This is a genomic window from Streptomyces sp. SP17BM10, assembly GCF_036322405.1.
Classification (GTDB): Bacteria; Actinomycetota; Actinomycetes; order Streptomycetales; family Streptomycetaceae; genus Kitasatospora.
Genome location: NZ_JAQYXB010000623.1, coordinates 337,884 through 392,784, shown reverse-complemented (window position 1 = coordinate 392,784; position 54,901 = coordinate 337,884). Strand labels below are relative to the sequence as shown.

At 73.5% G+C, this 54,901-nt stretch carries 53 protein-coding genes, 1 pseudogene and 1 riboswitch (2 of these 55 only partly in view); of the genes and pseudogenes, 29 read left to right on the top strand and 25 right to left on the bottom strand.

Annotated features, from left to right (window positions below):
• The 3 genes from PUR71_RS26250 to PUR71_RS26240 form a co-directional block, all read left to right on the top strand.
• On the top strand, nucleotides 1-454 hold the 3' end of the coding sequence (locus PUR71_RS26250) for an RluA family pseudouridine synthase (RefSeq protein WP_329929578.1). The gene continues 503 nt to the left of window position 1, outside the view; the window shows 454 of its 957 coding nt (coding positions 504-957); the start codon falls outside the window, past its left edge; it ends in the stop codon at nucleotides 452-454.
• A gap of 94 nt (nucleotides 455-548) precedes the next feature.
• Nucleotides 549-1,316, top strand: coding sequence for an SDR family NAD(P)-dependent oxidoreductase (locus tag PUR71_RS26245; RefSeq protein ID WP_329929577.1), 768 nt, complete (start codon nucleotides 549-551; stop codon nucleotides 1,314-1,316).
• Nucleotides 1,313-2,380, top strand: coding sequence for an S-adenosylmethionine:tRNA ribosyltransferase-isomerase (locus tag PUR71_RS26240; RefSeq protein ID WP_329929576.1), 1,068 nt, complete (start codon nucleotides 1,313-1,315; stop codon nucleotides 2,378-2,380). The genes PUR71_RS26245 and PUR71_RS26240 overlap by 4 nt, the downstream gene beginning before the upstream one ends.
• A 27-nt stretch (nucleotides 2,381-2,407) precedes the next feature.
• Here PUR71_RS26240 and PUR71_RS26235 read toward each other — a convergent pair whose 3' ends face one another.
• The 3 genes from PUR71_RS26235 to PUR71_RS26225 form a co-directional block, all read right to left on the bottom strand.
• A complete protein-coding gene (locus PUR71_RS26235) occupies nucleotides 2,408-2,815 on the bottom strand; it encodes a nuclear transport factor 2 family protein (RefSeq protein WP_329929575.1) in 408 nt (135 codons plus the stop codon).
• 132 nt (nucleotides 2,816-2,947) lie between these two features.
• Nucleotides 2,948-6,631, bottom strand: a complete 3,684-nt coding sequence (locus PUR71_RS26230; protein ID WP_329929574.1) for a SpoIIE family protein phosphatase — start codon at nucleotides 6,629-6,631, stop codon at nucleotides 2,948-2,950.
• A 367-nt stretch (nucleotides 6,632-6,998) separates the two neighbouring features.
• A complete protein-coding gene (locus PUR71_RS26225) occupies nucleotides 6,999-8,459 on the bottom strand; it encodes an MFS transporter (RefSeq protein WP_329929573.1) in 1,461 nt (486 codons plus the stop codon).
• A 127-nt stretch (nucleotides 8,460-8,586) separates the two neighbouring features.
• On the opposite strand from PUR71_RS26225, the gene PUR71_RS26220 reads away from it, so the two are divergent.
• Nucleotides 8,587-9,120, top strand: a complete 534-nt coding sequence (locus tag PUR71_RS26220) for a winged helix-turn-helix transcriptional regulator (RefSeq protein WP_329929572.1) — start codon at nucleotides 8,587-8,589, stop codon at nucleotides 9,118-9,120.
• A gap of 105 nt (nucleotides 9,121-9,225) precedes the next feature.
• On the opposite strand, the gene PUR71_RS26215 is transcribed toward PUR71_RS26220, so the two are convergent.
• The 6 genes and pseudogenes from PUR71_RS26215 to PUR71_RS26190 form a co-directional block, all read right to left on the bottom strand.
• Nucleotides 9,226-10,422 (bottom strand): alpha/beta hydrolase family protein, encoded by a 1,197-nt coding sequence (locus PUR71_RS26215; RefSeq protein ID WP_329929571.1) that lies wholly within the window; start codon nucleotides 10,420-10,422, stop codon nucleotides 9,226-9,228.
• 127 nt (nucleotides 10,423-10,549) lie between these two features.
• Nucleotides 10,550-11,734, bottom strand: a complete 1,185-nt coding sequence (locus PUR71_RS26210) for a thiolase family protein (protein ID WP_329929570.1) — start codon at nucleotides 11,732-11,734, stop codon at nucleotides 10,550-10,552.
• 176 nt (nucleotides 11,735-11,910) lie between these two features.
• On the bottom strand, nucleotides 11,911-12,963 hold the full coding sequence (locus tag PUR71_RS26205) for a serine hydrolase domain-containing protein (RefSeq protein ID WP_329929569.1): 1,053 nt from the start codon (nucleotides 12,961-12,963) through the stop codon (nucleotides 11,911-11,913).
• A gap of 165 nt (nucleotides 12,964-13,128) precedes the next feature.
• Nucleotides 13,129-13,814, bottom strand: a pseudogene (locus PUR71_RS26200) (chitinase).
• A 51-nt stretch (nucleotides 13,815-13,865) separates the two neighbouring features.
• Entirely contained in the window at nucleotides 13,866-14,279 is a 414-nt protein-coding gene (locus PUR71_RS26195) for an HIT family protein (protein WP_329929568.1), read from the bottom strand.
• An 85-nt stretch (nucleotides 14,280-14,364) separates the two neighbouring features.
• Nucleotides 14,365-15,072, bottom strand: a complete 708-nt coding sequence (locus PUR71_RS26190; RefSeq protein WP_329929567.1) for an MSMEG_1061 family FMN-dependent PPOX-type flavoprotein — start codon at nucleotides 15,070-15,072, stop codon at nucleotides 14,365-14,367.
• 128 nt (nucleotides 15,073-15,200) lie between these two features.
• On the opposite strand from PUR71_RS26190, the gene PUR71_RS26185 reads away from it, so the two are divergent.
• A complete protein-coding gene (locus tag PUR71_RS26185; RefSeq protein ID WP_329929566.1) occupies nucleotides 15,201-15,515 on the top strand; it encodes an antibiotic biosynthesis monooxygenase family protein in 315 nt (104 codons plus the stop codon).
• Between the two features lie 105 nt (nucleotides 15,516-15,620).
• Here the strand turns inward: PUR71_RS26185 and PUR71_RS26180 are convergent, their stop codons facing one another.
• Nucleotides 15,621-15,866 (bottom strand): SCO4226 family nickel-binding protein, encoded by a 246-nt coding sequence (locus PUR71_RS26180; RefSeq protein ID WP_329929565.1) that lies wholly within the window; start codon nucleotides 15,864-15,866, stop codon nucleotides 15,621-15,623.
• Between the two features lie 239 nt (nucleotides 15,867-16,105).
• Nucleotides 16,106-16,233, top strand: a riboswitch (FMN riboswitch).
• Nucleotides 16,234-16,443: 210 nt separating this feature from the next.
• Between PUR71_RS26180 and PUR71_RS26175 the strand changes: the two genes are divergently transcribed.
• The 10 genes from PUR71_RS26175 to PUR71_RS26130 all read left to right on the top strand — a co-directional run bounded on the left by PUR71_RS26175 (nucleotide 16,444) and on the right by PUR71_RS26130 (nucleotide 25,395).
• Nucleotides 16,444-17,157, top strand: a complete 714-nt coding sequence (locus PUR71_RS26175) for a riboflavin synthase (RefSeq protein ID WP_329929564.1) — start codon at nucleotides 16,444-16,446, stop codon at nucleotides 17,155-17,157.
• 56 nt (nucleotides 17,158-17,213) lie between these two features.
• Nucleotides 17,214-17,801 (top strand): nicotinamide mononucleotide transporter family protein, encoded by a 588-nt coding sequence (locus PUR71_RS26170; protein ID WP_329929670.1) that lies wholly within the window; start codon nucleotides 17,214-17,216, stop codon nucleotides 17,799-17,801.
• Entirely contained in the window at nucleotides 17,798-19,081 is a 1,284-nt protein-coding gene (locus PUR71_RS26165; protein ID WP_329929563.1) for a bifunctional 3,4-dihydroxy-2-butanone-4-phosphate synthase/GTP cyclohydrolase II, read from the top strand. Before PUR71_RS26170 ends, PUR71_RS26165 begins: the two co-directional genes overlap by 4 nt.
• Before the next feature lie 66 nt (nucleotides 19,082-19,147).
• Entirely contained in the window at nucleotides 19,148-19,621 is a 474-nt protein-coding gene (gene ribH, locus PUR71_RS26160; protein WP_329929562.1) for a 6,7-dimethyl-8-ribityllumazine synthase, read from the top strand.
• 167 nt (nucleotides 19,622-19,788) lie between these two features.
• Nucleotides 19,789-20,061 carry a phosphoribosyl-ATP diphosphatase gene (locus tag PUR71_RS26155; RefSeq protein ID WP_329929561.1) on the top strand — a complete coding sequence of 91 codons (273 nt, stop codon included), beginning with the start codon at nucleotides 19,789-19,791 and terminating at the stop codon, nucleotides 20,059-20,061.
• Nucleotides 20,062-20,108: 47 nt separating this feature from the next.
• Nucleotides 20,109-20,957: an ATP phosphoribosyltransferase gene (hisG, locus tag PUR71_RS26150; RefSeq protein ID WP_329929560.1), complete on the top strand. Its 849-nt coding sequence runs from the start codon at nucleotides 20,109-20,111 to the stop codon at nucleotides 20,955-20,957.
• A 176-nt stretch (nucleotides 20,958-21,133) separates the two neighbouring features.
• Nucleotides 21,134-21,574 (top strand): PH domain-containing protein, encoded by a 441-nt coding sequence (locus PUR71_RS26145; protein WP_329929559.1) that lies wholly within the window; start codon nucleotides 21,134-21,136, stop codon nucleotides 21,572-21,574.
• Between the two features lie 230 nt (nucleotides 21,575-21,804).
• Nucleotides 21,805-23,148: a hemolysin family protein gene (locus PUR71_RS26140; protein WP_329929558.1), complete on the top strand. Its 1,344-nt coding sequence runs from the start codon at nucleotides 21,805-21,807 to the stop codon at nucleotides 23,146-23,148.
• Nucleotides 23,145-24,191: a hemolysin family protein gene (locus PUR71_RS26135; RefSeq protein ID WP_329929557.1), complete on the top strand. Its 1,047-nt coding sequence runs from the start codon at nucleotides 23,145-23,147 to the stop codon at nucleotides 24,189-24,191. The genes PUR71_RS26140 and PUR71_RS26135 overlap by 4 nt, the downstream gene beginning before the upstream one ends.
• A gap of 139 nt (nucleotides 24,192-24,330) precedes the next feature.
• On the top strand, nucleotides 24,331-25,395 hold the full coding sequence (locus tag PUR71_RS26130) for an NAD-dependent epimerase/dehydratase family protein (RefSeq protein ID WP_329929556.1): 1,065 nt from the start codon (nucleotides 24,331-24,333) through the stop codon (nucleotides 25,393-25,395).
• On the opposite strand, the gene PUR71_RS26125 is transcribed toward PUR71_RS26130, so the two are convergent.
• Entirely contained in the window at nucleotides 25,339-27,387 is a 2,049-nt protein-coding gene (locus PUR71_RS26125; RefSeq protein WP_329929669.1) for an AAA family ATPase, read from the bottom strand. The two genes, PUR71_RS26130 and PUR71_RS26125, sit on opposite strands and share 57 nt — an antisense overlap.
• Before the next feature lie 398 nt (nucleotides 27,388-27,785).
• A complete protein-coding gene (locus PUR71_RS26120; protein WP_443077577.1) occupies nucleotides 27,786-28,427 on the bottom strand; it encodes a uridine kinase family protein in 642 nt (213 codons plus the stop codon).
• Between the two features lie 250 nt (nucleotides 28,428-28,677).
• Here PUR71_RS26120 and PUR71_RS26115 point away from each other — a divergent pair, with 250 nt between their 5' ends.
• The gene (locus PUR71_RS26115) at nucleotides 28,678-29,841 is read left to right on the top strand and encodes an acyl-CoA dehydrogenase family protein (protein WP_329929555.1); all 1,164 of its coding nucleotides are present in this window, start codon (nucleotides 28,678-28,680) and stop codon (nucleotides 29,839-29,841) included.
• Nucleotides 29,842-29,955: 114 nt separating this feature from the next.
• Here the strand turns inward: PUR71_RS26115 and PUR71_RS26110 are convergent, their stop codons facing one another.
• Complete coding sequence (locus tag PUR71_RS26110) at nucleotides 29,956-30,411, bottom strand: hypothetical protein (RefSeq protein ID WP_329929554.1); 456 nt, start codon at nucleotides 30,409-30,411, stop codon at nucleotides 29,956-29,958.
• 229 nt (nucleotides 30,412-30,640) lie between these two features.
• Here PUR71_RS26110 and PUR71_RS26105 point away from each other — a divergent pair, with 229 nt between their 5' ends.
• From PUR71_RS26105 to fxsA, 4 genes are all read left to right on the top strand, one after another.
• Entirely contained in the window at nucleotides 30,641-31,081 is a 441-nt protein-coding gene (locus tag PUR71_RS26105; protein WP_329929553.1) for an Lrp/AsnC family transcriptional regulator, read from the top strand.
• A 31-nt stretch (nucleotides 31,082-31,112) separates the two neighbouring features.
• Nucleotides 31,113-32,726, top strand: coding sequence for an amidohydrolase (locus tag PUR71_RS26100; protein WP_329929552.1), 1,614 nt, complete (start codon nucleotides 31,113-31,115; stop codon nucleotides 32,724-32,726).
• Between the two features lie 203 nt (nucleotides 32,727-32,929).
• Complete coding sequence (lnt, locus tag PUR71_RS26095; protein WP_329929667.1) at nucleotides 32,930-34,570, top strand: apolipoprotein N-acyltransferase; 1,641 nt, start codon at nucleotides 32,930-32,932, stop codon at nucleotides 34,568-34,570.
• A gap of 55 nt (nucleotides 34,571-34,625) precedes the next feature.
• The gene (gene fxsA / locus PUR71_RS26090) at nucleotides 34,626-35,198 is read left to right on the top strand and encodes an FxsA family membrane protein (protein ID WP_329929551.1); all 573 of its coding nucleotides are present in this window, start codon (nucleotides 34,626-34,628) and stop codon (nucleotides 35,196-35,198) included.
• 190 nt (nucleotides 35,199-35,388) lie between these two features.
• Here the strand turns inward: fxsA and PUR71_RS26085 are convergent, their stop codons facing one another.
• The 3 genes from PUR71_RS26085 to PUR71_RS26075 form a co-directional block, all read right to left on the bottom strand.
• A complete protein-coding gene (locus PUR71_RS26085; protein WP_329929550.1) occupies nucleotides 35,389-35,763 on the bottom strand; it encodes an RNA polymerase-binding protein RbpA in 375 nt (124 codons plus the stop codon).
• A 276-nt stretch (nucleotides 35,764-36,039) separates the two neighbouring features.
• Nucleotides 36,040-37,653: a hypothetical protein gene (locus PUR71_RS26080; RefSeq protein WP_329929549.1), complete on the bottom strand. Its 1,614-nt coding sequence runs from the start codon at nucleotides 37,651-37,653 to the stop codon at nucleotides 36,040-36,042.
• A 124-nt stretch (nucleotides 37,654-37,777) separates the two neighbouring features.
• Nucleotides 37,778-37,972, bottom strand: a complete 195-nt coding sequence (locus PUR71_RS26075) for a hypothetical protein (protein ID WP_188305060.1) — start codon at nucleotides 37,970-37,972, stop codon at nucleotides 37,778-37,780.
• Between the two features lie 422 nt (nucleotides 37,973-38,394).
• Between PUR71_RS26075 and PUR71_RS26070 the strand changes: the two genes are divergently transcribed.
• The 4 genes from PUR71_RS26070 (at nucleotide 38,395) to PUR71_RS26055 (ending at nucleotide 41,157) form a co-directional block, all read left to right on the top strand.
• Nucleotides 38,395-38,811, top strand: a complete 417-nt coding sequence (locus PUR71_RS26070) for an ankyrin repeat domain-containing protein (protein ID WP_329929548.1) — start codon at nucleotides 38,395-38,397, stop codon at nucleotides 38,809-38,811.
• Between the two features lie 83 nt (nucleotides 38,812-38,894).
• Nucleotides 38,895-39,413 carry a GNAT family N-acetyltransferase gene (locus PUR71_RS26065; protein ID WP_329929547.1) on the top strand — a complete coding sequence of 173 codons (519 nt, stop codon included), beginning with the start codon at nucleotides 38,895-38,897 and terminating at the stop codon, nucleotides 39,411-39,413.
• A 60-nt stretch (nucleotides 39,414-39,473) separates the two neighbouring features.
• On the top strand, nucleotides 39,474-40,547 hold the full coding sequence (locus tag PUR71_RS26060; RefSeq protein WP_329929546.1) for a serine hydrolase domain-containing protein: 1,074 nt from the start codon (nucleotides 39,474-39,476) through the stop codon (nucleotides 40,545-40,547).
• A gap of 106 nt (nucleotides 40,548-40,653) precedes the next feature.
• A complete protein-coding gene (locus tag PUR71_RS26055) occupies nucleotides 40,654-41,157 on the top strand; it encodes an NUDIX hydrolase (protein WP_329929545.1) in 504 nt (167 codons plus the stop codon).
• A gap of 93 nt (nucleotides 41,158-41,250) precedes the next feature.
• Here PUR71_RS26055 and PUR71_RS26050 read toward each other — a convergent pair whose 3' ends face one another.
• The 3 genes from PUR71_RS26050 to PUR71_RS26040 all read right to left on the bottom strand — a co-directional run bounded on the left by PUR71_RS26050 (nucleotide 41,251) and on the right by PUR71_RS26040 (nucleotide 43,615).
• A complete protein-coding gene (locus PUR71_RS26050) occupies nucleotides 41,251-41,904 on the bottom strand; it encodes a vitamin K epoxide reductase family protein (protein ID WP_329929544.1) in 654 nt (217 codons plus the stop codon).
• A 67-nt stretch (nucleotides 41,905-41,971) separates the two neighbouring features.
• The gene (locus PUR71_RS26045; protein WP_329929543.1) at nucleotides 41,972-42,781 is read right to left on the bottom strand and encodes a DsbA family protein; all 810 of its coding nucleotides are present in this window, start codon (nucleotides 42,779-42,781) and stop codon (nucleotides 41,972-41,974) included.
• Between the two features lie 162 nt (nucleotides 42,782-42,943).
• A complete protein-coding gene (locus PUR71_RS26040) occupies nucleotides 42,944-43,615 on the bottom strand; it encodes a hypothetical protein (protein WP_329929542.1) in 672 nt (223 codons plus the stop codon).
• A gap of 221 nt (nucleotides 43,616-43,836) precedes the next feature.
• Here PUR71_RS26040 and PUR71_RS26035 point away from each other — a divergent pair, with 221 nt between their 5' ends.
• The gene (locus PUR71_RS26035; RefSeq protein ID WP_329929541.1) at nucleotides 43,837-44,715 is read left to right on the top strand and encodes a CHAD domain-containing protein; all 879 of its coding nucleotides are present in this window, start codon (nucleotides 43,837-43,839) and stop codon (nucleotides 44,713-44,715) included.
• Nucleotides 44,716-44,755: 40 nt separating this feature from the next.
• On the opposite strand, the gene PUR71_RS26030 is transcribed toward PUR71_RS26035, so the two are convergent.
• Nucleotides 44,756-45,475: a uracil-DNA glycosylase gene (locus tag PUR71_RS26030; RefSeq protein ID WP_329929666.1), complete on the bottom strand. Its 720-nt coding sequence runs from the start codon at nucleotides 45,473-45,475 to the stop codon at nucleotides 44,756-44,758.
• A gap of 209 nt (nucleotides 45,476-45,684) precedes the next feature.
• On the opposite strand from PUR71_RS26030, the gene PUR71_RS26025 reads away from it, so the two are divergent.
• From PUR71_RS26025 to PUR71_RS26015, 3 genes are all read left to right on the top strand, one after another.
• Complete coding sequence (locus tag PUR71_RS26025; RefSeq protein WP_329929540.1) at nucleotides 45,685-46,659, top strand: slipin family protein; 975 nt, start codon at nucleotides 45,685-45,687, stop codon at nucleotides 46,657-46,659.
• Between the two features lie 101 nt (nucleotides 46,660-46,760).
• Nucleotides 46,761-47,204, top strand: coding sequence for a CBS domain-containing protein (locus PUR71_RS26020; RefSeq protein WP_329929539.1), 444 nt, complete (start codon nucleotides 46,761-46,763; stop codon nucleotides 47,202-47,204).
• A gap of 270 nt (nucleotides 47,205-47,474) precedes the next feature.
• Nucleotides 47,475-47,993 carry a potassium channel family protein gene (locus PUR71_RS26015; protein ID WP_329929538.1) on the top strand — a complete coding sequence of 173 codons (519 nt, stop codon included), beginning with the start codon at nucleotides 47,475-47,477 and terminating at the stop codon, nucleotides 47,991-47,993.
• Nucleotides 47,994-48,024: 31 nt separating this feature from the next.
• Here PUR71_RS26015 and PUR71_RS26010 read toward each other — a convergent pair whose 3' ends face one another.
• From PUR71_RS26010 to PUR71_RS25995, 4 genes are all read right to left on the bottom strand, one after another.
• On the bottom strand, nucleotides 48,025-49,395 hold the full coding sequence (locus PUR71_RS26010; RefSeq protein ID WP_329929537.1) for a chloride channel protein: 1,371 nt from the start codon (nucleotides 49,393-49,395) through the stop codon (nucleotides 48,025-48,027).
• A gap of 240 nt (nucleotides 49,396-49,635) precedes the next feature.
• Nucleotides 49,636-50,580 (bottom strand): hypothetical protein, encoded by a 945-nt coding sequence (locus PUR71_RS26005; protein ID WP_329929536.1) that lies wholly within the window; start codon nucleotides 50,578-50,580, stop codon nucleotides 49,636-49,638.
• Between the two features lie 236 nt (nucleotides 50,581-50,816).
• Complete coding sequence (locus PUR71_RS26000) at nucleotides 50,817-53,168, bottom strand: arylsulfatase (protein ID WP_329929535.1); 2,352 nt, start codon at nucleotides 53,166-53,168, stop codon at nucleotides 50,817-50,819.
• 130 nt (nucleotides 53,169-53,298) lie between these two features.
• Nucleotides 53,299-53,631 (bottom strand): carboxymuconolactone decarboxylase family protein, encoded by a 333-nt coding sequence (locus tag PUR71_RS25995; protein ID WP_329929534.1) that lies wholly within the window; start codon nucleotides 53,629-53,631, stop codon nucleotides 53,299-53,301.
• Nucleotides 53,632-53,941: 310 nt separating this feature from the next.
• Here PUR71_RS25995 and PUR71_RS25990 point away from each other — a divergent pair, with 310 nt between their 5' ends.
• Entirely contained in the window at nucleotides 53,942-54,373 is a 432-nt protein-coding gene (locus tag PUR71_RS25990) for a DUF7144 family membrane protein (RefSeq protein WP_329929533.1), read from the top strand.
• Here the strand turns inward: PUR71_RS25990 and PUR71_RS25985 are convergent.
• Nucleotides 54,324-54,901, bottom strand: partial view of an FAD-binding and (Fe-S)-binding domain-containing protein gene (locus PUR71_RS25985; protein WP_329929532.1) — the final stretch only. 2,428 nt of this gene lie beyond the right edge of the window; only the last 578 of its 3,006 coding nucleotides appear in the window; its start codon lies beyond the right edge, outside the window; the stop codon is at nucleotides 54,324-54,326. The genes PUR71_RS25990 and PUR71_RS25985 overlap by 50 nt on opposite strands.

Below are 54,901 nucleotides of genomic sequence, written 5' to 3'. Positions count from 1 at the left end.
CCGCGACCGCCTGGTCCGCAAGGAGTACGAGGCCGTCGCCCCCCACGACCCCGCGCTGGGCCTGCCGCGGACCGTCCGCAGCCACATCGTGAAGGAGCGCGGGGTGATCGCGGCCCGGGAGGTCGACGCCCCGCCGAACAGCGAGAGCCGGATCGACCTGCTGGAACGGCGCGACGGCCTCGGCCGCTACCGGCTCCGGCCGCTCAGCGGGCGCACGCACCAGCTGCGGCTGCACATGTCCGGCCTGGGCGTGCCGATCCTGGGCGATCCGGTGTACCCGGTGGTGCTGCCCGAGCCGGCCGCGGACGACTTCCGAAGGCCGCTCCAACTGCTCGCCACCGTCGTGGAGTTCACCGATCCGGTGACCGGCCGCGAGCACCGCTTCGAGAGCCGCCGCACCCTGGCCGCCTGGACCGACCCCGAGGGCTGGGCGGCCGGGGCCGAGGGCTCCTGAGGGACGGACCCCGGCGGCTTAGGACCAACGGACGACCGGGGCCCGGTCCCGGTGGCCGATCCGGGACCCGGGCACCCGGGGTGATCGTGGGGGCATGAACGCAGCACAGCACACCGCCCCCACCGCCCCGACCCGCGTCGCCGTCGTCACCGGGGCCTCTCGAGGACTGGGCCTGGCTCTCGCCGAGGCGCTCGCAGCCGACGGCTGGCAGCTGGTGATCACCGCCCGGGGCGCCGCCGGGCTCGCCGCCGCCGAGGCCCGGCTGGGCGCCGTCACCGAGGTCGTCGCACTGCGGGGCTCGATCGTGGACGACGACCACCGCGCCCGCCTCGCCGAGGCCGCCGCCGCGCTCGGCGGCGCGAGCCTCCTGATCAACAACGCCGGGACCCTCAACGGCACGGACGACGCCCACGCCGAACCCCTGCCCCGGCTCGCCGACGCGCCGCTGCCCGGACTCCTGGAGACGTTCGAGGTCAACGCGCTCGCCCCGATCGCGCTGACCCAGCTCGTCCTGCCGCAGCTGCGCGCCCACGGCGGCGCGGTGCTGAACATCAGCTCCGACGCGGCCGTCGTGCCGTACGTCGGCTGGGGCGGCTACGGCGCGAGCAAGGCGGCGCTCGACCTCGCTACCGCCGTACTCGCCCGGGAGGAGCCGGAGTTGCGGGTCTGGGCGGTCGATCCGGGCAGCATGCGGACCTCGATGCTCCGGGCCGCGAGCCCCGGCGAGGACATCTCCGGCGAGCCGCTGCCGGAGGAGGTCGCCCCCGCCCTGCTCGGCCTGCTCCGTGAGGGCGCGCCGTCCGGCCGCTACCGCGCGGAGGACCTCGCGGCGGCTTCGAGCGCGGTCCGGGGTGGGCGATGACCGTCCTCACCGAGCTCGGCCCCGACTTCACCGTCCCGCCCGAACTCTCCGCCCGCGCACCGGCGGAGGCCCGCGGCCAGGCGCGCGACGGCGTCCGGATGCTGGTCGGCCGGCGCGACCGCGACACCGTGGAGCACCACCGCTTCGCCGACCTGCCCGAGGTGCTGCGCCCGGGCGACCTGCTGGTGGTCAACGACTCCGCGACGATCCCGGCGGCCCTGCCCGGCCGGCTGCCTGACGGGACGCCCGTCGCGCTGCATCTGTTCTCGGCCCAGCCGGACCGACGTGGGGCGTTCCTGGTGGAGTTGCGCCGCGTGGTGCCCGGGAGGGCGGCGGAGTACTACCCGCCCCAGGACAGTCCGGCCCGCCCGGGGCTGCGGGTCGGACTGCCGGCCGGCGGCGCCGCCGAGCTGACCGCGCCTTTCACCGCCCGCCTCTGGTTCGCCGAACTCGACCTCCCCGCAGCGCTGTTGCCGTACCTCTCGCTCCACGGCCGGGCGATCCGGTACGGCTACGTGGACCGGGACTGGCCCATGGAGGTGTACCAGACGGCGTTCGCCACCGTCCCCGGCAGCAGTGAAATGCCCAGCGCGGCACGCCCGTTCACGACGGAGGTGGTAGCCCGCCTGGCCGGGCGCGGGGTGCTGCTCGCGCCGATCACCCTGCACACCGGCGTCGCGTCCCCGGAGGCGCACGAGGCGCCGTACGCGGAGCGGTTCCGCGTCCCGGCCTCGACCGCCCGCCTGGTGGGCCACGTCCGGGCGGGCGGCGGCCGGGTGATCGCCGTCGGCACCACCGCGGTGCGGGCGCTGGAGTCCGCCGCCGGCCCGGACGGGACGGTCCACGAAGCCGACGGCTGGACGGACTCGGTGGTCACTCCGGAGCGCGGAGTGCGTGCCGTCGACGGCCTCCTGACCGGCTGGCACGAGCCGCGCGCCTCCCACCTCCAGTTGCTGGCCGCCGTCGCCGGCCTTCCGCTCCTCGCCCGCTGCTACCGCGAGGCCGTCCGCAACCGGTACCTCTGGCACGAGTTCGGCGATGTCAACCTGCTCCTGCCGTCGTGAGGGCCGCCCCCGAGGGGTCTCCCGCACTCAGGCGAAGAGCGTCCGCGCGACGTGGTCGGTGTCGAGGTACTCGCGGACGGCGGTGATCAGGCCGTCCTCGACGGTGAACACGGCCGCGCAGTGGTTCTCGTACGCGCTGCCGTTCGCGGCCGTCCCCTTGGCGGTCCACTCGGCGACGGCCTTCGGGCCGTCCGCGAGGACCTGGGTGAGCGTCACCTCCAGTGGGGTGTCCGGCGCGAAGAGGGTGCGCACCGAGCCGAGGAAGTCGCCGAGGATGACGTCCTTGCCGCGCCACACCCGCGACAGGGGGAGGGTGCCCGGGTACTCCCAGGTGGCGTCGTCGGCGAAGCAGGCGACGGCGGTCTCGAGGTCGCCCTCGGCGATCGCGGTGACGTAGGCGGTGACGACGGTGCGGGCGTCGAGCTGCTGGTTCACGGTGGCTCCTCTGGTGTCCTCCGGCGGGACTGTCCCGCCGTGCCACCAGAAGACCGCGCAGGGGCCGCCGTGGGCCAACAACCGCCGTGCGGCGGCGACAACCGACCGTTGTCGTGCCAGCTCGGGAACGGCTCACGGCGTGCCCGTCGTGCCGGGCGGCAGCTCCAGCTCGAACCAGACCACCTTGCCGTCCCCGGTCCGCCGACTGCCCCAGCGGTGGGCGAGCTCGTTGACGAGGTGCATGCCGCGCCCGCCCTCGTCCTCGGACCGGGCGAGCCGCATGCGCGGGGCCTCGCCCTCCTGGTCGGCGACCTCGACGGTGAGCACCCGGTTGCAGAACAGCCGCAGCTGGGTGGGGGATCCGGCGTGGACGAGGGCGTTGGTGATGAGTTCGCTGGTGAGCAGCTCGGCCCAGTCGGCGAGGGCGTCGAGCCCCCAGGCGGCGAGCGTCGTGCGGGTGAAGCGGCGCGAGTGCGCGACCATCGCGCGGTCGCCGGTGAGCGGCAGGGTCGCGATGCGGTCCGCGCCGACCGGGCGCACCTGGGCCATGATGACGGCGATGTCGTCCTCGGCGGTGCGGCCGGTGAGTTCGGCGAGGACGGCGTCGCAGGTCTGCTCCAGGGAGCGGCGCCGGTCGGCGATCGTGCGGCAGAGCAACTGGATGCCCTCGTCGAGGTCGTGACCGCGGCGCTCGACGAGTCCGTCGGTGTAGAGCGCGAGGATGGCTTCCTCGGGGAGGGTGAACTCGACGCTCTCGAACGGGACTCCGCCGACGCCGAGCGGTGCGCCGGGCGGCAGTTCGATCGTCCGGGCCGGGCCGCCGGGGCCGGCGACGACCGGGGGCAGGTGTCCGGCGCAGGCGGCGGTGCAGTGGCGGTCGACGGGGTCGTAGACGACGCACACGCAGGTTGCGAACTGCCCGTCCCCGAGCGCCGTGGTGGCCTCGTCGAGGCGGTGCAGGACGCGCGCCGGGTCGAGGTCAAGGGTGATCAACGTGCGGGCCACGGTGCGCAGTTGGCCCATGGTGGCGGCGGCCCGGATGCCGTGTCCCATGACGTCGCCGACGATCAGCGCGACCCGCCCGGCCGGCAGCGGCACGACGTCGAACCAGTCGCCGCCGACCTCGCTGACCACGCTGCTCGGCAGGTAGCGGTAGGCGATGTCCAGGCCGAGGGTGCGGTGGATCTCCTGGGGCAGCAGGCTGCGCTGGAGGGTGAGGGCGGTGTCGCGCTCGCGCCGGTAGAGCCGTCCGTTGTCGATCGCGAGGGCGGTGCGGGCGGCGAGCTCCTCGGCGAGCGACTGGTCGGCCGGCCCGAACGGCACCGGGTTGGTGGTGCGGATGAACTCCGCCCCGCCGAGTACGAGTCCGCGCGCCACCAGCGGCACCATCAGGTACGAGTGCACCCCCGCCGCCAGCCCGGGCTCCACCCGGTCGGGCGAGGCGACGATCCGGCGCAGGTCGTTCTCGGTGACCTCGGAGACGAGGATCGAGCGCCCGCTGCGCAGGCTCTCGGCGTACAGCGCGGCGGACTGCGAGGTCTCGCCGACGGCGTCGGCCGCGCCGGTCATGGTGCCGGCGGGGCCGACCTCGCCGACCGCGACCGCCCGCATCAGCACCGACCCGTCGGGCGGGACGGGCCCCGGTTCCTCGCCGCCGAGCACCGCGTCGCGCAGGTCGACGGTGACGAAGTCGGCGAAGCGCGGGATCACGACCTCCACCACCTCCCGTGCGGTGCGGTACAGATCGAGCGTGGTGCCGATCCGGGTGCTGGCGTCGTTGAGCAGCGACAGCCGTTGCTGCGCCGCCCACGCCTCGTCGAGCGCGCGCTGGCGGGCGGCGGCGGCGTCGCGCTCGCGGGTGAACAGCAGTGCGTTGTCGATGGACACGGCTGCCCGCACCGCCAACTCCCCGGCCAGTGCCAGGTCGTCGTCCTCGTAGGGGCGGTCGACGAGGGTGCGGTAGAAGCCCGCCACGCCGATCGGAGTGCCGCGCGCGATCAGCGGGACGACCATGAACGAGCGGACGTTCTGCTCGCGCACCGCCGCCGTGCGCACCGGGTCGTCGGCGAACCAGGCCAGGCCCTCCTCGTCCAACCGCTGCACCAGCACGGGCTTTCGGTGCGCCAGGGACCACGCGTACGGCGAGCCGGACCGGAAGCGCTGCACGCCGCCGGTCCGCTCGATCGGACGCAGGGTGGAGCCGTGCACGGAGTGGAAGGCCATCCGTCGCAGGAGCGCGGAGCCGTCCGGGGAGGGGCGGGCCTCGCGCTCGCCGCGAACGAGGTCGTCCAGCACCTCGACGACCACCGTGTCGGCCAGCCTCGGCGTCGCCACCTCGGCCAACTCCTGGGCGGTGCGGTCGATTTCGAGCGTGGTACCGATCCGGGTGGACGCCACGTTGACCAGCGCCAGCCGTTCCTGCGCGGCCTTCGCCTCCCGCAGTGCCTGCTGACGGGCCAGGACGGTCTGGTGCTGGCGCAGGTACAGCCGCGCGTTGTCGATCGCGACGGCGGCGCGCGTCGCCAGCTCGTCACCGAGCGTGATGTCCGCCTCGGCGAAGGACTCCCGGGCGCCGCGCCGCGAGTACACGATCATGCCGAGCGTCGTGCCGCGCGCCACCAGCGGGGTGATGCGCACCGAGCGCGGCCGGTCGCCGAGCGCGGCCTGGCGGCGGCTCTCGGTGATGCCCTCGCTGAGCAGCGGCAGCTCCCAGGACGGCACGACCACCGTCCGCCCGGTGGCGAGCGCCCGCGCGTACGGGGAGTCGTGCGGCAGCTCGTACACCGCGTCGACGGGCAGGGCCTCCGCCGGGTACAGCGGATCGGTGGACGCGAGGGCCAGGCGGCGCACCAGCAGCGGGGCGAGCTGCTCGGGCGGCTCGACGTTGCGTCCGGCGACCAGCGCTTCCAGGGCGAACACGCCACTGATGTCGGCCACCCTCGGGACCATCGCGTCGGCCAGTTCGCGGGCGGTCTGCCGCAGGTCGAGCGTGGTGCCGATGGAGGCCGTCGCGTCGACGAGCAGGGCCAGCCGCTCCTGCGCGCGGGCGGCGCGGGCGTCGGCGTGGAACTGCTTGCTGATGTCGATGACCGTCGAACTGACCCCGAGCACCCGCCCGCCCGGATCCTCCAGCCGGAAGTACGAGGCGGACCACGCGTGATCGTGCTTCGGATCGCCCGGGGTGCGGCCGTGCGAGCGCGTGTCCACGACCGGCGTGCCCGTCTCCAGCACCCGGCGCATCAACGCCTCCGCCTCGGCGCCGTTGATCCCGGGCAGCAGCTCGGTCAGCCGGTGGCCGACGTGCGCCCCGACCGACAGGCCGTTGACCCTGGCCAGCGCCTCGTTGAGGCGGACGAACCGCAGGTCGGCGTCGAAGACGCCCATGCCGACGGGGGACTGCGTGAAGAACCCGTCCAGGATCGCCAGGTCCGCCTGGATCCGGCGCAGCGTCGTGACGTCCGAGGCGACGGCCAGCACCAGCGGGCGCCCGCCGGGGCCGGCGATGGGATGGGTGCGGAACTCCAGGTTCACGGGGTGACCGTCCCGGTGCCGCACCGGGAACACCCCGGACCACGGCCGCCCGTCCAGGATCTGCTGGAACAGCTCCAGCACCTCGGGCCGCTCCTCGTCCGAGGTCAGCAACTGCGCGGCCTTCGCCCCGACCGCCTCCGCGGCGGTGTAACCGAGCAGTGCCTCGGCGTCGGCGCTCCAGTGCAGGATCCGCCCGTCGGCCTCTATCAGCGCCGTCGCGATCGGGACCATCAGCAGGGCGTCCTGCGGCGGCTCCCCCGTGCGCGGCTCGTTCACGTTCACCATGGCCAGAGAACCGTCCGGAGATCGCTTCCACCAGCCCTGCCATCTTCGCACGCACCCCCAGGCCCCCGCTCAGTGACGGAGCCCGGCCCCCGACCACCCGGTGCAGGCACCACAGCGGGGCTTCCGCCCTCACCGGCTCCGGCTCCCACGGTCACGAGAAGTCGACGCAGCCGACTTCTCACGCAGCGAGCCCGGCCACGGGACGTCGGCCCCACCGCCTCCCTCTGCTGGGTCGAGTTCCCGGGTGCGTGAAAGGTCGACCCGGCCGACTTCCTGCGGGTCGCGGGCCTGGCTGGCCCCACCGACTCCCCACTGGCCGGATTCGTCGGTGTGTGGAAAGTCGGCCCGGCCGACTTCCCGCGCGCCCTCAGCTGGCGGGGACGTGCTCTCGTGCGGGCGCCACCGCCTCCTCCCCGGCCCCGGGCCTCCGGGACTCCGCAGCTCGGGAGGCCAGCGCCAGCAGGGCTCCGGCGAAGCACAGGGCGGCCGCCACGACGACGGCTCGGTCGGTGCCCGCAGCCAGGGCACGGGCCGCTGCCTCGTGGCCGGGGGCGGTCGGGCGGGCGGAGGCGGCGACGGCCACGGTGACCGCGACGCCCAGGGCCGAACCCACGTACCGGGACGTGTTGTTGGCGCCGGAACCCATCGCCGCCCGGTGGGCCGGGACGCTGCTCACCGCGAGCCGGGCGAGGGCGGCGTTCAGCACGCCGCTGCCGATGCCCGCGACCGCGAGCCCGGGCGTCAGCCGGACCCACGTGGAGTGCGGGCCCAGCCCGTACAGGCCGGCCTCGCCGATGCCGCAGATCAGCAGCCCGACCGCGACCTGGGTGGTGGCCGCCAGGTGGGCCGCGAGCCGTCGGGCCTGGAGGGCGGCGAGGACCGAGATGCCCGACCAGACGGCCAGCACCCCGCCGACCGCCAGCGCCGACAGCCCGAGGACGCCCTGGAGCAGGGTGGGCAGGTAGCTCATGAAGCCGACCATCGACAGCCCGGTGAACATCGCCCCGCCTGTGGCCGCGATGAAGCCGGGGCTGCGGAACAGCGAGAGGTCCAGCATCGGTTCCCGGACCCTGGCCTCCACGAGGGCGAACAGTGCGAGCAGCAGCACTCCGAGTGCGAGCAGCACCAGTACGGCGGCCCGGTCCCAGCCGGTGCGGCCCTCGGCCAGTCCGGCGATCAGGGAGGTGGTCCCGGCGGCGAGGGTGAGGACGCCCCAGGGGTCGAGCGGGCGGGGCCGGTCGGCCCGTGACTCGGTGAGGACGGCGCGGGCGAGGGCCGCGAGCGCCGCGGACACGACGGCGAGCCCGCCGCCGACCGCTCGCCACCCGGCCCACTGCGCCACCAGTGCGCCGTAGACCGGGCCGATCGCGATGCCCAGGCCGACCGCCGCGCCCCACACGCCGAGCGCCTTGATCCGGGCCGGTCCGGGCGGGAACGCGTGGCTGATCAGCCCGAGCGCGGGCGCCAGGATCGCCGCCGAACCGGCGCCGAGCAGCACCCGGGCGGTGAGGTAGGAGGCGCCGCCGGGGGCGAGGGCGGCGAGCGCCTCGGCGGCGGCGAACAGCAGCACGCCGAAGGTGAAGACGCGCTTGCGCCCGTGGTCGTCGGCCGCGCTGCCGGCGGTGAGCAGCAGGGCCGAGATGCCGACGAGGGTGCCGGTGAGGATCCAGGTGCGGCCGGTGGCCCCGAGGTGGGCGGCCTCGGCGGTGGCGGCGAGCGAGGCGGTGGGCGCGGTGTAGGCGACGGTGACCAGCGCGGTGGCGACCGCGGTGGTGAACAGGGTGGCGCCGGGCCGGACGGGCGCGGGCCGGGTTGGTGCGGGGGACATCGGTGTTCCCTCCGGGAGCGGCGGTGGGTCCAGTGGGTCTGATGAACGAACCTGCTTTCCGGGCAGCACGCTACCACTATGAGTCTGTTGATTGAACCCATTGCTCGACTGGACTACGCTGGCCGCCATGGCGCTCGGAACCGACTACGAACTGCAGGACTGCGCACTCGCCCGCGCCCTGGAGGTGGTCGGCGAGCGCTGGAGCCTCCTGATCGTGCGCGACGCGTTCTACGGCGTGCAGCGCTTCAACGACTTCCTCGCCCACCTCGGCATCCCGCGGGCGGTCCTCACCGCCCGCCTCAACGCGCTCGTCGCCGCCGGGGTCCTGCGCAAGGAGCCGTACCAGCACGCGCCGCTGCGCCACGGCTACCTGCTCACCGAGGCCGGGCTCGAACTGTGGGCGCCGCTCTACCTGTTGAGCCGCTGGGGCGGCCGGCACGCCACCCCGGACGGTCCTCGTCACCTCTTCTCGCACGCCGCCTGCGGCGCCGACCTCGACCGCACGGGCGCGTGCCCGCACTGCGGCCAGTTCGTCCCGCCCGGCGAGGTCGTGATCCGACCCAATCCCGGCCTCAGCGGTGCCCCGCGCACCGACCCGGTCTCGCTCGCGCTGGCCGGCCCGCACCGGTTGCTCGAACCGCTCGCCTCGGCCGCCGCCTGACGCGCCCGCCTGACCCGCCCCCCGGCGCGAGCGGCACCGCACGCGGGAACGCCGACGAGGCCGCCGGCAGCATGCCGACGGCCCCGCAGCGCTCGCGACCGACGCCTACGCGTGGAAGTCGACCTCCGGGTTCTCCGCCGTCGGCCCGTCGAGGATCGGCTGGTCGATCCCCTTCAACTGCAGGTCGAAGAAGGCCCCGACGTACTCGCGCGTGAGCCAGAGCACGCGCTGGGTGGGGATCGTCCTGCCCTGGTCCGGGAGGCCGAGGGCGTCGAGGAACAGCGGGAAGTCGGTGAACGAGGGGTGGTTGGTGCCGGCGACGGTCAGCCAGCGCTTCCAGCCGTCGAGGTTGGGCCAGCTGTCGGTCCAGCTGGTGTCCTCCTGACCGTCCGGCAGGGGGTGTCCGATCATCAGGAACGGCTTGCCGCCGATGCCGGAGGCGGGCACCGTGACGTCCATGGTGCCGTCCAGGTCCACGCCGGCCTGGATCCGGTCGTCCGCGAGCAGGGCCGGGACGGTCGCCGCGCCGCCGGCGGAGTGACCGGCCATGCCGATGTGGTCGGGGTCGATCATGCGGGAGTAGCGCCAGGCCGGGTGCGGGTGGGCGGTCAGCCGGTCGAGGACGAAGGAGGCGTCCTTCGCGCGGCTGCGGTCCAGGCCCGCCCAGGCCTCCGGGGTCTTCAGTCGGCCGCACATGACGCAGGGGAGCGTCTGCCCGTCGGGGAAGGTCGTCCCGGTGTTCTCGTAGGTGTGGTCGATCAGCGCGACGACGTAGCCGCGGCTGGACAGGTCCTCGGCAAGGCTGGTCAGCGACGTGCGCGGCATGGTGAAGCCGGGCGAGAGGAGGACCAGCGGGTACCGGCCGGGCGCGGGGCGCGCGCCGGACTCGGCCCAGGTCCTGGCGTCGGTGAGCGCCTCGGTCGGGATGGTGTTCCCCGGCAGTTTCGTGTCCAGCAGCATCCGTGCCGCCCCGGGCGTCATGTACGGGGCCGGGCCGCCGGTGCCCGCCTTGGCGGGGTAGTACACCGACACCATCAGCTGGCGCGGACCCGCCGACGGCACCCACGGGTCGGGCCGGTCCTGGTCGACGAGGTGGAGGACCTCCCGCCCGACCGCGTGCGGCCCGGTCGGGCGGGGGAGTTCGACGTGGACCGCGGCCGGCACGGTGGCGTGCGCGCCGACCCTACCGGGGGAGGCGGCCGGTGCGGGCGGAGCGGCCAGCGCGGGTGCGGCGGCGACGACGGACAGCGGCAGGGCGAGCAGCAAGGCCGCCGCCGCGGCAGTACGACGAATTCCGGTCATGCGAGGACCGTACGTGCCGGACAGCGGAGTTGACGTCGCCTCAGCGGCGTAAGGGTTCCGCCGGAGAGTACGACGGCCGTCGGCGTACGGCCCCTACGGGCACCCGTAGGGGTGCACCGCCCCGCCGTCAGTCGAGCGACTCCAGGATCGTCGCGTTGGCCAGGCCGCCCGCCTCGCACATCGTCTGCAACGCGTACCGCGCGCCGCGCCGGCGCATCTCGTGGACCAGGGTGGTCATCAGCCGGGTGCCGCTCGCGCCCAGCGGGTGGCCGAGGGCGATCGCGCCGCCGTTGACGTTGAGCCTGGCCGGGTCGGCCCCGGTCTCCTGGAGCCAGGCCAGGACGACGCTTGCGAACGCCTCGTTCACCTCGAACAGGTCGATGTCGGCGAGCGAGAGCCCGGAGCGGCGCAGCACCTTCTCGGTGGCGGGCAGCACGCCGGTGAGCATCAGCAGCGGGTCCGAGCCGGTGACCGCGAAGGAGTGCAGGCGGGCCAGCGGGCGCAGGCCGAGCCGGGCCGCGGTCTCGCTGCTGGTGATCAGGACGGCGGAGGCGCCGTCGTTGATCGGGCTGCTGTTGCCCGCCGTGACCGACCACGAGATCTGCGGGAAGCGCTCCGCGTGGGCCGGGTCCTCGAAGGCGGGGCGGAGCCCGGCGAGCACCTCGGGGGTGGTGCCCGGCCGCACCGACTCGTCCATGGTCACGTGCCCGTTCGGCGTGGGCACCGGCGTGAGTTCGGCCGCGAACACGCCGTCCGCGTGGGCCCGCGCCGCCTTGGCGTGCGACTCGGCGGCGAAGACGTCCATCTCCTCGCGCGAGATCGACCACTTCGCGGCGATCAGCTCGGCGCTGACGCCCTGCGGGACCAGCCCGCCCGGGTAGCGGGCGGCGACGGACGCGCCGAACGGATCGGCGCCGGGTGGCACGTTGGACCACATCGGCACGCGGCTCATCGACTCGATCCCGCACGCGACCACGATGTCGTAGGCGCCCGCGATCACGCCCTGCGCGGCGAAGTGCACCGCCTGCTGCGAGGAGCCGCACTGCCGGTCGACCGTGGTCGCCGGAACGGAGTCCGGGAACCCGGCCGCGAGCCACGCGTAGCGGGTGGTGTTCATCGCCTGCTCGGCGACCTGGTCGACGCAGCCGCCGATCACGTCGTCGACCAGGGCCGGGTCGATGCCGCTGCGCCCGATCAGGGCCTGGAGCGTGTGCGCGAGCAGTTCGACCGGGTGGACGCCGGCCAGCGAGCCTCCCGGCTTGCCCTTGCCGACGGGGGTGCGGACCGCTTCGACGATCACGGCGTCACGCATGACGGCCGCCCTTCTGGATGAGTGGGGCCCGAGGGTGGTTGGAAAAGCAAACTCACTATAGGTCGAGTGAGTTCGAGAATCCAACCCTCCGAGGATCCAGCCCTCCGAAAATCCAGTCCTCTGGGTGTCGCCCCCCGGCTCTCCCGGCCGACTTCCGAAGTGACGTCCGGTGCCGACTATGCCGACGTCGCGAACTCGTTCTGCAGCCTGCGCAGCAGCGCCGTCCCCGCCGAATCGGCCGATCGCCCGCTGTTGACCAGGACCACCACCCCCACCTGCTTCTTCGGATCGAAGGCCACGAAGGACCGGAAGCCGCCCGTGCCGCCGTTGTGCCAGATCTGCAGGTGGCCGCCCTGCTGGGTGTGCAGGCGGTGACCGAGCCACCCCAGGTGCATCCAGGCGAACGGATTGACGCGGTGCCGCACCTCCCTGGTGAGCGCGATCGCGGGCGCCAGCGGCCCGTCCGGCTCGCGGCCGGCGGCCAGCTGGGCCCGCAGGAGTATCGCGAGGTCGGTGGCGGTCGAGCGGAGCGCCCCCATGCCTCCCAGGTCGGCGAGGTCCCAGTAGGGCACCGGCCGTCCGGCCGCCGAATGCCCGCGGGCGAGCCGGTCGGACTGTTCCTCGCCGGGTGTCACGACGGTGTCCCCGAGCCCGAGCGGCGCGCAGACCTCCCGGTGCACCAGTGCCTCGTAGCCGACCCCGGCCCGCTCGGCCAGCGCGAGACCGAGCAGCCCGGCGCCGAGGTTGGAGTAGCGGAAGCTGCGCCCCGGCACCGAGCGCAGCTTGGTGCGGCCGAGCCCGGCGAGGACGTGCTCCGCCGTGCAGCGCGCGTACGGATCGGACCGGCGCGAGGTGAGCAGGCCGGCCACCAGGACGCCCCGTGGCAGCCGGGGGAGCCCCGAAGTGTGCGTGGCGAGGTCCTTCAGGGTGATCTCCCGCCCGCGTCGGCCGGGGAGCGCGGTGCCGTCGGGGAGGAGCGCGGCGACCGGCTCCTCCAGGGCGGTGGAGCCGTCGAGCACCAGCCGGGCGAGTACGAGCGAGGTGAACACCTTGGTGACGGAACCGATTTCGAACAGCGTGCGCGGTCCGGGCGCGCCGCCGCCCGGCCCGGTGCGCCCGGCGCCGTGGATCTCCACGGCGCCGCCAGCCAGCCCGGCGACCACCGCGCCGACGTGCTGGCCCGCGAGCCGGTCGGCGGTCCGCTGGACGAGGCAGGCGAGTTCGTTCATGTCTGTGAGCCTAGAGCCGCCCACCTGCCGATTCGTCAGCCCTCATGCTGATCTGCGCCGCCCTCCCGTGCGTCCACAGGAGTACGCCCCGCTGCGCTCGTCGAAGTACGTCCGTGCACGCACGTACTCCCGTGCCCAGCGGGGCGGTCGGTTCCGGTGGCGCCGTCAGCAGGTCAGGTTCGCCCCCGGGTCCACGCCGAGCAGCTGTGCGTAGTTCTGGTACAGGCTGACCCGGTGCTGCATCTGCGCCGGGTTGTTGCCGTTGCACTCCAGGGTGCCGTTGATGCTGCGGCTCGTCTCGCCGAAGCGGGCCCGCTGACCATCGCGTCGTGCGCGGTCATGGTGCCGGGCCCGTTCTGGGTGTTCCAGGCCAGAGGCCGGTCTTCCAGGCGACGGCCGGATCGGTCTCCACCAGGCCGGGGTCGTCCAGCAGGTCGATGCCGAGGGAGTCCCCGGCGGCCTTGTGGTCGACGTTCCGGCTGAGCTGGATCGGCCCGCGTCCGTAGTGCGCGGCCCTGCCCGGCCGGGCACCCGTACGGTTGCGAAGCGTCGCAGTAGTGCGGGTAGTTGGCGGTGTTCTGCTCGACGACGTAGACCAGCCCGCCGGTCTCGTGGGCGACGTTCGCGAGGAACGCGGCGGCCTCCCGCCGGCGGACGGTGTCGCTGCCGGTGGTGGTGAAGCCGGGGTGCGCGGGGAGCGCGTCGGGAAGGTCCTGGTAGGCGTCGAAGGGGTTCCGGTTCGGGAACATCTGCTTGCACCGGCGGTTCCGGCGTCTGGTCCGACCCTCGGTGCAGTGGGGGCAGTTGGGGGGAGTGATGGCGACTGAACCGTTAAGGTCTATACCTGTCAACGGGTCCGGTCGAAGCTGCTCGCGAATTCCGGAGAGGCCCGCATCCCCGCCCTACGGCGCCAGCGCCGCCCGCAGCCGCGCCGCCACCTCGACCGCCGCCGCCTCGTCCGGGTACGTCCCGCGCGGCCAGAAGAACCCGCGCAGCCCGTCCTTCGGATTGCGCGGCACCACGTGGACGTGCAGGTGCGGCACCGACTGGCTGATCCGGTTGTTCGCCGCGACGAAGCTCCCGGCCGCGTCGAGCCCGAGCTCCACGGCGGCGGCCACCCGCTGGACCCGCAGGAAGAACGGCCCGACGTCGGCCACCGGCAGGTCGGCGAGGGTGCGGCGGTGCGCGCGCGGGACGACGAGGACGTGCCCGGGGAAGAGCGGCCGGCGGTCCAGGAAGGCCACCGCCACCTCGTCCTCCAGCACCCGGTGCGCGGGCTCGGCGCCGGCGACGACCGCACAGAAGACGCAGTCCATCCGCCCATTCAAGCCGCGGCCCGGGGCCCCGGCACCTCCACCGCGCGAACGGGTGCGGGCGGCTGCCGTCGGGTCGCGGGGGCCGCTACTCGTACCGGTACAGCAGCGCGTCCCGCTCGTCCTGCTCGATCATCTCGATGGTCAGCGCGTCGTCCCGCAGGTGCGAGAGCGTGACCGCGGCCGAGCTCGGCTGCGCGTCCTTGGCGAGCCACCGCTCCGGCTTCCACGCCGAGCCGCGCAGGAAGGACTTCGGACAGTGCGCGTACACCTCCTCGACGCCCACGACGATCGCGCTGCGTGGCGGCTTGCCGACGGCCGTGAGCTGCCGCAGCAGCTCCGGATCGGTGGACACGCAGGCCCGCCCGTTGACGCGCAGGGTGGTGTCCCGCCCGGGGACGACGAAGAGCAGTCCGACCCGGCCGTTCTCCAGGATGTTGTTCAGGGTGTCCAGGCGCTTGTTGCCGGTGGCGTCCGGTATGGCCAGCGTGTACTCGTCGAGCACCGAGACGAGCCCGGCCGGCCCGCCGCGGGGCGAGACGTCGCAGCGACCCTCGGCGTCGGAGCTGGCCACGAAGACCATCGACGAGCAGGCGATCAGCTGCCGCGCGACCTGGTGCAGCCGGTCCACCTGCTTCTGGCGCGCCCGCTCGCCGGGCTGCTCGTAGACCTCGCGCAGCTGCTCGGGGGTGCGCAGGGCACCGGCGTCGAGCGCGGCGAAGAGGCCGTGCGGCCCGTCCTGCACGGCGATTGACGGAGCGGTGGACGGAAGCGGGGTTTCCGATGTGCTGGTCATACCGGCGAATCTAGCCGAGCAGGTCAAGGCACCTGCCGGAAGGGAACCGCCCCCACCCCTGCTCACCAGCGCTTTTTCGCCGATTCCGCCGATAATGGGGCCAGGGACTTCCACGGGAGGTGGTGGTCGTGATCGTCAGGATCTGGGCCGGTCAGGTCATGGCGGGGCGCATCGAGGAATTCTGCGCGCTGCTCACGACGAAGGTGATCCCGCAGCTCGGCAGCACCGACGGCTGTCTGGGCGGCGAGCTGCTGCGCTCGGTGACCGAGGACGGGCACCAGGTGCTCGTGGTCAGCCGGTGGCGCGACGAGGAGGCCCTGCGCGGGTACGCCGGGCCGATGTGGCGGATCCGGCCGGTCTGGTCCGAGGGGGAGCTGAGCTACCTCGCGCACCCGCCCGTGGTCACCCACTTCATGCCGATCACCGCACCCGCCACACTCTGAGGCCCGCCGCCTGAAGCCCGTCGTGAAGCCCGCCGGCTGAGGCCCGACGCCTGAAGCCCGCCGAGCCGCGAGGCCCGACGCGCCCCGGAGTCCGGCCTCAGACGGTCAGATGGTCAGCGGCACCGGGTGGATCTCGTCCGCCGGGTGGCCCGTGCGCGTGTGGACGCGCTGCACGGCCTCCTTGGACGGCGCGTCGGAGAGGCAGTAGACCGTGCCCGACTCGGGGTCGGCCCACGCCTGCTCGAACCGCACGCCCTCGTCGCCCTGGGCCGCCAGGTCGGCGTCGTGAGCGGCCTTGAGCTGGTCGCCGGTGATCCCGGTCATCCCGTGATGGACGTCCATGAACTTCATCGTGCTCGCCTCCGCAGCTCCGGACCCCGGAGCTTCCTCACCTTCCGTGAACCCCCACCATCACCAGACTGCGCCCCCGACCCGCCGACCACCAACAGGGCCCCGCCCCCCGGACGTCGACCCACTCCACCGCGAGCGCGCCGCGCATTCCCCGCCCCCGCGTGAAACAGCCCACAGCGAAAGCCTCTCCCTGGCCCTGCGCGAGCCGTGGCACAATGACCGCAACAGCAGTGACGTTCAGCGCACTCCGGGGTCGGTGAAAATCCGAACCGGCGGTTACAGTCCGCGACCCGTCCGCAACCAGCGGCCGGTTGACCAGGTGAAATTCCTGGACCGACGGTTAAAGTCCGGATGGGAGGCGTGCGCGGGCGGACGAAGAGCAGGACCCGTGGCCCCCCGGTGGTCCGCGGGAAGGTGGACGGCGGGAGCGCACGCGCTTCCGTGCCGGGCGAGCGATCTCCCGGCTGCCGCGGCACCCCGGAGACGGATGTGCCAACGGCCCTGTGCACCGGTGCCCGTCCGCGTCATCTCCCCCTGCCGCCCCGGAGTCCGCGCCCCAAGCGCGAGGAGAACCCGGGTGTTCACCGGCATCATCGAAGAGCTCGGCGAGGTCGTGTCGATCGAGGAGATCGGCGACTCCTCGCGGATCCGCCTGCGCGGCCCGGTGGTCTGTTCCGGTGCGCGTCACGGCGACTCCATCGCGGTCAACGGCGTGTGCCTGACGGTGGTCGACGCCCCCGAGCAACTGGCGGCCGGAACCGGCGAGTTCAGCGCCGACGTGATGGCGGAGACGCTGCACCGCTCCAGCCTGGGCGAGCTCGCGCCGGGCTCGCCGGTCAACCTGGAGCGCGCGATGGCGCTCGGCGACCGGCTCGGCGGCCACCTCGTCCAGGGACACGTCGACGCGACCGGCAGGCTGCTGTCCCGCGAGCCCGGCGAGCGCGACGCGGCCGGTGAACTCCGTTGGGAGGTCCTGCGGTTCAGCCTCCCGGAGAGCATCTCCCGCTACCTGGTGGAGAAGGGATCGATCACCGTCGACGGCGTGAGCCTCACGGTGGTCGAGGCGGCCCGCGACAGCTTCACCGTCAGCCTGATCCCGGCCACCCTCGCGCTGACCACGCTCGGCGCGAAGGCCGTCGGCGCGAGCGTCAACCTGGAGGTGGACGTGCTCGCCAAGTACGTGGAGCGGCTGCTCGAATCCCGCACCCTGCCGAACCTGCCGAACGTCCCGAACCTGCCGGGCCTGAACGGCCCCGACACCGCGACCGAAACCACGGGGGAATCCAAGTGAGCTGGCTGAGCACCGAAGCCTTCACCGTCCTGGGCGAGCACGTGAAGTGGGCCGACATGATCGGCAACGTGTTCGGCCTGACCGGACTCGCGCTCGGCTGGCGCCGCTCGGTGTGGAGCTGGCCGGTCCAGCTGCTCTCCGGCGCCGTGCTGATCGCCGCCTACCTGGGCGGCCACGTCCCGGGCCTGATCGGCAAGCAGCTGATCGTCATCGTCACCGCCGCCTGGGGCTGGGCCCAGTGGCAGCGCGGCCGCCGGGACACCGGGACGATCGCCGTGCGCTTCGCCACCTGGCCCGAGCGCGCGGCCCTGGTGGCCGGCACCGCCGCCGGGACGCTCGCACTGGGGCTGCTGTTCAAGGCCTACCCGACGCTCTCCTGGAGCCCCTGGTCGGACGCCTACATCTTCGTCGGCACGCTGGCGGCGATGGTCGCCCAGGCGCGCGGCTGGCTGGAGTTCTGGTTCGCCTGGATCGCCGTCGACGTGGTCGGCGTCCCGCTCGCCTTCAACAGCGGCTACACCTTCTCCGGCCTCACCTACTCGATCTACTTCGTCCTGGTGCTGCTCGGCCTGCGCGCGTGGTGGCTGAGCACCCGTGAGCAGCGCCCCCAGTCCGCCACCGTCCCGCAGGGAGCCACCGCATGAGCCTCCACAGCAGCATGACGACACATCAGCACGACGGTGACGCCGACGAGTTCGTCCTCGACCCGGTCGAGCGGGCGATCGCCGACATCGCCCTCGGCCGCGCCGTGATCGTTGTCGACGACGAGGACCGGGAGAACGAGGGCGACATCGTCTTCGCCGCCTGCGCCGCGACGCCCGAGCTGATGGCCTTCACCATCCGCTACAGCTCCGGCGTGATCTGCGCCCCGATGACCGGCGACGAGCTCGACCGGCTCAAGCTGCCGCCGATGACGCAGGTCAACGAGGACCGCAAGGGCACCGCGTACACCGTCTCGGTGGACGCCCGCGAGGGGGTCGACACCGGCATCTCCGCCGCCGACCGCGCCCGCACCGTCCGCCTGCTGTCCTCGGCCGGCACCGAGCCCGGCGACCTCACCCGCCCCGGCCACGTCTTCCCGCTGCGCGCGGTCGAGGGCGGCGTGCTGGTCCGCCCCGGCCACACCGAGGCCGCCGTGGACCTGGCCCGGCTCGCCGGGCTGGCGCCGGCCGGCGCGATCGCCGAGGTGGTCAACGACGACGGCACCATGGCCCGGCTGCCCGAACTGGTCGCCTTCGCCCGCGAGCACGGCCTCGCGATCATCTCCATCGAGGACCTGATCGCCTACCGCCGCCGCACCGAGCTGCACGTCGACCGCGCCGCGACCACCGCCCTGCCCACCGTCCACGGCGAGTTCACCGCCGTCGGCTACAAGGGAAACATCGACGGCGTCGAGCACATCGCCCTGGTCGCCGGCGGACTCGGCGCGGACGGGCGGCTGCCGGAGGGCGAGGACGTGCTGGTGCGCGTCCACTCCGAGTGCCTCACCGGCGACGTCCTCGGCTCGCTGCGCTGCGACTGCGGCCCGCAGCTGGAGGCCTCGCTGCGGCGGGTCGCCGAGGCCGGCCGCGGCGTCGTCCTCTACCTGCGCGGCCACGAGGGACGGGGGATCGGGTTGGCCCACAAGCTGCGCGCCTACGAGCTCCAGGAGCAGGGCCGGGACACCGTCGACGCCAACCTCGACCTCGGTCTGCCGGCCGACGCCCGCGACTACAGCATCGGCGCGCAGATGCTCGTCGACCTCGGCGTGCGCTCGCTGACGCTGCTCACCAACAACCCCGAGAAGCTCATCGCGCTCACCGAGCACGGCCTCAAGGTCAAGGGGCGTGAACCGATCGAGGTCACGCCGGGCGAGCACAACCTGCGCTACCTGCGTACCAAGCGCGACCGGATGGGCCACGACCTGCCCGGCCTCGGCTCCTGACCGACCCCCACGCACCACACCCACCCGTACGACGCACACCACGCACCGGAACAGGAAGTAGCGAACATGAGCGGCCACGGAGCCCCCGAGCTGACCATCGACGGCGCCGCCGACCTCAAGGTCGCGGTCGTCGCCGCCCAGTGGCACGACCAGGTGATGAACGGCCTCCTGGACGGTGCCCACCGGGCGCTCAAGGAACTGGGCGTCACGGAGGCGACCGTGCTGCGCGTGCCCGGCACCTTCGAGCTGCCGGTGGCCGCCAAGCGCCTCGCCGACCGCGGCTACGACGCCGTGATCGCCCTCGGCGTCGTCATCCGCGGCGGCACCCCGCACTTCGACTACGTCTGCCAGGCGGCCACCGCCGGCCTCACCCAGGTCAGCGTGGACACCGGCGTCCCGGTCGGCTTCGGCGTGCTGACCTGCGACAACGAGGAGCAGGCGCTCGACCGCGCGGGCCTGCCCGGCTCCGCCGAGGACAAGGGCCACGAGGCCGTCACGGCCGCCGTCGCCACCGCGGTGACGCTGCGCGACCTCGGCTGAGCACGTGGCCCGCCTCGCCTGAGCGGCGCGCCGGCACGACCCCGCCACGCGTCACCGAGCGCACCACCACACGCGCACGGTCCCGGACCGTGGACGTCCGATGGACTGTCCACGGTCCGGGACCGTTTACCGCCGGTCCGCCCGCACGCCGTAAGGTGAGTCCCATCATGGCTTCGAAGACATTCGAGGAGCTCTTCGCCGAGCTCCAGCAGAAGGCCGCCACCGGCGACCCCTCGTCCTCCCGCACCGCGCAGCTCGTCCAGCAGGGCGTCCATGCGATCGGCAAGAAGGTCGTCGAGGAGGCCGCCGAGGTCTGGATGGCCGCCGAGTTCCAGTCGCACGAGCAGACGGCCGAGGAGATCTCCCAACTCCTCTACCACCTTCAGGTGATGATGATCGCCCGTGGCCTGACGCTCGAAGACGTCTACAAGTACCTCTGAACCGCTCCGATCAGCACCCCTCCCAACAGGTAAGGAACCGACCTCCCATGCTGCGCATCGCCGTCCCCAACAAGGGTTCTCTCTCGGGTCCCGCGGCGGAGATGCTCCATGAGGCCGGGTACCGCCAGCGGAAGGACCCCAAGGAGCTCGTTCTCGTCGACCCGAACAACGAGGTCGAGTTCTTCTTCCTCCGCCCGCGCGACATCGCCGTCTACGTCGGCTCGGGCCGCCTGGACATCGGCATCACCGGCCGCGACCTGCTGCTGGACTCGCACTCCAACGCCGAGGAGGTGCTCGCGCTCGGCTTCGCGGGGTCGACCTTCCGCTTCGCGCGTCCCCTGGGCGTCCCGGTCGAGGACGTGAAGGGCCTGGAGGGCCTGCGCATCGCGACCTCCTACACCGGCCTGGTCGAGCAGCACCTCGCCGACCACGGTGTGAAGGCGACGGTCACCAAGCTGGACGGTGCGGTGGAGACCGCGGTGCAGCTGGGCGTCGCCGACGTGATCGCCGACGTCGTGGAGACCGGCACCAGCCTGCGCAACGCGGGCCTGGAGGTGTTCGGCGAGCCGATCCTGATCTCCGACGCCGTCGTGATCCGACCCAAGGGCGCCGGCGAGGACCCGGCGGTGGAGCAGTTCCTGCGCCGCCTCCAGGGCGTGCTGGTGGCCCGTCGCTACGTGCTGATGGACTACGACATCCGCGCGGAGAACGTCAGCGCCGCCGTGGGCCTCACCCCGGGTCTGGAGTCGCCGACCGTCTCGCCGCTGCACACCGAGGGCTGGGTGGCCGTGCGCGCGATGGTGCTCCGCAAGGAGGCCCAGCGGATCATGGACGACCTGTGGGGCATCGGCGCCCGGGCGATCCTGGTCACCAACATCCACGCCTGCCGCCTCTGACCTCGCGCGTCCCGCGGGCCTGCGGTCCGCCGCGCAGGTAAGCAAGGGTTGGATGGGGTGGGGACGCCGACCGGCGTTCCCACCCCATCGCGCTGTCCGCCACAAGAGCACGTCCGCACGACAGCACGCCCGCACCACAGCACGTCCGCCACCGAACCACCCCACCGGAGACCCACGTGTCCACGCCCGTCGAGTACCCCGTCACCTGGGCCCCGCGCCGCACCCGTGCCGTGCTGCTGCCGGTCTGCGCGCTGCTGGTGGTGCTGTTCGCCGGGATGGCGCTCGTGCTCCCGGAGAGCTGGCAGCTCAACGACCGGATCATGATGCTGTGCAGCGGCGTCGCGTTCGCGGGCGTCGGCCTGATGCTGGCGCGCCCCAGGGTGACGGCGGACGCGGAGGGCGTGACGGTGGTCAACTTCGTGCGCCGCCGCCGGCTGGCCTGGGCCGAGATCGTGCGGGTCAACTTCCGCCAGGGCGACCCGTGGGCCACGCTCGACCTGTCCGACGGGACCTCGCTGGCCGCCGTCGGCATCCAGTCCGGCGTCGGCAAGGCCCAGGCGATCGCCAACGCCCGCGCGTTGCGCGACCTCGTCGAGCACCACGCCCATGCGGCCTGAGCGGGCCGAACGCTCCTCCTACGGCCGAAACGGCTATGGTCTACGCTGGTAAAAGCGGGGCAAAGTTGCCGCTCCGCCCGGGACGACCCGAGCCGACCCCCTCCGACCCGAGTCGACCCGAGCCGACCCGAGCCGAAACGACCTGAGGAGTGACACTCCCCCTCGATGGACGATCCGTCCGGTAGTACCCGTGCCGCCCCACTTCCGGCCCCCGGAAGGCAGGCGGCACTGTGATCACCGCCTGGCTGCTGTTGTTCGCGGCCGTCCTGCTCATCCTCGCCAACGGCCTCTTCGTGGCCGCCGAGTTCGCCTTCGTGACCGTCGAGCGCGGGGCGGTGGAGCGGGCCGCCGAGGCGGGCGACGCGAAGTCCCGCCGGGTCGCGCGGGCCCTGCGCCACCTCTCCTTCGAACTCTCCGGCGCCCAGCTGGGCATCACGGTCACGTCGCTGGTGGTCGGCATGCTCGCCGAGCCGGCGCTGTCGACCCTGCTGAGCCCGGTCTTCGACGCCGTCGGCCTGCCCGACGCCGCCGCCCACGGCACCGCCGTGGTCCTCGGCATGGTGATGGCCACCGTCCTGCAGATGGTGATCGGCGAGCTGGTCCCGAAGAACTGGGCCATCTCCCGCCCGCTCCGGGTGGCCCGCGCGGTGGTCGCGCCGCACATGCTGTTCTCGCGCGCGTGCCGTCCGCTGATCAGCTTCCTCAACGGGGCCGCCGACCGTACGGTCCGCGCCCTGGGCATCGAGCCGCAGGAGGAGCTGGGGCACGCCCGCACCCCCGCCGAACTGGTCTCGCTGGCCCGGCACTCCGCCAGGGCCGGTGCGATAGACGAGGAGTCGGCGACGCTGTTCGTGCGCACCCTCGGCCTCGGCGACCTCACCGCGGAGTCGGTGATGACGCCGCGCGTGGACGTCGCCGCGCTGCAGCGCGACGCGACCGCCTCCGACGTGGTCAACCTCACCCGGGCGACCGGCCTGTCCCGATTCCCGGTCTACGCCGACAGCCTGGACGAGGTCACCGGCATCGTGACGCTCAAGGACGCGCTCGCCGTCCCGGCCGTGCACCGCGGTCAGACCAGGGTCGCGGAGCTGGCCTCGCCGCCGCTCCTGGTGCCCGAGACGCTGCCCGCCGAGCGCCTGCTCGACCGGCTTCGCCGGCTCCAGCCGATGGCGATCGTGGTCGACGAGTACGGCGGCACCGCCGGCGTCGTCACGGTCGAGGACATCGTCGAGGAGATCGTCGGCGAGGTTCAGGACGAGCACGACCCGGCCGACACCCCCGAGCTGGTCCCGCTGCCGCCGGTCGAGGGCCGGCCGGTCTGGGAGGCCGACGGCCGGGCCCGGACCGACCAGCTGGGGGCCATCGGCCTGCACGCCCCGGACGGCCCGTACGAGACGTTGGCCGGTCTGGTCGCGGACCTGCTCGGCAAGCTGCCCCAGCCGGGCGAGCAGGCCCACCTGCCGGGCTGGCTGCTGACCGTGGAGGCGGTCGACCGGCACCGCACCAGCAGGGTCCGGGTGGAGCGCACCACCGCGCACCCGGAGTTCGCCGACGAGGAGGACGGGACCCGATGACCGCGCTCCAACTGGCCGTCGCCCTCCTGCTCCTGCTCGGCAACGCGTTCTTCGTCGGCGCGGAGTTCGCGGTGATCTCGGTGCGCCGCAGCCAGATCGAGCCGCTCGCCGAGGCGGGCCACAAGCGCGCCCGCACCGTGCTGCACGCGCTGTCGAACGTCTCCGCGATGCTCGCCGCCGCCCAACTGGGCATCACCGTCTGCTCGCTGGGCCTCGGCGCGCTCGCCGAGCCGACGATCGCGAGCCTGCTGGAGGGCCCGTTCCACGCGATCGGGATCCCGTCCGGCCTGATGCACCCGCTGTCGTACGGGATCTCGCTGGCCGTCGTGGTCTTCCTGCACATGGTGATGGGCGAGATGGTGCCGAAGAACATCGCCCTCGCCGGCCCGGAGAAGGCCGCGCTGTGGCTCGGCCCGCCGCTGGACCGCCTGGCCCGCTGGCTCGCCCCGGTGATCGCTTTCCTGAACGCCTTCGCCAACGGCGTGCTGAAGCTGTTCCGGGTGGAGCCCAAGGACGAGGTCGCGTCGGTGTTCACCACCGAGCAGCTGATGTACCTGCTGGTCGACTCCCGGGACGCGGGTCTGCTCGACGAGGACCGCCAGGAACGCCTGGAGGACGCATTGGAGATGGGCCACCGGCCGGTCACCGACGTCCTGCTCGAGCCCGAGCAACTGGTCACGGTGGACACCAAGGTGACCGCCGCGGAGGTCGAGGAACTGGCGCTGCGCACCGGTTTCTCGCGCTTCCCGGTCACCGACGGGGACCCGGCCGGCCAGGGCTACCTGGGCTACCTGCACCTCAAGGACATCCTCGACGTGGAGGACCCGTCGCTGCCCGTCCCGGCCCGCCTGTGGCGGCCGATCACGGTGCTGCGCGGCGGCCTCCCGCTGGACGACGCGCTCGGCGCGATGCGCCGGGCCGCCTGCCACCTGGCGGCCGTCCTCGACCAGGACGGGCGCACGCTCGGCGTGGTCATGCTGGAGGACGTGCTGGAGGAGCTGGTCGGCGAGATGCACGATCCGGACCACCGCTCCGTGGCGTAACGTTTCGCCGCCGGCGTCGCCGCTGCCGCTGCCGCCGACGACGACGGCACTCTCCGCACCGTCGTTTCCGCTCTCGGCGATTCTGCCGACAGCAGGCAGCGGTTCCCGTGCCGGCCACCCGTAGGACAGGGTGGTCGGCATGAGGCTTCTCCTGCTGGGTGGAACGAAGTTCGTCGGACGCGCCGTCGCCGAGGAGGCGGTGGCCCGGGGCTGGGAGGTGACGGCCCTCAACCGCGGCACGCAGCCCGCGCCCGAGGGCGTGACGGTGCTGCGGGGCGACCGCACCGCCGAGGGCGGGCTCGACGCCCTGGCGGCGGGGGAGTGGGACGCGGTGGTGGACACCTGGTCCTGGGCCCCGGCGGCGGTGCGGGCCTGCGCCCGGCTGCTCAAGGACCGCGTCGGGCACTACGTGTACGTGTCCAGCTGCTCGGTGTACGACTACCCGAAGCCGGCCGCCGCCGACGAGTCCGCCGCGGTGGTCGGGGCCGCGCCGGACGCCACGGGCGAGGTGCCGTACGCGGAGGCCAAGCGCGGCGCCGAGCTCGCCCTGGAGGAGGAGTTCGGCGGGAGCGCGGTGTACGCCCGCGCCGGGCTGGTCCTCGGTCCGTACGAGAACATCGGCCGGCTGCCGTACTGGCTCGACCGGATCGCCCGGGGCGGGCCGGTGCTGGCCCCCGGCCCGCGCGAGCTGCCGCTCCAGTTCATCGACGCCCGCGACCTCGCCGCCTGGATGCTGGACGCCACCGCGGCGCGCCTGGGCGGCCCGTACAACGTGGTGAGCCCGCCCGGGCACGCGACCATCGGTGCGGTCCTGGAGGAGTGCGTCCGCGCCACCGGCTCGGACGCCGACCTGCGCTGGACGGACCCGGAGCGGATCGTCGCGGCCGGCGTCGAGCCGTGGACGGAACTGCCGATCTGGGTGCCGCCGGGCGAACTGCACGACTACCTGCACGACGCGAACGTCGACCGTGCGGTGGCCGACGGCCTGCGCTGCCGCCCGGTCGCCGAGACCGTCCGGGACACCTGGGCGTGGCTGGAGTCGATCGGCGGCAGAGCGCCGCAGCGCGCGGACCGGCCCTTCGCGTGGCTGGCCGCGGAGCGCGAGGCCGAACTGCTCAAGAGCCTCGGGAGCAGCGGGAACCGAGCCTCAGCCCCGGCCGTCGATCAGCTCCCCGTACGCCTGGACGAGGTCCGGCAGCCGTAGCGTGGCCAGGTCCTCCCGGCCCGGCGGTTCGCGCAGCAGCGAGAGCCGCAGGTCCCGGTAGGCGCAGGACTTCTCGTACAGGGTGCGGATGAACCGGCCGTTGCCCAGTTCGTCGATCCAGCCCTCGCGCACCACGTGGGTGCAGATGCTGGCCAGCTCCTCGGCCGCGTCCTCGTCCCAGCCGTCGCCGTCCCGGCCGGCCAGCGCCGCGCCGATCGCGGTCAGCTCGCCGGGGCGGTAGCTGGGGAAGTCGACCCGGGTGGTGAAGCGGGAGTTGAGGCCGGGGTTGGTGGCGAGCAGCCGGTTCATGCCCTCGGGGTAGCCGGCCAGGATCACCACCAGCCGGTCGCGGTTGTCCTCGGCGCGCTTGAGGAGCACCTGGAGCGCCTCGTCGCCGTAGGCGTCGCCCTTGGTGTAGCCGGAGTTGGAGAGGCTGTACGCCTCGTCGATGAAGAGCACGCCGTCCAGCGCGGAGTCGATCAGCTCGTTCGCCTTGACGGCGGTCTGGCCGAGGAACTCGCCGACCAGGTCGGCCCGTTGCGCCTCGACCAGGTGGTCGCCGGAGAGCAGGCCGAGCGCGTGGAAGACCCGCCCGAGGATCCGGGCGACGGTGGTCTTGCCGGTGCCCGAGGGGCCGGAGAAGACGAAGTGACGCTTGGGCGGCTGGACCGGCAGTCCCTGTTCGGCGCGGAGCCCGGCCATCCGCAACTGCGCGGACAACGCCCGCACTTGGCGCTTGACCGGCTCCAGGCCCACCATCATGGCGAGTTCGGCCAGGGCGGCGTCCAACTGGTGCTCGCCGCCGGTCTGCCGGCGGTCGGCGGACGGCGCGATCCGGGGCAGCGCCTCGCCGCGGAGCGGCAGCGGCACGACGGGCGTGACGGGCCCGGTGGGCGCGGCCGGTCCCGTGGGCCCGGCCGACCCCGAGCGCTCGCCGGTGGCCTGCGGCGGGGTGTCCGCCGGCGCCTCCTCGGCGTACCCGCCGCCGCCCGGGTAGCCGGACTCCTGGCCGTAGGCGTCCTGGTACTCGAGGTCCTCGGGAGAGAGGCCGTCGGGAGAAGGGCCGTCCGGAGAAAGGCCGTTGGAGGAGGGGCTGTTCGGAGCGAGACGGTTCGGCGAAAGCCTGTTCGAGGGAAGCCCGTTGGGAGAGAGCTCGTCCGGTGCGAACGCCCCCGGCGACTGCACGCCGGGCAGGAAGCCCTCCGGCGCCAGCTCGTCCGGCGGGACGTCGTACGCCTCCTCCACCCCGCCCGGGAGCCCGCCCTCCAGCAGCCCGTCCGCGAGCGCGTCCTCCGCCGAGATCGCGGCCAGGCGGGCCGCGGTGTCCATGAACGCCGGATCGGCCCGGTGCACCGCCCGGTACAGCGGCAGCGCCGCCGCGCTGCGCCCGGCCCCCTCGTACGCCCGACCCAGCCAGTAGCGCAGCTCCTTGCGCTGCGGCTGCTCGGAGCGGCAGCGGGCCAGCGACGCGGCCAGCGGAGCCTGCGCCTGCGCGCACATGTCCAGCCGGACCCGTGCCATGCCGGCGAAGAGTCCCGCCTCGATGCCGAGCATCGGGTCGTCGAGCAGCCGGTCGGTGTCGCGGATCAGCTGCTCCCAGTCCTTCAGCAGGTAGGAGCGGCAGGCGTACAGGAACTGGGCGGACGGGTCCTCGCCGGGCGCCGGGCACTGCTCCAGCGCGCGGTCGAGCTCGGCCAGGTGTCTGCCGTCCAGCCAGTGCGAGGCGTGCGCGAGCGCGAGGTCGCGGGCGTCCTCCAGCACCGGCTGCACCCACCAGCCCAGCCAGTACCAGGAACTGAGCGGCCGCCGGTGGATCCGGCGCTGCTCGCCGAAGCGCTTCTGGTGGCGGTACATCGCGAGCAGGGCGGCCGGGGTCTCGCTGCGCAGGGCGTGCAGGCCGAGCCACGCGTCGGCCATGCCCGGGTCGAGCCGGACGGCCGCGCGGAACTCCTCCTCGGCGCGCGCGTACGCGCCCGCCGTGTAGGCGTCCATGGCGCGCAGCCAGGCCCGGTCGGCGAGCCGGTCCGGGCTGCCCGCGTTGCTGTCGGAACTGTCCACCGTCGTCACTCACGCCCCCCGCGGTGTGGCCCGGGGCTCGGCCCGCAGGCCGCGTGCGCGGAGCGGCCGGTGCTCGCAAGCCCCTGGGGCGCAGATGCGCCTGGTGCAAATCGTACCGGGGCCGCGCTGATCCGGAAGGGTGCCGCACCGGTTCAAATGCGATCGCGCGCGCGGTTGTTGGGCACGTCGGGCGGTGGGGGAGCGCATTTCGCGACGGGCGCGGACGGCACCCCCGGCTCACGGGGGAACAAGCCGGGGATGCCGGGTCCACGGGGGCCGGAGGCTTTCGTTCCGGCGTCTGGGGAGAACTTAGGACGCGGTGACTGCGCAGGTCAAGAGCTTGTTGAAGGTTCACCCACGGTGCCCGGCGAGATCCGTCCGGTCACTCCGTCGACGCGGGTGCCGGCGTGCGGCCGGCTCGGGTCGGCGGCGAAATGCGCCGATTCGGCGCGTGCCCAGCCCACCCAGAATTCGGCCAGTTCCGGCCCGTCCCGTTCCTCGCCGCGCCGCCGGGCGGTGGCGGCGTCCAGGTCCATCCAGACGATCCGCGCCAGCCACGGCCGCACCTCCCGCCGCCCGGCCCCGACGCCCTCCACCAGCACCACCGGCGCCACCGGCACCGCCGCCGTGCCGGCGAAGCGCCGCAGCGTCCAGTCGTACACCCCGTACGCGGCGTCCCGGCCCGCTGCCAGCGGCTCCAGCACCTGCTCGCGCAGCCGCCCGACCCAGCCGAACGGCTCGGCGTGGGTGGCGAGGTCGTCGAGGTGGACCACCGGGGCCCCGCCCAGCGCCCCCGCCAGCCGCCCCGCGAACGTGGTCTTGCCCGAGCCCGCGTGCCCGTCCACGGCGACCAGTCGCACCGGCCCGCAGGACGGCGCAAGAGCGCGCAGCTCGGCGGCGAGGTCGGCGAGGTCGGCGGGGGAGGGGTCGGCGGGGGAGGGGCCGCCGACGACGACGGGGCCGGACGGCGTGATCAGGCCATCGCACGGGTTCGGGGTATCGGAAGCAGCCACATCGGCAACCCTACGGTGCCGTACCCGGCCACTCCGGACAGTTCATATGTGCAGGTCGTGACGGCGGCGCGGCTTTCGGGCATACTCACTTCGCCACGCCTGTGAACGGCCGTTCACCGCAACCCGGTGCCGGTCGGGCAGACCTGCCACAACCGCGCCGGACCTGCCGAACCAGGCCCCCCGGCGCCCGATCGAGGAGGCGACCGCCGCCATGACCACCTCCCCTGCGAAGCCCGTGGACCGCCAGCTGCCCACCGAGGAGGCCCGTGAGCTGCTGAGCCTCACCCGGGAGCTGGTCCAGCGCGAGCTCAAGCCGCGCGCGGCGGAGGACGAGGCCGCCGACGCCTTCCCGCGCGACGCCTTCCGCACGCTCGGCGAGGCCGGGCTGCTCTCCCTGCCCTACGACGAGAAGTACGGCGGCGGCGAGCAGCCCTACGAGGTCTACCTCCAGGTCCTGGAGGAGCTGTCGGCCGGCTGGCTGGCCGTCGGCCTCGGCGTGAGCGTGCACACGCTCTCCTGCCACGCGCTCGCCACCTTCGGCACCGAGGAGCAGCGCGCCGCCTGGCTGCCCGGCATGCTCTCCGGCGAGCAGCTCGGCGCCTACTGCCTCTCCGAGCCGCAGTCCGGCTCCGACGCCGCCGCGCTCCGCACCCGCGCCGAGCTGGACGGCGACGAGTACGTGGTCAACGGCACCAAGGCGTGGATCACCCACGGCGGGAAGGCGGACTTCTACAGCGCCCTGGTGCGCACCGGCGTGGACGGCCCGAAGGGCATCAGCTGCCTGCTCGTCCCCGGCGACCAGCCCGGCCTGTCGTTCGCCGCGCCGGAGCACAAGATGGGCATGCGCTCATCGCCGACGGCGCAGGTGCACTTCGACGGCGCCCGCGTCCCGCGCGAGCGGCTGGTCGGCGAGGAGGGACAGGGCTTCCAGATCGCCCTCGCCGCCCTCGACTCCGGCCGCCTCGGCATCGCCGCGTGCGCGATCGGCGTCGCCCAGGCCGCGCTCGACCTCGCGGTGGAGTACGCCGGCACCCGCCGCCAGTTCGGCCGTCCGATCGCCGAGTTCCAGGGCCTGTCGTTCATGCTCGCCGACATGGCCACCCAGATCGAGGCCGGCCGGGCGCTGTACCTGTCCGCCGCGCGGCTGCGCGACGCGGGCCGTCCGTTCTCCAAGGAGGCGGCGATGGCCAAGCTGTTCTGCACCGACACCGTGATGCGGGTGACGACGGACGCCGTCCAGGTGCTCGGCGGCTACGGCTACACGCAGGACTTCCCGGCCGAGCGGTACATGCGCGAGGCGAAGGTGCTGCAGATCGTCGAGGGCACCAACCAGATCCAGCGGCTCGTGATCGGCCGCCACCTCACCCGGGGCTGACCCGGCCCCCGGGTCCCGGTACGGCCTCCGGCCGTCGCTCCAGGGTGCGGAGCGACGGCCGGAGGTTTCGCCTTCCCGTCGGGCCGAGTTCGACGCCCCGTCAACTCGCCTGCGTCAGCGGCGGATCAGCCGGCGCCGCTGCTCGGGGACGGCCGGCGTGACGGCGGCGACGCGCACCGGGCGGTGCGCCACCGCGTGCGAGAAGGGCTGGGTGCGCCAGTCCAGGCCGCTGGGCAGCTTGAACAGGGCCTCGAAGCCGGCCGGCCCGTCGTCGTCCGAGGCCTCCACCTCGGCGAGGTCGTCGGTCGGGGCGCCCGAGCCCGGGCAGATCGCGGGGGCGAAGGGGTTCCACGCGGTCGGCAGCAGGGCGTGCAGCGGCAGCCGCTCCTCGTCCGCGACGAGGGCGATCGGGCGCCGGCACTCGGGGCAGTGGACCCGGAAGATCTCCCAGGACTCGCCGTCGCCCGGGTCGGTGCTCGGCGTGGGGAGGTTCCCGACCGCGATGTCGTCGCGGTCGGCCGTTTCGTCGGTCTCGTCGGAGCCCGGGGCACGCTGGTCGGTAGCAGGCATGAGGATCCCCCTCGGATCGGGCCCGGCGTGGTCGCCCGGGGCCACAACCAGCACTTCCCTCCCGCGCGGATACATAATCCTGCGGTCCGGCGCACCGTGATGCACCGGGTGTGTCCTTGGCCACATTCGCCCGGCATGTGCCCGCCTGGCACCCCACCCCGCCCCCGGTGACACCGCGTGCGCCCATCCGGGCGCCCCGCGCGCCCCCGAGCGGGTAGGTTTGCGCACTGTGGAGGATCTCGACCAACGCATCGTCCAGCTGCTCCTAGAGGACGGCCGGATGAGCTACACGGACCTGGGCAAGGCCACCGGCCTGTCCACCTCGGCGGTGCACCAGCGCGTGCGCCGCCTCGAACAGCGCGGGGTGATCCGCGGCTACACCGCGATCATCGACCCCGACGCCGTCGACCTGGCGCTGACCGCGTTCATCTCGGTCAAGCCCTTCGACCCCAGCGCACCCGACGACACCCCCGAACGCCTGGCCGGCCTGCCCGAGATCGAGGCCTGCCACAGCGTCGCCGGAGACGAGAACTACATCCTCAAGGTCCGCGTCGGCGCCCCCGGCGACCTGGAGGACCTGCTCGCCCGCATCCGCAGTGCCGCCGGCGTCTCGACCCGCACCACCGTCGTGCTGTCCACCCCCTACGAGGCGCGACCCCCGAAGATCTGAGCACGGGTCCGTGGGGTGCAGACTTGGGCGCATGACCGAACGCACCTCCCGGACCGTCCTGCTGCGCGGCGGCGCCGTCTACAGCCCCGCCGACCCCTTCGCCACCGCGATGCTCGTGGAGGGCGAACACGTCGCCTGGGTCGGCAGTGACGGCGCCGCCGAGGCGTACGCGGGAGTGGCCGACGAGATCGTCGAGCTCGACGGCGCCCTGGTCACCCCGGCGTTCGTCGACGCCCACGTGCACGCCACCTCGACCGGACTGGCGCTCACCGGACTCGACCTCACCGGCAGCCCGTCCCTCGCCGCCGCGCTGGCGTCCCTCACCGCCTTCGTCGACGCCCAGGGGACGGCCGGCGGCGTGCTCATCGGCCACGGCTGGGACGAGACCCGCTGGCCCGAGGGCCGCCCGCCCACGCTCGCCGAACTCGACGCCGCCGCACGGGGCGCCGCCGTCTACCTCTCCCGCACCGACGTCCACTCCGCCCTCGCCACCACCGCGCTGCGCACCCTCACCGAGGGCCTCGCCGACCGGCCGGGCCACTGCGCACAGGGCCCGCTGACCAAGGACGCCCACCACGCCGTCCGGCGGACCGCGCTCGCCCACCTGACCCCCGAGCAGCGCCGCCGCGCCCAGCGCGCGACCCTCGCCCGCGCCGCCGAACTCGGCATCGGCGCCCTGCACGAGTGCGCCGGCCCGGAGATCTCCTCCGAGGCCGACCTGGCCGCCCTGCTGGCCCTGGCCGCCGAGGGCGAGGGCCCCGAAGTCTTCGGTTACTGGGGAGAGTTGGGTGGCATCGAGACGGCCCGTCGGCTCGGCGCGGTCGGCGCCGGCGGCGATCTCTTCGTCGACGGCGCACTCGGCTCGCACACCGCCTGCCTGCACGCCGCCTACGCCGACGCCGACCACACCGGCACCGCCTACCTGACCGCCGACCAGGTCGCCGACCACGTCGCCGCGTGCACCGAGGCCGGGCTCCAGGCCGGCTTCCACGCCATCGGCGACGCCGCCGTGGCCGCGGTGCTCGACGGCGTCCGGGCAGCCGGCGAGCGGGTCGGCGCCGAGCGCGTCAAGGCCCTGCGCCACCGCGTCGAGCACGCCGAGGCCCTGGACGACAAGTCCGTCGCGGCCTTCGCCGAACTCGGCCTCACCGCCTCCGTCCAGCCCGCCTTCGACGCCGCGTGGGGCGGCCCGGAGGGCATGTACGTCCAGCGCCTCGGCGCCGAACGGGCCGCCGCCCTCAACCCGTTCGCCGCCCTGCTGCGCGCCGGCGTCCCGCTCGCGTTCGGCTCCGACGCCCCGGTGACCCCGCTCGACCCGTGGGGGACCGTCCGTGCCGCGGCGTTCCACCGGACGCTGGAGCACCGCATCTCCGTCCGCGCCGCCTTCACCGCCCACACCCGCGGCGGCTGGCGCGCGATCGGCCGCGACCAGGACGGCGTCCTCGTCCCGGGCGCCGTCGCCAGCTACGCGATCTGGGCCGCCGGCGACCTGGTCGTCCAGGCCCCGGACTCCCGCGTCGCCGGCTGGTCCACCGACCCGCGCTCCGGCACCCCCGGCCTGCCGGACCTCACCCCCGGCCACCCCCTGCCGACCTGCCTGCGCACCGTCGTGCGGGGCCGCACGGTCCACCGGGCCGCCGAGTAACTCCCCCTCGCTGCTCGCCCGGCCCGCCCCGGGCGAGCAGCACCCCGGCGCCCCGCGCGGCCACCCTCCGCACCCGCGCGGAGCCGCCCGTTCCGGACACCCGCCGCACAGCTCCACCTCGCCTCCCGGTCACCGTCCGTTCCGGGGTACCTTCTTCGGACAGCGTCCGAACGACAAGCCAGAGAGATGGTGCGCCGGTGACCATGTCCGTCACCCAGGAGCGGTCCGCTGCCGCACCCGAGCCGCCGGCCCCCGAAGCACGGCCCGGCCGGTTCGCCAGGGCCCTCGCCAAGGTCCGCGCCGGTCTGCCCCGGACCGGCCTCGCCGCCCTGGCCGGCCTGCTGCTGGCGCTCGCCTTCCCGCCGTACGACCTGTGGCCGCTCTCGCTGCTGGGCGTCGCGGCGCTCTCGCTGCTCACCCGGGGCCGCACGGTCCGCCAGGCGGCCTGGACCGGCTTCGCGTTCGGCTTCCCGTTCTTCCTGATGCTGCTCAGCTGGCTGCGCGTGGTCGGCTGGGACGCGACGGTCGGCCTGTCGGTCGTCGAGGCGCTGTTCATGCTGTTGCTCGGCGCCGGCCTCGCCCTCACCTCCCGGCTGCCCGCCTGGCCGCTGTGGGCCGCCTGCCTGTGGGTCACCCAGGAGTGGGCACGCGACCGGCTGCCGCTCGGCGGCTTCCCCTGGGGCCGACTGGCCTTCGCCAACACGGCCACCCCGTACACCCCGCTGGCCGCGATCGCCGGCGCCCCGCTGGTGACCTTCGCGGTCGCCCTCTGCGGCGCCCTGCTGGCCTGGGCGGCGCTGCGCCTGCGCGGCCCGCGCCGCGCCCCGCGCGCGGCCGCCCTGGCCGGACTCGGCGCCGTGGCCGCGCTGCTGGCCGGCTACCTCGTCCTGGTGCCGACCAAGGCCGACGACACCGTGAAGGTCGCGATCGTCCAGGGCAACGTGCCCAACCCCGGCATGGACTTCCTCGGCCGCCCGATGATGGTCCTCAACAACCACGCCTCGGCGACCGAGCGGCTGGCCGCCGACATCAAGGCCGGCAAGGTCCAGCGCCCCGACGTCGTGATCTGGCCGGAGAACTCCTCCGACCTCGACCCCTTCACCGACCCGCTCGCCTACGAGCGCATCGACGGGGCCGTGAAGGCCGTCGGCGTGCCCACCCTGGTCGGCACCCTGGTGGACGGCCCGGACGAGCAGCACGTCCAGAACGAGGGCATCGTCTGGGACCCGAAGACCGGCCCCGGCGCCTCCTACACCAAGCAGCACCCCGTCCCGTTCGGCGAGTACGTGCCCTTCCGCGCCCAGCTGATGAAGGTGATCACCCGCCTGCAGCGGGTCGCCCGCGACTTCTGGCCCGGCGACCACAACGGCGTCATGCAGCTGGGCCCGGCCCGGATCGGCGACGTGATCTGCTTCGAGGTCGCCTACGACGAGATCGTCCGCGACACCGTCGACAGCGGCGCCCGCGTCCTGGTCGTGCAGACCAACAACGCCACCTACGCCGAGACCGGCCAGCCCGAGCAGCAGCTCGCGATGTCCCGGCTGCGCGCGGTCGAGCACGGCCGGGCCGTGCTGATCGCCGCCACCAGCGGCATCAGCGCGGTGATCGCGCCGGACGGCACGGTGGAACAGCGCACCCGGGAGCTGACGCCGGCCGAGCTGTCGGCCACCGTCCCGCTGCGGGACGGCACCACGGTCGCCGACCGGATCGGCCCGGCGCCGGAGTGGGTGCTCGCCGTCGGCGGCCTGCTGGCCTGCGGCGCGGGCCTGCTGGTCGGGGTGCGCCGGCGCCGCTCCGCCGGAACACCGGCCGCGACGGAATCGTTGGACCAGGTGGTGCCGTAGCCGGCCCGGACCTCCCGTGCGGCGCGCAGAGCACCGCATGGAGTGGATCCGTACCGTGACCCAGCAAGCTACCCCCACCCGCCCGCGCGGAAGGCTCCGCCGGGTGCTGCCGCTGCTGATCACCGCCTGGCTGGTGCTGGAGATCTGGCTGCTGGTCCAGGTCGGCTCGTGGCTGGGCGGCCTCACCGTCCTCCTGCTGCTGATCGCCGGCGCCGTGATCGGCGGCTCGCTGATCAAGCGGGCCGGGCTGAAGGCGCTGTCCGCGGCGATCGAGCAGAGCAAGGACCCGAAGTCGCAGCAGCCCCAGACCGGCACCAGCATGACCGTCCTGGCCGGCCTGCTGCTGATCCTCCCCGGCTTCCTGTCGGACCTCGTCGCGCTGACGCTGCTGTTCCCGCCGACGCGCGCCCTGTGGCGCGCGGCCGGCCGGCGCCTGGCGGACAAGGCGTTGCACAGCACCTCCGCCGTGGGCGCCGACGCGTTCGCGGACGCGATGCGGCTGCAGGAGCAGATGCGCATCCACCGCCCGGACGGCAAGGTCATCCAGGGCGAGGTGGTGGAGCCGGAGGCCGGTCCGCACGGCCCGCAGGGCCCGGACACCACCTACCGCCCGCCGATCGCCGGCTGACCGTCACCCCGACACCGCGCAGGCCGGGCCCGTACGCGGGCCCGGCCTGCGGCCGTTCTCGCCGACCCGGGTGCACGGACCCGGACACGCCGACCGGGGACACTCGCGCACCCACGCACCCGGGCACGCGAAAGGGACCCTGGATCCCAGGGTCCCTTTTCGCGTCCTCCCGCCGCGGCGGGAGAGAGGGTCAGGCGCTCTTGCGGGTGTCCCGCGGGTGCACCGCGAGGTTCATCCCACCAGAGCGGAGCACCGCCAGCCGCTCGGCCAGCACCTCCTCCAGCTCCTCGCGCGTCCGGCGCTCCATCAGCATGTCCCAATGGGTGCGCGTCGGCTTGGTCTTCTTCTCCTCCGGCTCGTCGCCGTCGAGAAGCGTTGCCTCCTGGCCACAGAAGCGGCATTCCCAGGTCTGGGGGATCTCCGCCTCGACCGAGAAAGGAACCTCGAATCGGTGTCCGTTCTGACATGCGTACTCGACGGTCTGGCGGGGAGCCAGATCGATACCACGGTCGGTCTCGTAGCTAGTGGCCCCGAGTCGCGTGCCGCGGAGAGCTCGCTCGCTCATGAATCGTGCCTCCCGGGCTTATGGCCCACAGGACTAGTGGTCGCTGTTCTTCGTCGTTCGGTCAACGCTCGGCTTCCGACGAAGATTCCCGTCCCGGGACATGCGTCGTCTGTCGTGCCGCCCCTGTTTGTACCCACCGGCGCCCGATTTGTCACATCTAGCCAGTGGTATCACCCCAGGTGTCACCTATTTCACATCTGGTGATCGTGCGGCCTTTCTGTCACGAGCGTACCGGGACGGGATTCGGCGGCCGTCGGCGCCCCCGGTTCCTTGCGGTCAGGAGATCGGACGGGAACGGATCATCGGTTCGCCCTTGCCGAGGTCGACCGGCCGGGTGCCGGGCGCCGGATCCGCGGGGCGGAGCAGCGGCGGCTGCTCGGGGCGCGGCGGCGCGGCGGCGGCCTCGGTGCGGGTGTCGCGATGCGGCAGCAGGGCGATCACCGCGTCCCGCAGGGCGGCCGGGGCCTCGTCGTCCAGCGGGTCGACGGTGGCGGGCACCTGGAGCCGCACCGGGGTGCCGTTGCCGATGCGGGCGTAGCCGCGGCCGATCGGGGCGTGCGCGGCGGGCACGATGTCGAGCGGGGCGCCGAGCGCGGCGTGGCCCTCCTCGGGGCCGGCCGGGCCGAGCAGGACGCGGGCCCTGGTGGTGGTCCGGACGGTGGCGGTGAGCCGGTCCCTGGCCTCGACGTCGTCGGCGATCACGACGGTGACGCGGGCGGCGCGGCCGTGCCGCAGCGGGAGCTCCAGCAGGTCCTGCGGGTCGGTGCGACCCTCGGCGTGGGCGAGCTCGCTGAGCTCGGTGGGGTGGTCGAGCAGCAGCCACAGCGGCCGGGTGACGTCCTCCGGCGGGGCGCTGCCGGCGTGCCGGGCGGCGTTGAGGGCGGCGAGCCGCCGGTCGGTCTCCTGGGCGGCCCACTCCAGGGCGGCGAGCGCGCCGTGCAGGCTGGTCTCGACGGTGTGCACGCCGGGCCGGTTGACCAGGCACGCGTGCTCGCCGGTGCCGGCGCCGTCGATCACCACGAGGTCGGCGTACGGGAGGGCCTGGAGCGCGATCGAGCGGACCAGGCTGGAGGTGCCGTACCCGGCGACGCCGAGCGCGAGCAGGTGGGGTTCGCCCGAGCGCGGCCCGGAGCGCCAGATCACCGGCGGCTGCTGGGTCACGGCGCCGCCCTGGCCGACCGGGATGGTGCGGGCGGTGCCGTCCCCGTCGGTGAATCCGAGCACGATCTCGCCGGGGGCGGCGACGAAGCGCTGCGCGACGATGTCGGTGGGCAGCGGGCTCATCGCGGAGATCAGCAGCTTGTTGGACTCCTCGTCCCAGTCGAAGCGGTACTCGCGGGCCCGCCCGGCCTTGCCCTGGACGACCTGCTCGATCCGCGCCCGGGCGGCCGGCTCGGTGTCGGTGAAGTACGCCGGATAGGTGAGCTCCAGGCGGGAGAGCCGGCCCTCGGCGTCGAACTCCCAGGAGCCGAAGGCGCTCTTGTAGTCACCCGCGAAGTGGTACAGCGGGTTGGCGTCCTCGGGGCCGCAGAGGTACGGCGTCAGCGCGGAGTAGAGCGCCGAGAGCTTGACGTCGGCGACGTCGGGCGCGGGCGGGGCCGGCGGCGCCTTGGGGGCCCGTCCGGCCCACGCGGCGCTGGCCATCAGCGCGATCAGGGCGAACAGCAGGCCGTGCGGCAGCAGGTAGATGCCGACGAGCATCGCGGCGGACAGGAACAGCGTCGGGCCGCGGCGCTCCTTGGGGGTGGCCTGCCAGCGGCCCTTGGCCCAGCCGGCGTGGTGGCGCAGGCCGCGGCCGATGACGGTGAGCGGGGCGAACATGTCGGAGGCGTGGTCCCCGGCGGTCCGGGCGATCTCACGGCCCTTGCCGAGGTGGCGGTGGAGCGACATTCCTTGACTCCCCGGGCGGTCGGGACGGGTGGGGGGTGAAGCGGACGGTGGCTCGTGGCTCGCGGTACGACGGGGCCCGGGGCGGTGGGATCCGCGCCCGGGCCCGTACGGGGGAGTGGCGGCGCTAGAACCTGAGGCCGCCGAGCAGGCTGGCGAGGCTCGCGCCGCCCGCGGTGATGCTCGGCGCGATCGAGGAGCCGGCGACGTAGAAGCCGAAGAGCGCGCAGACGATCGCGTGGGAGACCTTTAGTCCGTCCCGGCGGAAGAACAGGAAGGCGATGGTGCCGAACAGGACGATGCCGGAAATCGAGAGGATCACGTTCTGCTCCTCGGGGAGGGGGACAGGGACGGTGTCACGGAAAGTGCCCTAATCGTGACAAAAAGTAATAGATGATGGAACGGTGCAAATGGGTGGTTTCACCGTTCAATACCGCCGTGGGGCCCGGACGGAGGTATGCGAACCGGCCCCGGTCGGGGCCGTGCGGCGCTCTGTTGCGGTGCGGCGAGGCATTCCCGGCGGGTGGGCGGGAGGTTTCCGGGGGGTGCCGGAAGTTCGCTCGAACGGCCGCGCGACCGATCCGTCGGCGTGTCGTGTCCGGCCGGGCCCGCATCCGCCATCCGGACGCGTGCTGGCCCGGTCGTCCGCCCGGCGACTACGGTGCGGGTACGCGCAGCCGGCACCGCCACTGAGCACGAACCGGACCGCGAACCGACCGAACCGACCATGAGAGGCCGCCCGCCATGACCGACGCCGCCAGCCCGCAGCCCGCCGACGCTCCCGACGCCGAGGTGATCGCGCTCGCCGGCAAGCTCTTCGACGCCGCCCGGGCCGGGGACACCGCCGTCCTGACCGCCGCCGTCGACGCGGGCGTCTCCGCGAACCTCACCAACGGCAGCGGCGACACGCTGCTCATGCTCGCCGCCTACCACGCCCACGCCGGCACGGTCGCCGCCCTGGTCGAGCGCGGCGCCGACCCCGACCGCGCCAACGACAAGGGCCAGACCCCGCTCGCCGGAGCCGTCTTCAAGGGTGCGGTGGACGTCGTCGACGCCCTGCTGGCCGCCGGCGCCGACCCGAAGGCCGGCTTCCCGTCCGCCGTCGACGCCGCCGCCATGTTCGGCAGGACCGAGCTCCTCGCCCGGTTCGAGGGCCGCTGACCAGGGGCGCGCCTTTCGGGTCAGGCCGGGTGCCGCGACGCCTGGACCGAAGGACCCGCCCCGAGGTCGTAGGCTTTTCAACCATGGAAAGCAGCGCGACCAAGGACACCGGCACCGTCGAGTACCGCGTCACCGGCTACGGCCACCCCGACGCCCAGGCCCTGTCGGCCGAGGTGCAGCAGGAGTACGTCCGCCGTTACGGCGACCCGGACGAGACCGTGCTGCACCCGGACGACTTCGAGGCGCCGGCCGGACTGTTCCTGATCGCGTACCTGGACGGTCGGCCGGTCGCCTGCGGCGGGTGGCGGGCCAAGCAGGCCGGCCCGCACGGGCTGCGCGACGGCGACGCCGAGCTGAAGCGGATGTTCGTCGTGCCGGGCGCGCGCGGACGCGGCCTCGCCAGGGGCGTGCTGCGCCGCCTGGAGCAGACCGCCGCCGAGGCGGGCCGCAGCCGCTTCGTCCTGGAGACCGGCACCGAGCAGCCCGAGGCCGTCGCGCTGTACCACTCCGAGGGGTACGAGGCGATAGAGAAGTTCGGGATCTACCGCGAGCACCCGCAGAGCATCTGCCTCGGCAAGGAGTTCACCTCCGCGTCCGGCTGACGGACCGTCCGCCGGGTAGGCTCCGGGCGAGACCTGTCCGGGGCACGTTCAGGGGGACGGATGAGTCACCAAGCACCGGCGCCCGACCGGCTCCGCGCGCTGGCCGCGCCGGGCGGGGAACTGGACCGGCTGGTCCGCGCCGGCGCGCGCGGGGTCGGGGTGGGGGCGGTCTGGGCCGTCGGCGACGCCGGCGGGACGGTCGGCCGCGGCGCCCACGGCCCGCTCGGGCGGGGGCCGTACGCGCGGCTCTCGCCCGGTCCTGACACCCGGTACGACCTCGCCAGCCTCACCAAGATCGTCGCACTCTGGCCGTGCGCCGGGGTGCTGTGGCAGGCCGGCCGGCTCCCGCTCGACGAACCCCTGGGGCACTACTGGCCGGACGCCGCCGGGCAGCCGGCCGGTGAGGTGACGGCACGTCAACTCCTTTCTCACACCGCAGGCTTGCTGCCGCGGACGAACTTCGAGCAGCTCTACGGGCGGGACCTCGTCGCGATCCGGTCCGGCGTCATCGCCGCCCCGCTGCACCGCGCGCCGGGCACCGCCGTCGAGTACACCGACCGTGCCGCGGTGCTCCTCGGTCACCTCGTCGAACACCTCGGCGCCGCCCGGCTCGACGAGCTCGCCGCCCGCTGGACCTGGCGGCCGCTGGGCATGGCCGACACCCACTACGGGCCGCTGGGCCCCGGCGACACCGCCCACACCGCGCCCACCGAGTACGACGAGGCCCTCGGAGCCCACCTGCGCGGCGTCGTCCACGACCCCTCCGCGCGCCTCCTCGGCGGCGTTTCCGGCAACGCGGGCGCCTTCTCCACCGCCCGCGACCTCGGTCTCTTCCTCACCGCCCTGCTCGACCCGCCACCGGGACTCTCCTGGGGCGAACCGTGGATCGCCGAGTCCCTGCGCGAACAGACCGGTGGACTCGCCCCCGTCCGCGGCCTCTCCTGGCTCTGCGCCCCCGGCACCGACCCGGCCGACGGCACCTTCGTCCACTACGGGTTCACCGGCACCGGCATCTGGATCTCCCGCCGGCTCGGGCGCTGGGCGGTGCTGCTCACCAACAAGGTCCACTACGACCGCGGGGTCCAGCCGCTCACCGACCTTCGCAACGCCTTCCGACGGTCCGTCTTCGGCTGAGGCCCCCGCGCCACCCGATCGGGTGGATCTCGCACGAACCACCGCTCCCGGAACGGAACCTGCGGCAGAGTGGGCCACCAGGGACGGGTGTGGCGGAGGAGTCGCGATGACGGAGACCTGGCAGCTCTCGGAGGGGGAATGGCTCGCGCGCATGGTGCGCGCCTACGTCGGCTGCAGCGTCCTGCTCACCGACGGCATGGGCAACGTCCTCCTCCTGAAGCCGATCTACCGTGCCCACTGGCTCTTCCCCGGCGGCTGCATGGACCCCGGCGAGGGCCCGGCCGAGTGCGCCGCCCGCGAACTGCGCGAGGAGACGGGGCTCGTGCTCGACCACGAACTGCAACTGGTCGTCGTCGAGTGGCGCGACCCGATCCCCAAGCAGCGCGAACACGCCCATCCCGCCGTCCAGTTCATGTTCGACGGCGGGATCCTCGACGCTGCGGCCGAAATCCGCTGCCAGGCCGAGGAGATCGCCGAGTACGGCTTCTTCCCCCAGGCCCGGGCGGCCGCGCTGCTCCACCCGAACGCGGCCCGGCGGCTCACCCGAGCCCTGGACGCCAGGCGCAGCGGGCTCACCGGGCTGCTGCACTCGACGGGCTACCTCGGCTGAACTCGCCCTGGCCGGACTGTTCTTGGCCGGACTCCCCGTGGCCGGACTCCCCGTGGCCGGACTCGCCGTGGCCGGACTCGTCTTGGCCGACGGTCAGACGAGCGTGCTCCAGTAGTACCAGAACCGGTTGAGGATCAGCAGCGCGATCACCGCCGCCCACAGCACCGGCAGCGCCCAGTGGTAGCGCGCCGCCTCCCGCACGACCGTGCGCAGCCGTGGCCCGACGGGGATCACGCCCGTGCGCAGGTTGTGCAGCATCGTGTACCAGAACAGCGTCACGACCGTCGCCCAGACCACCATGCAGTACGGGCACAGCGCGCCGATCTCGTACAGCGCCTGGTCGATCAGCCAGTGCACGAAGACCACGCCCAGGAACGTCCCGCCCTGGAGGCCCAGCCAGAACCAGCGGCGGTACCCGGCGCCGGCCAGCAGCCCCGCGCCGATCGCCGCCAGCGCACCGAAGGCGGCCAGCCCGATCAGCGGGTTCGGGAAGCCGAACACCCCCGCCTGCTCGGTGCGCATCACCGAGCCGCAGCTGATCACCGGGTTGATGTTGCAGGTCGGGACGTACGACGGGTTCTCCAGGATGCGGAGCTTGTCGAAGGTCAGGACGGCGGAGGCCGCCAGCCCGATCAGCCCGCCGACGAACAGGAGCAGCGCGAGCGCCCGGCCCGAGCCGATCGTGGCGGCACCGGGGGCGGGGCCGGCGGCGGGGCGGGGCACGTGCACGGAGGCAGAGGCGGTCATGGCAGCACACTCCGGTGGCTGGGAGGGGACCGGCCCGGCCGGGATTCGGCCGGGCCGGTGGAGCTCGCTACAGGCCCGCGGCCTGCTTGACCTGCGCGGTGAACTGGTCCGCAGTGGCCGGGTTCTGGCCCGAGAACAGCGTGATCGGCTTGCCGTCGACCTTCACCGTCGGCGTGCCCTGCACCCCGCTGTCGTTGAACGCGTCCGCGACCTTCGCCGCCCACGGCGCGTAGGTCTTCTCGTTGACGGCCTTCACGAAGGCGTCCGTCTTCAGGCCCGGCACCTGGTCGGCCAGCTCCAGGATCTTGTCGGTGTCGCCGAAGGTGTCGGTGCGCTCGTCGGGCTGGTTCTTGTAGAGCACGTCGTGGAACGCCTTGAACTTGTCCACGCCCTCGTTGAGGGCGGCGCCGGCGGCGGCCAGCGCGGTGCGCGAGCCCTTGCCGCCGAGGGCCTTGTCCAGGAACGCGGCCAGGTGGAACTCGACCTTGATCTGGCCGTCCGCGGTGAGCTGCTTGACCGTCTCGCCGTTGGCCGCCTCGAAGTGCTTGCACACCGGGCAGCGGAAGTCCTCGTAGATCTCCATCGTGTGCGGGGCGTCGGCCTTGCCGTAGGTGATCACGGTGCCGTCCTGACCGGAGGCGTTCGCGGGCACGACCAACGCGGTCGGCGCGCCGGCCCCGGCGGACGTCTCCTTGTCCTTCTTGGCGGAGCTGACCGCGAGCGCGCCGCCGCCCGCGATGGCGAGCACGACGACGGACGCGACGGCGATGACGATGCGCTGACGGCGCTTGGCGGCCGCCTGCTCGCGGCGCTGCGCCTCCTGGATCCGCTCGCGGGCGCTGATGCGCTGGGACTGCTTGCTGTTGGCCTGGGCCATGGGAGTCAACTCCTGTACGCGGCGCGCGGGTGCGCGCGGGATGCCTCGCTCGGGCCTCGTGGAGGCGTGCCTCGTGAGGGCGTGCCTCGTGAGGGCGTGCCGAGGGGCGGGTTTACGTGAACGCGGGAGTCGTGCGCCGGGCCTGCGGCCGGGGGAACGGGGTCAGCAGGCCGGCGCGAAGGCCGGCGGGCCGCGCCGGGGCGCGGGGCTGAGGACGACGTCCTCGCGGCGGGGACGTTCGTGGTCGGACACCGGCAGCGGCACCCGCAGCACCGGGCGCTCTGGGGCCGGGACCAGCAACAGGAGCAGCGCCCGCAGCGGCGCGGCCACTGACTGGCGCAGGGCGCGCAGCGCGCGGGCCAGCCCGGTCAGGGCGGCGTCACCCAGCCGCAGCCAGGCGGCGGCGGCCAGCGCGATCACCACGTGGACCAGCAGGACCAGCAGTTGGGTCGCGGCGGGCGCGAACGGCCCGTCGTGCCCGAGCGGCCCGGACAGCAACGAGCCGTCCACCGAACCGCCCCCGCACACCAGCAGGTTCATGCCGTGCGCGGGCATGTGCTCGCTCAGGATCGGGCCGCAGCCGGTCTGGCCGAGGTTGAACGTCGTGTTGAGCAGCAGTTCCACCGGCACCATCACGCCGGAGATGTGCAGCAGCCGCCGCTCCCCGCCGGCCAGCGCGGCCGACACCAGGAAGACGACGGCGGTCGCGGCGGCCACCAGTGTGAGCGGCAGCGGGCGACCCGTGATGACGACCTGGCCCAGCGCGGACAGCGGCACGGCGAGCGCGGTGAACACCGCGGCCCGCAGGGCCCTGGTCGCACTGGTGGACGTCATCACGTCCGGGAGTATGTCACGGCCCTTACACCCGGCACGAGGCCCGGGCGGAGACGGTGCCTCCGGAGAGGCGGTGGCGGCCCGTCCCGGGGGTGCGCCGCGCGGTCGCCCACGGTGTACGGACCGTGGACGCCCAGTGGACAACCGGGGCCGGCGGACTAGCCTGGAAGGCGTTTCGCCTCCCTGGACGGGCGGCGGCTCCGACGAGGGGGTGAAGGCCCATGGCCCGGCCCGAGGCCACGGTCGGACAGGTCCTGCTCGCCCGCATCGAGAGCCAGGCCGCTGTGCTCGCCGGCCTCGACGACGCCGTCCGCGCGGACGAGCCGGACGCGGTCCACCGGATGCGGGTCGCCTGTCGGCGTCTGCGCAGCGCGCTGCGGACGTACCGGCGCCTCTTCGCGACCGGCGCCACGGACGAACTGGTGGCCGAGCTGAGGTGGCTGGCCGCCGCCCTCGGCCGCGCGCGCGACCGCGAGGTCCTGGCCGAACGGCTCGCGGCCCGCGCCCGGGAGCTGCCCGCCGAGTGCGGCCCGCAACGGGTGGCCGCGGAGCTGGAACGGTGGGCCGGGGCCGAGTACCGCCGGGTCCGGCCCGAGGTGGTGGCCGCTCTCGACAGCCCCCGCCGCCGCGCCCTCGCCGCCGGACTGGCCGACCTCCTGGCCGCCCCGCCGCTGCGCCGCCGGGCCCGCCGCCCGGCCGTGCCCGAGTTGTCACGCATCGCGGCCAGGGAGCAGCGGCGCACCGGCCGCCGGGTGCGGGCCGCCCTGGCAGCGGGCCCCGAGGAGCGCGACAGCGCCCTGCACGAGGCCCGCAAGGCCGCCAAGCGCGCCCGCTACGCGGGCGAGACCGCCGCCCCGGTGGTGGGCCGGGCGGCGGACCGGTACGTGGAGCGGCTGAAGGCCGTGCAGGAGGTGCTGGGCGAACACCAGGACGCGGCCGTGGCCGCCGCCGCCCTGGCCGGCCGGGCGGCGGCGGGCGGCGAGCTGTTCGCGTTGGGGGTGCTGTACGGCGGACAGCTGGCGGCGGCCGAGGCGGCCCGCGACCGCCTGCCGGCGGTGTGGGCGCGGGCGTCGCGGCGCGAGCTGGCGCGCTTCGGCTAGGGCCCGTCCGCACGCGGGGCCCGCGGTCACACGCCCGCCGTCACAGCCCCGTCGGCGGCCCGTTCGGGTTCAGACCGGCGGTGCGGGCGGCGGTGCGGAGCAGGTCGTGGAGCATCCCGGTCGTGAGGCGGCCGGTGTTCGTGTTGCGGGGGCTCACGTGGTAGCAGCCGTAGAGGTGGAGCGGCGGGCCGCCGTCGGTGGCGGGCAGGACGACGTGGGCGGCGTGGCCGAACGCGGGGCGTGGCCGCGGGACCTCCCAGCCGGCGGCGGCCACGGCCGGGAGCAGGGCCTGCCAGGCGAAGCCGCCGAGGGCGACGACCGTCCGCACGGTGGGGCGCAGGAGCTCCAGTTCGCGGGTGATCCAGGGGCGGCAGGTGTCGCGCTCGGCGGTGGTCGGCTTGTTGTCGGGCGGGGCGCAGCGCACCGGGTCGGTGACGCGGACGCCGTACAGCTCCAGGCCGTCGCCGTGGCGGACGGACTCCGGGCGGTTGGCGAGCCCGAGCTCGTACAGGGCCGCGTACAGGAGGTCGCCGGAGGGGTCGCCGGTGAAGATGCGGCCGGTGCGGTTGGCGCCGTGGGCGGCGGGGGCCAGGCCGAGGAGGACCAGCGGGGCGTCGGGCGGGCCGAAGCCGGGGATGGGGCGGGCCCAGTAGTCCCAGTCCAGGTAGGCGCGGCGCTTGGTGCGGGCGCTCTGTTCGCGCCACTCGACCAGGCGCGGGCAGGCGCGGCAGCCGGTGACGACGCGGTCCAGGGCGGCCATTGCGGTGGCGCGGGCGGCGGCCTCGGCGGGGTGGCGCGGGTGGCCGGGGTCGTCGGCGGGGGACAGCGGCATGGCGACGATCCTAGGCGGCCCCGGACTTTCGGTCCGGCGGTGGCCGGGCAGGCGTAGCGTTGAATCATCTGCTCCGGCGGCCGCGGTCGGTTCGGGTCGGCGACGGCCGGGGCTGACTGGTGCGCGAGGAGGCCGCGATGATCGTCGATGCGGTGCTGGGGGCGATCGGGGGTCTGGTGGGGCTGGGGGCGGTCTGGGCGGCCCTGAGCATCAGGGTGGTCCAGCAGTTCCAGAAGGGCGTGGTGTTCCGCTTCGGCAAGGTGCGCGAGGAGGTGCGCCGGCCGGGACTGGTCGCGCTGATGCCGATCGCGGACAAGCTGCGCAAGGTCAACGTCCAGATCGTGACGATGCCGATCCCGGCGCAGGAGGGCATCACCCGCGACAACGTGACCGTGCGGGTGGACGCGGTGGTCTACTTCCGCGTCGAGGACCCGGTCAAGGCGACCGTCAACGTGCAGGACTACAACTTCGCGATCTCCCAGGTCGCGCAGACCTCGCTGCGGTCGATCATCGGCAAGAGCGAGCTCGACGACCTGCTGGCCAACCGGGAACCGATCAACCAGGGCCTGGAGTTGATGATCGACAGTCCGGCGCTGGGCTGGGGCATCCAGATCGACCGGGTGGAGATCAAGGACGTCGCCCTGCCGGAGTCGATGAAGCGCTCGATCGCCCGGCAGGCGGAGGCCGAGCGCGAGCGCCGGGCGCGGATCATCACGGCGGACGGCGAGTACCAGGCGTCGGAGCGGTTGTCGGAGGCGGCCAGGGTGATGAGCAAGACCCCGTCGGCGCTCCAACTGCGGCTGCTGCAGACCGTGGTGGAGGTGGCGGCGGAGAAGAACTCCACCCTGGTGCTGCCGTTCCCGGTCGAACTGCTGAGGTTCCTGGAGAGTGCGACGGAGGTCCAGCAGCGCAACCTCCTGGCGGCCGCTGCGAGCGCGGCCGGGGCGAAGGCCGCGGAGGAGTCCGGCCTGGAGGACGGCAGCGCGCAGGCCGAGCTCGACGAGGACCAGCCGGAGATCGAACTCCCTTCGCTGGACGAGGTGCTGGACCACTCGCCGCTGAAGGGCGCCGACCCGGCCGACCAGCAGGCCGAGCACGGGGAAGCGGCCTGAGAGCAGTCTGCGGGAGCCCGGCGGGCCGCCCCGGTGGCGACCGTCGGCCGCCCGGACCACGATGGACAACGGGGACGGCAGGCACGTCAGGGAGGCGGACCATGACCAGAGCCAGCGACATCATGCACCCGGGCGCGGAGTGCATCCGCGAGCACGAGACGCTCGCCACCGCCGCCCGGATCATGCGGGACCAGGGCGTCGGGGCACTGCCCATCTGCGGCGAGAACGAGAAGCTGCTGGGCATCGTCACCGACCGCGACATCGTGCTCAAGTGCATCGCGGAGGGCCGCGACCCGTCCGCGGTGACGGCGGGCGAGCTGGCCGAGGGCCGGCCGATGACGGTGGAGGCGGACGAGGACACCGAGCAGGTGCTGCGCGTGATGGAGCAGTACCGGGTGCGCCGCCTGCCGGTGATCAACCACCCCGAGCACAAGCTCGTCGGGATGATCAGCGAGGCGGACATCGCGCGCGGGATGCCGCAGGCGCGGGTGGCGGAGTTCGTGTCGGCGGTGTGCGCGGAGGAGGCGCCCAGGGCGGACGCGTGACGCGTGTCCGCGGGGACCGTGTGCCGGACGTCGAGCAGCCTGCCGACCGACCGGCGGAATGGGCGGGAACACACCGGCCCATGACCCGGGGAAATGGGCCGGAGTCGGCATGCTGGCTTCCATGAGGATCGACGGGCTGTCGCTGTGGACCGGTAGCTGATGGGAACGGGGGCGGGGAGACCGTCGCCGTCGGAGGGCACGACCGGACGCAGGCGCCCCGTCGTCCTGCTGTGGGCTCTGACGCGGTCGTCGCTGACTGCGGCCGTCCTGGTGGCGGCGTACTTCCTGCTGCCGCTGGACCGCCCTTTCGGGGCCGCGACGGCGCTCGGCCTCATCGGCGGTCTGCTCGTGGTGGGCGCTCTCGTCGTGTGGCAGACGCGGTCGATCGTCCGATCTCCGTACCCGAGGCTCAAAGCCGTCGAGGCGCTGGCCACGAGCGTCCCGCTGTTCATCCTTCTGTTCGCGGCCGCCTACTACCTCATGGCACGGAGCCAGTCCGTATCGTTCACCCAGCCGCTGTCACGGATGGACGCCGTGTACTTCACGGTGACGGTGTTCTCCACCGTCGGCTTCGGCGACATCGTTCCCACGGACGAGGCGGCCCGAGCGCTGGTCGTCCTGCAGATGCTCGGGGACCTGGTGTTCGTCGGCGTCGCCGCTCGCGTGATTCTGGGTGCCGTCAACGTGGGACTCGACCGGAGCAACCGGCCGGCCTTCACCGACATCGTCCCGCCTCCCGGCGTTGCGGGAACCGACGACGGCACAGCCGGGCCGGGCTCCTCGGGCTGACGGCCGGGAAGCGGGCCGTGGACCGATCCCGTCACGAGGCGGGTGCCCCCGTGGGCTCGGGTTCGGCGGTGGCCGGGGCGCTCCGTCGTGCGAGGCGCAGGGTCCCCACGTAGGCGACCACCACCGCGACGATGACCAGTGGCATCACGGTCAGCCCCTGGGAGCCGAGCAGCAGGGTGGCCAGGAGGACGCAGGTCATCGGGAGTCTGAGCATGGCGACGCTCAGCGCGCCCAGCCCGATGGCGAAGCCCGTGGTGACGTCCAGGCCGGGCAGGTGGGACATGGCCAGGCCGCCCGCGCCGCCGACGAACAGGGCCGGGAAGACGGGACCGCCGCGGAAGGCGCTGAGCGAGGCGCTGTAGGCGAGCGACTTGAGCACGACGAGGAGCAGCAGGGTGCCGACCGAGTAGGTGGCATGGTCGGCCAGGAGGGGGCCGAGGGTGGTCTCGCCCGAGAAGAGCACTCCGGAGATCGGTTTATCGGTGATCGTGCTGTAGAGCAGGGCGAGTGCGCCGATGAACGCGCCCGTCAGGGCGGTGAGCGGCAGTCTGCGCCGCTGGACGTGCGGGCGCAGGCGCAAGGCCGCGCGGCGGATCGCTTCGCCGAGGACCGGGGCGGCCAGGCCCACGACGATCGCCCAGCCGAACGCGGCGATGGTGGGCCGGTCGGGGGGTGGCACCTGCGCCAGCGACAGGGAGTAGGTGCCCAGGCCGGTCCAGGAGTCGAGGCCGGTGAAGATCAGCGAGCCGATGCCGGCGGCGAGCAGGCCGGGCACCAGGACGACGCCGAGCATCGGCCCGCCCAGGCCGGAGGCCTCCATCAGCAGGAACGCGCCGAGGACGGGCGACCCGAGGAGTTCGCTGATCGCCGCGAAGCTGCCCGCGGCGCCGATCACGGCGAGGGCGTTGGGCGGGGTACCGCGTTTGAGCAGTCGGATCGCGCCGACGGCCAGACCGCCCCCGAGGGCGATCAGCGGGGCCTCCGGGCCGAGGACGACGCCGAGGCTGAGCGAGGCGATCGCGGCCAGGGCGACACCGGGGACCGTGGCCACCGACGGGGTGCCGCCGGTCTTGAGGCCGTCGGCCGGCTCGTGCCCGCCCCGGCCGGGGAGGTACCGGATGGTGAGGGCGACCAGGACGCCGGAGACGGCGAGCACGGGCACGGCCCACCAATCCGGTGTGCCGTGGAAGCCGAGGCCCTTGGGCAGGTCGTCGAAGACCAGGGACTGGAGTTCGGAGACGAGGGCGAGGAAGCCGTACGCGGCGGCCGAGATCGGAGCGCCCAGCACCGCCGCCATCACCAGCAACGCGACGTAGCTGCGGCTGCGGACGATCGCGAACGGATCCTGCGGCGCCGCGGCGGGCACCGCCGGCTCGACAGGCGCGGGAGGGTCCGCGGGCATGCGCATCGCCTCCTCGGTACTCGGCCCGCCCCGGGAGCCGGGCGGTGGCGCTGTCCGTCCCTCGGCGGACGGCAGGTGTTCCTCCGATCATCGGTACGCCGGCGGCATCCGTCCTGGCGGAAACGCCACGCGGGTGAACCGCATCGAGGCACGCGGACCCGCCCTGGGCCGGTAACCCCCGGATCCCCGCCACCGGCCCACGCGTGACCGACCGCCCCGCGAGGCGCCCGGTGCTGCGGCTCAGTCCGCCGCCTGGCGCCGGTGCCGACGGCGCAGGTACCAGATCGTGCCGACCCCGGTGGACAGCGTGACCAGGACGATCGCGAGCAGCGGGTACTGGCTGCCCGCGAGCGTGGCGTCGGTGGCGGCCACGAGGAGCACCGCGCCGATCGGCAGCAGCAGCGTGAGCAGCGTCCTGAGGGCGGCGGCGACCTGTGCGGGCCCGGCCCGCACGGGCCGGGTCGGCTGCGACGGCCGGGCGGTGGCCTCGCCCCGGTAGTAGGCCCAGGCCCGCTCCCCGAGTTCCTGGCCCGCCCTGTGGTACGAGTAGCCGAGGAAGGGCAGCCAGACCAGCGGGGCGACCAGGCCGATCAGAAGCACCCCGACGAGCAGGATCCACCGCCCGACGCGGGAGGCGGTCGACACCGGCCGCTGCTCGGTGGTCACCACACCGAGCAGGTGGGCCATCCGCTTCACGACCCGCAAGAGGGCGGCAATACGGCCGGGAGGAGCATCGGGCCGCGCCGCCGCCGCGGCCTCCAGTGCGGCGGCGGCCTGCCGCTCGTCCCCGTACACGCCCTGGATCACCAGCAGCTCGGCCGCCCGCGCGCCCTCGGTGGGCTCCCGCCCCGTCACCGCCGCGAGTTCCAGCATCATCCGGCTCTGTGTGAGCAGCGCGGTGCAGAACGCGAACGGAACGAGCACCGTGAACGGGCCGCCCACGAACGCGCCCTCGCTCTGGCTGATCCGGCGCCCCCGGGCGATCACCATGGCGGACAGTTCGGCATCCCCGGCCTCGGGGTGCTCTTCGCGTGCGCGGGCGACCGATGCGGCGGCGCGCTGCCCGAGATGGTGGACGGCGAAGTTGGCCAGGAGTTCGGGCAGGTGGGCAGGGTCGGCCAGGGCCGCGCGCAGTACGAAGCGGGACAGCGCGGAAGCCGGGGCGTTGACGGGGGGATCCTCCACAGCCATCAGCCTCTCACCGCGACCACCCTGACTACCGGCGGCGACGCGTGGCCTGCAACGCACAGCCGGAACGTGACGAAAGGCAGGGTCGGTCACGCCGTTCCACCTCTGCGACCCGGCGCCGCGCAGCGTCGCCCCGCTCCGTCCGGTCCGCGGGGGCAACCCTGCGGCGGATCGGCAGGTCCAGCCGCACCGGGGCTTCGATCGCGCACGGACGCCGGCGCCCGTGCTGGTGTTCAGTCGATGGCGAACCAGCCGCGGACCTCGGCTTCGTGGTCGACGAAGCGATCGCCCGAGACGTCGACCACGACCCTGTCGATGGTGCCGCCGGTGAAGGGGAACGGCCCTTGGTAGTCGGGGGTGACCGGCGAGGCGCCGTCACGGCCGACGCAGATGCCGTCGCCGACGACGCAGAAGTATCCGGGCTGGGTGACGATGTCGCCGCTGCCGACCTCCTGGTCGTCGACGTAGAGGGTCAGGGTGCCGGCGGCGCCGGGCATGCGCGGGTCGCTGCTGCGACCGGTCAGCGCGAACTCGGCGGTCAGCACGTGTCTGCCCGGCGTGATCTCCCGGTCGGCCTCGATGGTCTGCAGGTGGGTGCCGACCCAGTTGAAGGCGTAGCGCAGGCGGCGGTCCTTGAGGTAGAGGCTGTGGCCGCCGGCGGTGCCGCCGTGGGCGTACAGGACGCCTTCGGCGTCGGGTGAGTCGATGTCGACTCCGGCGGCGATGGTGTAGGAGCGGCCGCTGATCACGACGCCGGACAGCTCGGGGACGGCGGCGCAGTCGGGGTAGTAGACGTAGTGCTCGCGGGGCGGGGTGCCGTGTGGGCGTTCGGCGAGGGTCTGCTCCACGGCGGTGCGGTCGTCGAGGGGGAGCCCGTTGTAGATGCCGGCGTAGTAATACCAGAGGCTCTTGAGTTTCTCGATCCTCTCCGGGTGGTCGGCGGCGACGTCATGGGACTGGGCGCGGTCGTTCGCGAGGTCGTAGAGCTCCCAGCGGTCGTGTTCGAACTTGCCCCAGCCGCTGAGCGGCGGGTGCGCGGTGCAGGCGAGCCAGCCGTCGTGGTAGATCGACCGCTGGCCGAGCATCGCGTAGAACTGGGTCTGCTTGCCGGGTGCGGCGGGGTCGGTGAGCGAGGCGGCGAAGCTCTCGCCCTCGATCGGGCTCTGCGGATGTCCCTTGATGACCTCGGGCGGCTCGATGCCGAGCAGGTCGTACAGGGTGGGGACGACGTCGACCGCGTGGATGTACTGCTCCCGGACCTCGCCGCGGGCCTCGATGCCGGCGGGCCAGGCGATCACGCACATGTCCGCGACACCGCCCTCGTAGCCGGCCCAGCGCTTCCAGTAGGGGAACGGCGTGTCGAACGCCCACGCCCAGCCGGTGTTGTAGTGGTTGTAGGAGGCCGGGCTGCCGAGTTCGTCGATGTGCTGGAGGGACAGCTCGGTCGGGGTGGGCAGCCCGTTGAAGAACCGCCACTCGTTGAACGTCCCGTCCGGGCCGCCTTCGCCGCTGCCGCCGTTGTCGGAGACGGCCACGATGATGGTGTTCTCCAGTTCGCCGGTGGACTCGAGGAAGTCGATGACCCGGCCGAGCTGGTCGTCGCTGTAGGACACGTAGCCGGCGAAGACCTCCGCCATCCGCGTGAACAGCCGCTGCTCGTCACCGCTGAGGCTGTCCCAGGGGCGTACGGTGTCCAGCCGCGGCCACGGCTGTCCGTCCGGGCCGGTCGCGTCCGGCTCGCCGTGCGGGTTGATCGGGGACAGCTCGGTGTTCTCCGGCAGGATGCCCAGCTCCTTCTGCCGGCGCAGGATCCCCGGGCGGATCGCCTCGTAGCCCTGGTCGAACACCCCCTTGTACCGGTCCGCCCACTCCGTGAAGACGTGGTGCGGCGCGTGGGCGGCATCCAGCGCGAGGTACAGGAAGAACGGCTTGTCCGGGTCGACGACCTTGGCATCGCGGATGAAGCGGATCGCCTGGTCGGACAGGTCCTTCGCGATGTGGTAACCCTCCTGCGGAGTCGCAGGGGGCTCGACCGGATGGTTGTCGTGGATCAGGTCCGGATACCAGCAACTCGACTCGCCGCCGAGGAAGCCGTAGAACCGCTCGAAGCCCCGGCCCAGCGGCCAACGCCCCTTGTACGCGGCCATGCTGGTCTCCTCACCGGGGGTGAGGTGCCACTTCCCGACGCAGTACGTGTTGTAGCCGCGCTCGGACAGGACCTCGGAGACCAAGCCGTTCTCGAACGGGATGCGCGTGGAGATCCCGGGGAAGCCGGAACTGAACTCGGCGATCGTCGCCATCCCGTTCGACGTGGCACTGCGGCCGGTCAGCAGCGACGCCCGGGTCGGCGAACACAGCGCGGTGGTGTGGAAGTTCGAGTACTTCACGCCCATGTCCGCGATCCGCGTCATCGTCGGTGTCCGCACCGGGCCGCCGAAGCAGTCCATCGTGCCGTAGCCCACGTCGTCCCACGCGATCACCAGGACGTTGGGCGCGCCCTCGGGTGCCTTCGGCGCCAGGAACGGCTCCCAGTCCGGCACCGACTCCCGGATGTCGAGAGCAATCTTCCCCTTGAAATGCTTCACGTCGGCTCTTCTCGCGTGTTCGTGGACGGTACCCGGCCCGAGCGGTGCGCCGGCCACCGGTGTGCCGGAGGTCCGGAGAGGGCTCCCCGCACACCAGTTGACGCGGCGTTCGCATCGGTTCGACGACGAGCTACATGCCGCCCTGGCCCTCGATGCCCGCGTCCGCCACCGCGATGGCGATCCCGAGCGCCTCGGTGATGTGGGTCGCGGCCGACATCACCCGGGCGGTGCCGACGATCGGCGCGATCGCGACCAGCACGTCCTGGAGTTGGTCCACGGTCATGTGTTCGCGCATCGCCGGCTCGAGATGCGCGAGGTAGGAGACCGCGGGAGCGTCCATCGCCGCCAGCGCCGCGATCCGGGTGAGGATCAGCATGTCGGGAGCCAGACCGCACCGCTCGAGCGAATCCGCGGTCATGGCCATGAGAGTGTCGAGAACGGGCGTTTCCGAGGTGGTGGACATGGTTCCGTCTCCTGGTGTCGTTGTTCGGGCTGCGCTGTCTGCCAGACCGGGGCGCCCGAGGCACCCGGTCCGACCGTAGGCAGCCGCCGAGCTGACCGCATGGACAGTGAGCCGCCCGAGTGGACCGCCATAGCCCTGCCCGACAGAGAGTGATCGGCTTCGGCTCCCCGTGACCTCCCGAGCCCGGGGCGTAGGGAGCCGGGAACGGGCGCGAGTAGCAGCCCGGCGGAGGTCGTGGGACGTTGGTGGAGGGAGCCTTCCCCCGCATCCCGCGGGTACGGGCAACAGTTCAATTCCCGAGGAGCCGAACATGGCCAGCAACGTCAGCGGAGCACCGGCGGGTGCTCGCGTCAGCCGGAAGCACTTCGCCACCGGCTGGACCCTCTTCGCGGCCTGCATGATGATCTTCGGCGGAACGATGGCCATCTTCGAGGGCATCGGCGCCATCGTCAACGACGAGCGCTACGTCATCACCGGCAACTACGTCTACAAGTTCGACGTGACCGGCTGGGGCTGGCTGCACCTCATCCTCGGCATCGTGCTCGTGGTGGCGGGCTTCATGCTCTTCACCGGTGCGATGTGGGCACGGATACTCGGTGTGACCGCCGCAGGGCTGAACATGATCACCAATTTCCTGTGGCTGCCCTACTACCCGTTCTGGGCCATCGTCATGATCGCCATCGACATCTTCATCATCTGGGCGCTGACGGCTGGTACCCACCGACTGGAAACCCCGGCGTAGATCCGCCGCTGGAGCCGGTCCGAGCGAGACCGGCCTCCCGCAGGGCCTCGGCGATCAGTTCGGCCAGGTGCAACGATCGTCGGCCTTCGGCGAGTTGGGTGATCTGGGTGCGGCAGCTGAAACCGTCGGCCAGGATCACCGTGTCCGGGGTGGTGGCACGCAGTTCGGGAAGGAGGACGCGTTCGGCGATCGCCTCGGAGATCTCGAAATGGCCCTGCTCGAAGCCGAAGTTGCCGGCCAGGCCGCAGCAGCCGGAGTCCAGCACCCGGTTGTGCAGGGCCAGTCGGGCTTCGACGCGGCGGTCGGCGGCGGTGCCGAGGACGGCGTGCTGGTGGCAGTGGGTCTGGGTGACGGCGTCGCGCGGGATGCGGGGGAGCGGGGCGTCGGGGGCGTGTTCGTCGAGGAACTCGGCGAAGGTGAGCGTCCGTCGGGCGAGCGGGTGGCCGTCCGGGCCGAGCAGGCGGGGAAGGTCCTCGCGCAGGCTGGCGGTGCAGCTCGGGTCGAGCCCCACCACGGGGGTGCCGGCGG

Excerpts from the sequence above, each read along its gene's own strand:
- PUR71_RS26035 (WP_329929541.1), top strand. The coding sequence starts at position 43,837 with ATGGCCCGGCCCGAGGCCACGGTCGGACAGGTCCTGCTCGCCCGCATC.
- PUR71_RS26020 (WP_329929539.1), top strand. The coding sequence starts at position 46,761 with ATGACCAGAGCCAGCGACATCATGCACCCGGGCGCGGAGTGCATCCGC.
- PUR71_RS26115 (WP_329929555.1), top strand. The coding sequence starts at position 28,678 with ATGACCACCTCCCCTGCGAAGCCCGTGGACCGCCAGCTGCCCACCGAG.
- PUR71_RS26025 (WP_329929540.1), top strand. The coding sequence starts at position 45,685 with ATGATCGTCGATGCGGTGCTGGGGGCGATCGGGGGTCTGGTGGGGCTG.
- PUR71_RS26080 (WP_329929549.1), bottom strand. The coding sequence starts at position 37,653 with ATGTCGCTCCACCGCCACCTCGGCAAGGGCCGTGAGATCGCCCGGACC.
- PUR71_RS26060 (WP_329929546.1), top strand. The coding sequence starts at position 39,474 with ATGAGTCACCAAGCACCGGCGCCCGACCGGCTCCGCGCGCTGGCCGCG.
- PUR71_RS26245 (WP_329929577.1), top strand. The coding sequence starts at position 549 with ATGAACGCAGCACAGCACACCGCCCCCACCGCCCCGACCCGCGTCGCC.
- PUR71_RS26225 (WP_329929573.1), bottom strand. The coding sequence starts at position 8,459 with ATGTCCCCCGCACCAACCCGGCCCGCGCCCGTCCGGCCCGGCGCCACC.
- PUR71_RS26240 (WP_329929576.1), top strand. The coding sequence starts at position 1,313 with ATGACCGTCCTCACCGAGCTCGGCCCCGACTTCACCGTCCCGCCCGAA.
- PUR71_RS26135 (WP_329929557.1), top strand. The coding sequence starts at position 23,145 with ATGACCGCGCTCCAACTGGCCGTCGCCCTCCTGCTCCTGCTCGGCAAC.
- PUR71_RS26195 (WP_329929568.1), bottom strand. The coding sequence starts at position 14,279 with ATGGACTGCGTCTTCTGTGCGGTCGTCGCCGGCGCCGAGCCCGCGCAC.
- PUR71_RS25995 (WP_329929534.1), bottom strand. The coding sequence starts at position 53,631 with ATGTCCACCACCTCGGAAACGCCCGTTCTCGACACTCTCATGGCCATG.
- PUR71_RS26170 (WP_329929670.1), top strand. The coding sequence starts at position 17,214 with ATGATCGGCAACGTGTTCGGCCTGACCGGACTCGCGCTCGGCTGGCGC.
- PUR71_RS26065 (WP_329929547.1), top strand. The coding sequence starts at position 38,895 with ATGGAAAGCAGCGCGACCAAGGACACCGGCACCGTCGAGTACCGCGTC.
- PUR71_RS26220 (WP_329929572.1), top strand. The coding sequence starts at position 8,587 with ATGGCGCTCGGAACCGACTACGAACTGCAGGACTGCGCACTCGCCCGC.
- PUR71_RS26100 (WP_329929552.1), top strand. The coding sequence starts at position 31,113 with ATGACCGAACGCACCTCCCGGACCGTCCTGCTGCGCGGCGGCGCCGTC.
- PUR71_RS26190 (WP_329929567.1), bottom strand. The coding sequence starts at position 15,072 with ATGACCAGCACATCGGAAACCCCGCTTCCGTCCACCGCTCCGTCAATC.
- PUR71_RS26010 (WP_329929537.1), bottom strand. The coding sequence starts at position 49,395 with ATGCCCGCGGACCCTCCCGCGCCTGTCGAGCCGGCGGTGCCCGCCGCG.
- PUR71_RS26040 (WP_329929542.1), bottom strand. The coding sequence starts at position 43,615 with ATGACGTCCACCAGTGCGACCAGGGCCCTGCGGGCCGCGGTGTTCACC.
- lnt (WP_329929667.1), top strand. The coding sequence starts at position 32,930 with ATGTCCGTCACCCAGGAGCGGTCCGCTGCCGCACCCGAGCCGCCGGCC.
- PUR71_RS26180 (WP_329929565.1), bottom strand. The coding sequence starts at position 15,866 with ATGAAGTTCATGGACGTCCATCACGGGATGACCGGGATCACCGGCGAC.
- PUR71_RS26125 (WP_329929669.1), bottom strand. The coding sequence starts at position 27,387 with ATGGACGCCTACACGGCGGGCGCGTACGCGCGCGCCGAGGAGGAGTTC.
- ribH (WP_329929562.1), top strand. The coding sequence starts at position 19,148 with ATGAGCGGCCACGGAGCCCCCGAGCTGACCATCGACGGCGCCGCCGAC.
- PUR71_RS26055 (WP_329929545.1), top strand. The coding sequence starts at position 40,654 with ATGACGGAGACCTGGCAGCTCTCGGAGGGGGAATGGCTCGCGCGCATG.
- PUR71_RS26110 (WP_329929554.1), bottom strand. The coding sequence starts at position 30,411 with ATGCCTGCTACCGACCAGCGTGCCCCGGGCTCCGACGAGACCGACGAA.
- PUR71_RS26050 (WP_329929544.1), bottom strand. The coding sequence starts at position 41,904 with ATGACCGCCTCTGCCTCCGTGCACGTGCCCCGCCCCGCCGCCGGCCCC.
- PUR71_RS26210 (WP_329929570.1), bottom strand. The coding sequence starts at position 11,734 with ATGCGTGACGCCGTGATCGTCGAAGCGGTCCGCACCCCCGTCGGCAAG.
- PUR71_RS26230 (WP_329929574.1), bottom strand. The coding sequence starts at position 6,631 with ATGGTGAACGTGAACGAGCCGCGCACGGGGGAGCCGCCGCAGGACGCC.
- PUR71_RS26045 (WP_329929543.1), bottom strand. The coding sequence starts at position 42,781 with ATGGCCCAGGCCAACAGCAAGCAGTCCCAGCGCATCAGCGCCCGCGAG.
- PUR71_RS26215 (WP_329929571.1), bottom strand. The coding sequence starts at position 10,422 with ATGACCGGAATTCGTCGTACTGCCGCGGCGGCGGCCTTGCTGCTCGCC.
- PUR71_RS26205 (WP_329929569.1), bottom strand. The coding sequence starts at position 12,963 with ATGAACGAACTCGCCTGCCTCGTCCAGCGGACCGCCGACCGGCTCGCG.
- PUR71_RS26130 (WP_329929556.1), top strand. The coding sequence starts at position 24,331 with ATGAGGCTTCTCCTGCTGGGTGGAACGAAGTTCGTCGGACGCGCCGTC.
- PUR71_RS26085 (WP_329929550.1), bottom strand. The coding sequence starts at position 35,763 with ATGAGCGAGCGAGCTCTCCGCGGCACGCGACTCGGGGCCACTAGCTAC.
- PUR71_RS26155 (WP_329929561.1), top strand. The coding sequence starts at position 19,789 with ATGGCTTCGAAGACATTCGAGGAGCTCTTCGCCGAGCTCCAGCAGAAG.
- PUR71_RS25990 (WP_329929533.1), top strand. The coding sequence starts at position 53,942 with ATGGCCAGCAACGTCAGCGGAGCACCGGCGGGTGCTCGCGTCAGCCGG.
- PUR71_RS26165 (WP_329929563.1), top strand. The coding sequence starts at position 17,798 with ATGAGCCTCCACAGCAGCATGACGACACATCAGCACGACGGTGACGCC.
- PUR71_RS26030 (WP_329929666.1), bottom strand. The coding sequence starts at position 45,475 with ATGGCCGCCCTGGACCGCGTCGTCACCGGCTGCCGCGCCTGCCCGCGC.
- hisG (WP_329929560.1), top strand. The coding sequence starts at position 20,109 with ATGCTGCGCATCGCCGTCCCCAACAAGGGTTCTCTCTCGGGTCCCGCG.
- PUR71_RS26070 (WP_329929548.1), top strand. The coding sequence starts at position 38,395 with ATGACCGACGCCGCCAGCCCGCAGCCCGCCGACGCTCCCGACGCCGAG.